This window comes from Nocardia terpenica (assembly GCF_013186535.1).
Lineage (GTDB): Bacteria > Actinomycetota > Actinomycetes > Mycobacteriales > Mycobacteriaceae > Nocardia > Nocardia terpenica.
This window is the reverse complement of record NZ_JABMCZ010000003.1, coordinates 618,080-675,750: the sequence shown is the minus strand read 5'-3', so window position 1 is coordinate 675,750 and position 57,671 is coordinate 618,080. Positions and strand designations below refer to the sequence as shown.

The following is a 57,671-nucleotide window of genomic DNA, read 5'->3' as shown; positions in this document are numbered from 1 at the left end:
CGCACCGAGATCTCGCGGATGATCGGCCGCACGCGGATGGCCAACGGCGGCACCCGCCTGGTCCACTCCCGTGAGATGAAGGTGCTCGAGCGCTTCAGCGAGCTCGGCCAGGAGGGCCACACCCTCGCCATGCTGCTGCTCCGCCTCGGCCGCGGCCGCCTCGGCCACTGACGATTCGAAAGACCCACCGCCCCGGAGATGTCGCTCCGGGGCGGTTTTCCGTCCTTGGAGGTCCCGGCCAAAAGCATGCCGGAGGTCCCGGCCAAAAGCATGCCGGGAACAAATGGGCCGACCTATAGCCGAGATGACGATGCGCGGCCCCTACGGCAGCGCGATGTACTTGGTCGACAGGTATTCCTCGATCCCCTCGAAGCCGCCCTCGCGGCCGAAGCCGGACTCCTTCACGCCGCCGAACGGGGCGGCGGGGTCGGAGATGACGCCCCGATTGACCCCGACCATCCCGCTCTCCAGCCCCTCGGCGACGCGCAGGGCGCGATCCAGGGTGCGGGTGTAAACGTAAGCGACCAAACCGAATTCGGTGTCGTTGGCGGCGGCCAGGCCCTGCTCCTCGGTATCGAAACCGACGATCGGGGCGACCGGGCCGAACACCTCCTCGCGCAGGATGCGGGCATCGGCGGGCACCTCGGACAGCACCGTCGCCGGGTAGTAGTACCCCGGATCGCCCGCGGGCTTGCCGCCGATGCGGACCTGCGCGCCCTTGCCCACCGCGTCGTCGACCAGTTCGGCGACGGTCTCCAGCTGGTCGCGGTTGATCAGCGGGCCGAGGGTGGTCTCCGGATCGGCGCCGGGACCCAGCTTCACCGTCCGCATGGCCGCCACCAGCTTGTCGGTGAACTCCGCGCGCACCGAGTTGTGCACGTGGAAGCGGTTGGCGGCGGTGCACGCCTCACCGCCGTTGCGCAGCTTGGCGAGCATCGCGCCCTCGACCGCGGCATCGACGTCGGCGTCGTCGAACACCACGAAGGGCGCGTTGCCGCCCAGCTCCATGGAGGTGCGCAGCAGGCCGTGCGCGGACTTCTCCACCAGCGTCCTGCCGACCGCGGTGGAACCGGTGAAGGTGAGCTTGCGCAGCCGCGGATCGGTCAGCAGCGGCGCGGTGACCGCGCTCGACCGGCTGCTGGTGATCACCGACAGCACGCCGTCGGGAAGCCCTGCCTCGCTGCACAATCGGGCCAGCAGCAGCATGGTCAGCGGGGTCGCCGAGGCGGGCTTGACGATCATCGTGCAGCCCGCCGCCAGCGCCGGGCCGATCTTGCGGGTGCCCATCGCCAGCGGGAAGTTCCACGGCGTGATGGCCAGGCACGGGCCGACCGGCTGCTTGTGCACCATGATCCGGCCGGTGCCGCTCGGCGCGGTCTGATACCGGCCGTGGATGCGGGCCGCCTCCTCGCTGAACCAGCGGAAGAATTCGGCGCCGTAGCGCACCTCGTTGCGGCTCTCCGGCAGCGCCTTGCCCATCTCGAGGGTCATCAGCAGCGCGAATTCCTCGGTGCGCGCGACGATTCGCTCGTAGACCGCGCGCAGGATCTCCGCGCGCTGCCGGGCGGGGGTGGCGGCCCAGTCGGCCTGCGCGGCGGCCGCGGCGTCGAGGGCGCGGACCGCGTCCTCGGGCGTGGCGTCGGCGACGCGGGTCAGCGGCTCGCCGGTGGCCGGGTTCTCGACCGGGAAGCTGGCGCCGCCGGTGGCCTCCACCGGCCCGCCGATCCAGAGTTGCGTGGGGACGGAATCGAGCAGTTCGCGTTCGGACACCATGGGTTCCAGCGTAGGTGGCTGCATGCTTTTCCGAAGCGCGGTAATCTCGGCCTTCGTGAGCCTCGACATCACCGCGACGGCGGCCTGGCGGAAACTGCAGGATCATCACGCGGCCGTCGGCGGCCGGCACCTCCGGGATCTGTTCGCCGAGGATCCCGAGCGCGGGCGCGAGCTGATCGCGCGGGTCGGCGATCTGCACATCGACTACAGCAAGCACCGCGTCACCCGCGAAACCCTCGACCTGCTGGTGCAGCTCGCGGAGGCCGCCGAGCTGGAGCGGCGGCGCGACGCCATGTTCGGTGGCGAGCACATCAATACCTCAGAAGACCGCGCGGTCGGGCATGTCGCGCTGCGGTTGCCGCGGGGCGCGTCGATGACCATAGACGGCGCGGACGCGGGCGCCGAGGTGCACGAGGTGCTGCGGCGCATGGGCGAATTCACCGATGCGGTGCGCTCCGGGCAGTGGCGCGGCGCCACCGGCGAGCGCATCGCGACCGTGGTCAATATCGGTATCGGCGGCTCGGATCTGGGCCCGGCCATGCTGTATCTGGCGCTGCGGCACTACGCGGACGCCGGTATCGCGGCGCGCTTCGTGTCCAATATCGATCCGGCGGATCTGACCGCCAAGCTCGACGGCCTGGACCCGGCGACGACGCTGTTCGTCGTCTCGTCCAAGACCTTCTCCACGCTGGAGACCCTCACCAACGCGACCGCGGCGCGGCGCTGGCTGACCGGGGCGCTCGGCGAGGACGCGGTGGCCAAGCACTTCGTCGCGGTGTCCACCAATGCCGAGCGGGTGAGCGCCTTCGGCATCGACACCGCGAACATGTTCGGCTTCTGGGACTGGGTCGGCGGCCGCTACTCGGTGGATTCGGCCATCGGACTGTCGGTGATGGCGGTGGTCGGCAAGGAGCGTTTCGCCGAGTTCCTGGCCGGAATGCACACCGTGGACGAGCATTTCCGGTCCGCGCCGCTGGCGGCGAACGCGCCGGTGCTGCTGGGCCTGCTCGGCGTGTGGTACTCGAACTTCTTCGGCGCGCAGTCGCGCGCGGTGCTGCCCTACGCCAACGATCTGGCCCGCTTCCCGGCCTATCTGCAGCAGCTGACGATGGAGTCCAACGGCAAGTCGGTGCGCGCCGACGGCACCCCGGTGACCACCTCGACCGGCGAAATCTTCTGGGGCGAGCCGGGAACCAACGGTCAGCACGCGTTCTACCAACTGCTGCACCAGGGTACCCGCCTGGTCCCGGCCGACTTCATCGGATTCGCCCGCGCCACAGACGATCTCCCGGACCGCGACGGCACCGGCGGCATGCACGACATCCTGATGAGCAACCTGTTCGCGCAGACCAAGGTGCTCGCCTTCGGCAAGACCGCCGAGGAGATCGCCGCCGAGGGCACCGCGCCCGGCCTGGTCCCGCACCAGGTCATGCCCGGAAACCGGCCCACCACAACCATTCTCGCGCCGAAGCTGACCCCGTCGGTGGTGGGCCAGCTGATCGCGCTGTACGAGCACCAGGTCTTCGTCGAGGGCAGCATCTGGGGCATCGACAGCTTCGACCAGTGGGGCGTGGAACTCGGCAAGCAGCAGGCCCTGGAGCTCGCCCCGCTGCTCACCGCCGCGGAAGAGCCCGCGCCACAGTCGGATTCGTCGACCGACGCCCTGATCCGGTGGTATCGCGGGCAGCGGTGACCCGCGGCGCGGGGACCGGGGTCAGTGGCCCGCGGCCGCCGCGTCGATCACCGCGCGCAGGCCGTCCGGGGCGAACATGGCCTGCTGGGTCCGCACCTGCTGTCCGTCGACCCACACCGACGGGGTGGCGTTCACGCCGCTCTCGGAGACGTCCTTGGTGATCTTCTGCACGTAGCGGTCGTACTTGTTGTCGGTGATCGCCTGGGCCACGGCGGGATCGGTGTATCCGGCGTCCTTGGCGATCTGGATGATCTGCTCGTCGGTGAGGCCGAAGCCGCCCTCCTTCGGCTGCGCGGTGTACATCGCGGCCAGCCACGCCTGGAACTTCGACGCATCCGATTCGGCGACGGCGTAGGCCGCGTTCGCCGCCCGCGAGGAGTACCGGGTGCCCGACGACATCACGTCGAGGAAGGCGACGATGTTGTATTCGACCGCGGCGGTGCCCTTGTCGACCTCGTCCTGCAGCACCCTGCTGTTGGCGGTCTCGAACATCCGGCAGGCCGGGCACTGCATATCGGAGACCACCCGCACGGTGACCTTGGCGTCGGGTTTGCCGATCCGGATCGCGCCGGTGTCGGTGATGGTCGCGGCCTGCTGTCCCGCCAGGCTCGGCACCGGGCCGACGTCCTCGGCGCTGGACTTCTTCATCGCCACGCTGATGCCGATCCCCGCGATCAACGCGACCAGCACGGCGGCCACGGCCACCTGCAGCCCGACCTTTCGGTTCCGGTCGGCCCGCTGTGCCGCCGCCACCGGATTCGCCTTCTTGTTCACCTCTGGATTCACACGCCTTCCCGTCTCCGTCGGCCATTGCGCACCGGCCCTCGTGAGCCCGGCGACCGCGCGACATGATCTCCGGTGAACCTGAGAAAACTCGAATCCGATTTCGGTCTCGGGAGTCCTGCTCGACTAGTTCATAATTCATCTACCTGCGGGTTCTCCCCCGGCTCCCGCTGGTCACGCGCCCGACGGGGCGGGGCGTCCGCATGCGCGGAGCCGCACCGCCCGGCCCGAGCCACCATTGAATCGACCCCGAATTGTGATCGATCTCGCTCCGATTCGCTACACGTAGGCGCGCTCGAGGATGGCTGTGGCGTCCAACCCCGTGGGCAGCGTGCCGAAGGCGATGCCCCAGTCGCCGCCTAGGCGGCTGGCGCAGAAGGCGTCGGCTACGGCGGCGTGGCCGTGGCGGACCAGGAGGGCGCCCTGCAGGACGAGGGCCATGAGTTCGGCCAGGCGGCGGGCGCGGTATTCGATGTCGCCGAGGTCGGTGAATTCCTTGCCGATGCGGTCGATCGCGTCGTCCAGGTGGCGGTTCGCGCCGCGGGCCAGCGAGACCTCGTCGAAATACGCTTCCACGGTCTCGGGCTGACGGCCCATGGCGCGCAACGCATCCAGCGCGGCGACATTGCCCGAGCCCTCCCAGATCGACATCAGCGGCGACTCGCGGAACAGCCGCGGCATCCCGGAATCCTCGACATATCCGTTGCCGCCCAGGCATTCCAGCGCCTCGGCCGCGTGCGCGGGCGCCCGCTTGCACACCCAGTACTTGGTGACCGCCAGCGCGATCCGCCGCAGCGCCGCCTCGGCCGGATCGTGCGCCGCCCGGTCGGTGGCCCCGGCCAGCCGCATCATGACCGTGGTCGCGGCGTCGGACTCGATGACCAGATCGGCGAGCACATTGCGCATGGCGGGCTGGTCGATCAGCTTGGCGCCGAAGGCTTCCCGATGCCGGGCGTGATGCGTCGCGAACACCGCCCCGGCGCGCATGCCGGTGGCCGAGCCGATCACGCAGTCCAGCCGGGTCATGTTCACCATCTCGATGATGGTCTTCACGCCCGCGCCCTCCTGGCCGACCAGCCAGCCCACGGCGTTCTCGTACTCGATCTCGGAGGAGGCGTTGGACTTGTTGCCCAGCTTGTCCTTGAGCCGTTGCAGCCGTAGGGCATTGCGGGTGCCGTCGGGCAGCACGCGCGGCAGCAGGAAACACGACAGGCCGCCGGGCGCCTGCGCCAGGGTGAGGAACAGGTCCGACATCGGCGCCGAGGTGAACCACTTGTGCCCGACGATCCGGTACGTGCCGTCGGAATGCGGTGTGGCCGTGGTGGTATTCGCGCGCACGTCGGAGCCGCCCTGCTTCTCGGTCATCGACATGCCCGCGATCAGACCGGCCTTGCCGGACGGCTCGCGCAGGCCGAAATCGTAGGTGCGCGAACCCAACAGCGGCTCGTACCGGGCGGACAGCTCGCGATTGTGCCGCAGCGCCGGAATCACCGCGTAGGTCATGGAGATCGGGCACATGTGCCCCGCGTCGGCGATGCCCCAGGTGGCGAACTTCGCCGCGCGGGCCGCGTGCGCGCCCGGCCGGTCGTCCAGCCACGGGGTGCCGTGCAGGCCGTGCGCCACGGCGACGCGCATGAGCTCGTGCCAGTAGGGATGGAACTCCACCTCGTCGACCCGATACCCGTACCGGTCGTGGGTGTGCAGCACCGGCGGGTACGCATTGGCCACCCGCCCCCACTCCTGGGCCTCGACACCGCCCGCCAGCACGCCCAATTCGCGCACCTCGGCCTCGGCCCAGCCCGCTCCCTCGCGGTGCAGGCCCTCGACGAGGGCCGGGTTCCGGGAGAAGTCGAACGGCGCGAGCGGCGGAACCTGGTTGAACACATCGTGCGTGGGCATGGGTGACTCCTATTCGTGCAGACCGAGCGCGCGCAGCGCGAAGGCGACGAGTTCGGGCACCACCGACTCGCTCTGCAGCGCCTCGGCGAGCGGCCCGACCAGGACCTCACCGATGGCGCCGACCAGGGCGGTGGCGCTGGTGCGTGGATTCTGCGGCGGCAGTTGACCGTCGGCGATGCCCTCGGCGATCGCGGTCGCGAAGACCTCGGCGAAGGCGCGGCGGAAACGCAGGCGCTCGGTGTCGACCGCGGCGTCCACCGGCTCGGCCAGCAGCACGTAGGCCAGCTTCGGGTTCTTCAGGGCGCGTCCGGCGAAGGTCTCCACCGCGGCGGTGACCCGCTCCACGGCGCTGCCGGTCGTCCCGGCCGCGGCGACGGCGGCGACCTCGCGGCCGACGACCTCCCGGAACACCGCGGTGACCAGTTCGGCCTTGCCGGTGAAGCGCTTGTAGACGGTGCCGGTGGCCACGCCCGCCTCGGCGGCGACCACCGCCACCGACAGGCCCGAAAACCCCTCGCGCGACAGCACTTTCATGGCGGCGTGCACGATCGCACCCACCTGCGCGTCGAGCCGGGCCTGAACGGCCGGGGTCCTGCGGTAGGCCATGCAAGAAGTGAATCACGGTTCATTTCTTGACGCAAGACCCCGTTTACGTCGTATGGTTCCGGGGGTGACCGTACGAATCGAACGCAGGGGCCCGGTGTTCACCGTGGTCCTGGACCGGCCGCAGGCCCGCAATGCGGTCGACGGGGACACGGCGCGGGCACTGGCCGACGCGTTCCGCGAGTTCGATGCCGACCCGGCCGCCGCGGTCGCGGTGCTGTGGGGCACGAACGGCACCTTCTGCGCCGGCGCCGACCTGAAAGCCCTTGGCACCGAACGCTCCAACACGCTCGCCGAGGACGGCGACGGCCCGATGGGGCCGACCCGGATGCGGCTGTCGAAGCCGGTGATCGCCGCGGTCGCCGGGTACGCGGTGGCGGGCGGGCTGGAGCTGGCGCTGTGGTGCGATCTGCGAGTCGCCGAGCAGGACAGCACCTTCGGGGTGTTCTGCCGGCGCTGGGGCGTGCCGCTCATCGACGGCGGCACCGTGCGGCTGCCGCGGATCGTCGGCGCCGGGCGGGCCATGGACATGATCCTCACCGGCCGCGCCGTCGGGGCGGCCGAGGCCCTGCAGATCGGCCTGGTGAACCGGATCGTGCCGCCGGGCGAATCCCGCCGTGTCGCAGAGGAACTCGCGGCCGAACTGGCCGCCCTCCCACAAACCTGCCTGCGCTCGGACCGCATGTCCGCCCTTGAGCAGGAGGGCCTGGACACCGAGTCCGCGCTCCGCAACGAATACCGCCACGGCCTGACCGCCCTGGCCGACACCGACGGCGCACTAGCCGGTGCCCGACGCTTCGCCTCAGGCGCCGGCCGCCACGGCACCCCGGCTTGACCACCGTGTTCGTCGGCCCGACAGCCGCATTCGTCGGCCCGACCGCCACGCTCGTCGGCCTGACCGCCGCATTCGGCGGCTCGACCGCCGTGTTCGTCGATTCAACCCCCGTATTCGTCGGCAGTGGTGAGGTGCGGATATGAGGCGGTTGAGTGTGGTGGATGAGATCTTTTTGCGGTCGCATCGGGGGATGGGGACGCCGGTTGTGTTGCAGGGGCTGTGGCGTACTGCGGATCGGGTGGAGCGGAAGGTGTTGGCGGACATTCATTCCGCGCTGCGGACCGGGCCGCTGGGGCGGCGGGTGGTGCGGCCGCGGGTGCCGGGGGCGCGGCCGTCCTGGCGGCCGAATAGCAGCGCGCATCAGTTGCGGGTCGCGGAGCGGCCGCTGCCGGTTGGCGAGCTGCTGACGTGGGCCGATGCGCAGGGGTTCGACCTGGATCCGGAGTTCGGCCCCGGCTGGCGGCTGTCGGCGACCGCGCTGGCGGACGGCGGATCGGTGGTGTCGCTGACCTGTTCGCACGCCCTCGCCGACGGGCACGGCCTGGCGATCGCGGTGGACCGGGCGCTGACCGGCAGCACCTGGGCCGAACACCCGGTCGCACAGTCGGATTGGGCCGATGCCCGGCGGCAGTGGGCGACCGTGCTGGGCGGCACCGCGCGAGCACTGCGGCACGGTATTCCCGAGCGCCCCACCACTCCCGCACCCCGGGAGACGTCGGCCGTCACGACTTGCGGTGCGGTACTGCAGATTCCGGCGGCCGACTGGGAGCTGACCGCCACCTCGCACGGCGGCACGGTCAACAGCCTGTTCGTCTACCTGGTCGCGACCATGCTGTGGGACAGCGGATTTCCCGCCGACACCATCGTCGCCAGCCTGCCGGTCGACACCCGAGACGACCTGCGGGTGGACAACGACATGGCGATGACCGAGGTCGCGGTCACCCGCTCGGATACCCCCGCGACACTGCGCGAGAAGTGCCGCGCCGCCTACGAATCCCGAATGACCAGCCCCGGCGGCCTGCCCGAGGAACTGCTCCAGGTCCTTCCGGACCGCCTGGCGCACGCCCTGTCTCGCGGCGCGGGCGAGCGAGATGTGCTGTGCTCCAATATCGGCGCCCTACCGGCCTCGCTGTCGCGACTGGGCTCCCACCGCTGCACCGGCGTCACCGCGCGAGCCATCCATCCCGGCCTGCGACGCCTCCCCCGCACCCGCCTCTCCGCCTACCTGTCACGCACGGCATCCACCTACAGCCTGGCACTGATCGGCCTGGACCCGGACCACATCGAATCGGCCACGGCACTAAGGGATCTCGCGTTCGCGGCGCTGGCACGGGTGGAGGTGACGGCCACGGCGTGGTGATCGGCTAGGGCTCGCCCGCCTGGCGGCGCCGCTCCTGCTCCGCCTGCCGGGCCTCCTCCTGCCGCCGGGCCTCGCGGCGCTGCGACTCCGCGCGCTCGCGCAGTCGCTGCAGGAATTCCTCGTCGTCCTCGGGGTTCTGGGCGACGTGGCGGCCGGGGCGGTCGTACTCCGGATACCGGGTGGTCGAGGTGGGGCGGGAGCGGTAGTTCACCGGGCGGCCGATCAGCAACCACAGCAGTGCGCCGATGGTCGGCAGGATGATCACGATGATCAGCCACAGCGCCTTGGGGAGCTGCCGGATCTCCGACTCGGGACTCATGATCACGTCGATCAGGCAGAACACCCACAGACACAGGGTGACCAGACCTAGCGCGGCATACGGCATCCGCTACTTCCTCCCACCGGGGCTCCCCGACCGTCGACTACGGCGGCAATTATTCAGCAAATGCCCTGTTCGGGGCAAACGCGAAAATCGTAGACGAGGATCGGGCCCCGCACACCCCTGATGCCGGACGGTGGGCGGTCAGGAAGCGGGGGCGACGCGGGCGATCACGTGTGCGGGGGCCTGCTCGGTGATCGAGTCGGGGGCCGTGATCGGGGTGCCGAAGAACTGGTGCACGGGCAGGACTCCGGCCCAGCTCGGGCTGCTCAGGTCGTCCTGCTCGTCGCCGGGCGCGCCGGTGCGGGACTTCACCGAGGCCTCGGTGAGATCGAGCGACAGCACCACGGTGGCGGCCAGCTCCTTCTTGTTCGGTCCGCGGACGTAATCCCAGGTGCCGGGGGCATTGTGCTCCACGATGGCGCGCAGGGCCCGCAGCCGCTCCCGCTCGTCGGTGACCTCGACCGGACGGCCGTGGATCACCGCCGACCGGTAGTTCATCGAGAAGTGGAAAACCGAGCGGGCGTAGACGATGCCGTCGACCAGGGTCACCGACACCGAGACGTCGCCGGTGAGCGCCGCCCGCAGATTGCCGGAGCCGGTGGAGCCGTGCAGGTAGAGGGTGTCGCCGAGGCGGCCGTACGCGGTGGGCAGCACCACCGGCGCGCCGTGCATCAGCACGCCGACATGGCAGATCAGACCGGCATCCAGCACCGCGTCCAGTGCGGCACGGTCGGAGGCGGCGCGCTCGCGAAGGCGAGTGAGGGTGCTGCGCGGCGTCGGCGAGAGCGGGGCACGAGTGGACACTGTCTCGGTCATATCACCAGCCTCTATCCTGGATTGGCACTATGGAATGGCCAATTAACGGCAAAATTGAGAGACCACTTTTGGGATCAGCGTGGACGACCTGACACTGCTCATCGACCGATCGGCGACCGCACCGCTCGCCGTCCAGATCGCCACCGGCCTGCGCACCGCCGCCACCGCCGGGCGGCTGCGCGGCGGCGACCGGCTGCCGTCCTCGCGCGCCCTGGCCGCCCGCCTCGGCGTGAGCCGCACAGTCGTCACCGCCGCCTACGACCAGTTGCACGCCGAGGGCTGGCTCACCGGGCGGCACGGCTCCGGCACCTACCTCACCGCCGCACCCGCGCCGACGCCCGGGACCCCCGCCGCGGCCGCCGACCCGGACCCGCAACGCGACCTGCTCGACCTGGAGCCCGGCGCGCCCTGCACCGAGGCGATCGATCGCGCCGCGTGGCGCCGGGCCTGGCGCGCCGCGAGCGATCGAATTCCCCTGGCGCGCAAGGACAGGCGCGGCGACCCGGACTACCGCACCGCGGTGGCCGAACACCTGCTGCGCCATCGCGGGCTGGGTGCGGGCAGCGACACCGTGGTGCTGGCGACCGCCGGGGCCAGCGCGGCCGTCGGCGAACTCGCCTCGGCGCTGCTGCGCCCCGGCGACGCCGTGGCCGTGGAGGAACCCGGATATCAGCGCGCGGTGGGCGCGTTCCGGGCGGCCGGGATGCGGGTGCTGCCGGTGCCGGTGGACGGGGACGGCCTGCGCGTGGATCTGCTCCCGCCGCATGTGCGGGCGGTGTATTGCACTCCGGCACACCAGTTTCCGCTCGGCAGCCGGATGCCCGCCGCGCGCCGCGTCGCCCTCGTCGAATTCGCCCGCCGCACGGGCGCTGTCGTCATCGAGGACGACTACGACGGCGAATTGCGGTACGACACAGCGCCACTGCCGCTGCTGGCGACGCTCGCCCCGGATGTGGTGGTGCACCTGGGCACCACGTCGAAGATCCTCACCCCGACGCTCGGCATCGGCTGGCTGGTCGGCTCCCCGGAGATCGCGAAAGCCGTGCTGGCGCACCGGGAGTCGACCGGGACCGACCCGTCCGCGGCGGCGCAGCGGGTGGTGGTCGAGCTGGCCCGGCACGGCGATCTGGCCCGGCACCTGCGGCGGCTGCGGCGCGAGATGCCGCCGCGCCGCGCGCTGGTCGTCGCCGAGCTGCGCGGGCACGGGCTGGCCGTCATCGGCGACGACGCGGGCTCGCACCTGCTGGTGCCGCTGCCGTCGGCGGCGGCCGAGGCGCGGGTGATCGCCGCGGCCCGCCGCCGGGGTGTGCTGCTGGACGGCCTGGGCCGCCACCACTCCGGTGCGCGGCACACCTTCGGTATCCCGCTGGGCTACGCCGCGCTACCGCACGCCGAACTGGCGACGGCGGTACGGATCACCGCGGACTGTCTCGCCGGCGGTTAGCCGTCACAGATGGCTGTGGTAGGCCAGCCGCATCCGGTCGCGCCGCACGTCCAGGACGTAGTCCAGCGTGTCGAGCACGGCGTCCATCGCGGGCCGGAAGTCGTCGCGCGGGGGCGCGACCCAGCGGATCCGGCCGCTCGGATCGTCCAGCGTGGACGGCAGCAGCACCGTGGCCCCGGGCGGGACCAGCTGGACATTGAACGCGTTCAGCTCCGCGGCGAGCACGATGTCGCCCCCGTACCCGTGCGGCCTGGTCAGCAGGGTCCATCGATCGGTGTCGTGCCCGATCACCGGGCCCGCCGCGCCCGCCGCGGTCAGCCGCTCGTGGACCTGCTCCCCCAGCGACATGGGCAGCGTGACCGCCCCGATATCCCCCGCCTGCAGCACGATCCGCCCGGAGTTCGCGTCCGCGCGGCAGGGCAGCCCGCAGACGCTGCGGTAGAAGCGTGCTCGTTCGACGATGTCCCCGACCCGTTGTCGCCTTCGTGAAGTCTTCATTTTGAATACCTCCCCTTCGAGAGATACTGTAGCCGCGCGGGGGAAGTTCGCGGGGGACAAGGAATTTCGGGGCTTGTACTGATCTCTCCCCGCGGATTCGGAATACGGACGTATCGGACCGCGCCGGGCGGCCGCTCCCGCCTCGTCGCGAGCTCCGAATTTTCTGTCCGGAACCGGTCGGCAAACCTCGGTGGGCGGGCCACCGCTGCGCCGTAGCATGGACCCCATGACCGAACAGGACGTTCTCGGGCGGATCAAGGAACTGGTCGGGCAGGAGCACGCGCTGCGGGCCAAGGCGGCGAGCGGAGAGCTGGATCCGGAGACCGAACGGGCCCGGCTGGCCGATCTCGAGGTGATGCTGGATCAGTGCTGGGATCTGCTGCGGCAGCGCCGGGCACGCATCGATCAGGGCTCCGATCCCGATGAGGCGCAGGCGAACTCGCCGAAACAGGTCGAGGGATACCTGCAGTAGCGTGCCGACGATCGACGTCGCGACCGCGGACGGTGTCCTGCGCGGTCGCCGGGGCCGCCGCGTCGCGCGCTGGCGGTCGGTTCCCTACGCGGCTCCCCCGGTCGGGGAGCTGCGGCTGCGGGCGCCGCAGCCGGTGTCGCCCTGGTCCGGGGTGCGCGACGCCACCGGCTTCGGCTTCGCGGCCGTGCAGCACCGGGAGGGGGCGCGGATCGGGGTGCGGACCCTGCAGCCCACCGGGGAGGACTGCCTGACGCTGAATGTCACCGCCCCGGTCGAGCCGTCGTCGGCGCCGCGGCCGGTGCTGGTGTTCGTGCACGGCGGCGGGTATGTCATCGGCACCTCCGCGGTCGAGCTGTATTCGGGGGCGCGGCTGGCGGTGCGCGGCGACGTCGTCGTGGTCTCGATCAACTACCGGCTGGGCGCGTTCGGCTACGTCGATTTCAGCGAATTCTCCACCACCGGAAGGTCTTTCGACAGCAATCTCGGGCTGCGGGACCAGGTGGCCGCCCTGACCTGGGTACGAGGCAATATCGCGGCGTTCGGCGGCGATCCGGACAATGTCACCGTCTTCGGCGAATCCGCGGGCGCGAATGCGGTGCTGAGCCTGTTCGCCACGCCCGCGGCCGCGGGGCTGTTCCGGCGCGGGATCGCGCAGAGCGCCCCGGCGGACTGGGCGCTGAGCCCGGACCAGGCCCGGATCTTCGCGCGGCTCTGTATCGAAAACCTCGGTGCCACAACGGGAGACGCGGCGCGGGCGCTGACCGTCGCGAGCGCGAACGATCTGCGCCGGGCGGTGGGTCGAGCCATCGACCGCGTGCTGCGGCGGCAGCCGGGCAGCTTTCCCATCGCGCCGGTCGTCGACGGCGAGTTCCTGCCCCGCGCGCCGATCGAGGCGTTCGCCGACGGGACCGCGCAGCGGCTGCCGCTGATCATCGGCACCAATCGCAGCGAGGGGACGCTGTTCGCGCGGTTCGACCCGACGGTGCCGACCACGGCGGAGCAACTGCGCCTCGCGCTGTCGCGATCCGGTGACGACACCCTCGAAAAGCGGGTGGCGGCAACGTATCCCGGCTATCCGGCGCGGCGGGCCGCGACGCGGATGGGCGGGGACTTCGTGTTCTGGCGGCCCACGGTCGCGGTGGCCCAGGCGCACTCCCGGCACGCGCCGACCTATGCCTACCGCTACGACTTCGCGCCGCGCGCGCTGCGGCTGAGCGGTTTCGGCGCCACCCACGCGCTCGAGCTGGTCCCGGTGTTCGGCTGGGTCGACACCCCGGTCGGGCGCGCGATGGCGACGGCGGGCGGGTATCGCGGATTCCTCGCCGTGCAGCGCGAATTCCAGGACAACTGGCTGGCATTCGCGCGCACCGGGCGGCCGCTGCCGACCTGGCCGGAGTATTCCGAGCGGCGGCGCGGCACCCGGATCATCGACTACCCGGCCCGGGTGGAGGTGGATCCAGATCGGGCGAAAAGGGTTGCGTGGGAAGGGGTTCGGGTTCCGGCGCTGACCTGATCGGCTACTTGAGCAGGCGGGACATCCGCCGGTCGGCGAGGATTTTGCCGCCGGTCTGGCAGGTGGGGCAGTACTGGAAGGACTTGTCGGCGTAGGCGACCTCGCGCACGGTGTCGCCGCAGACCGGGCAGGGCAGGCCGGTGCGGGCGTGCACCCGCAGGCCGGATCGCTTCTCGCCCTTGAGCCGGGCCGCGTCCTGACCGACCGATCGGGTGACCGCGTCGGTGAGCACCGACCGCATCGCGGCGTACAGCTGTGCCACCGTGTCGGCGGCGAGCGCGCTCGCGGTGGCGAACGGGGACAGCTTGGCGGTGTGCAGGATCTCGTCGGAGTAGGCGTTGCCGATCCCGGCGAGCAGGGCCTGGTCGGTGAGCGCGGTCTTGAGCCGCTGCGAGGTGCCGCGCAACACCTCGGCGAACCGTTCCTCGGTGATCTCCAGGGCGTCGGGCCCGAGCCGCGCGATGCCCGGGACGGTGTTCGGGTCCTCGACGATCCACACCGCGAGCCGCTTCTTGGTCCCGGCCTCGGTGAGGTCGAAGGCCGGGGTCGCGCCCTGCGGGGTGAAGAAGTGCACCCGCAGCGCCAGCGGCCCCTTCCCCGGTTTCGGCGGCGTGGCGGCGGGCTCGTCCAGCCAGCGCAGCCAGCCCCCGCGGGACAGATGGGTGATCAGCCACAGCCCGTCGCAATTCATTCCCAGATGCTTGCCCCAGTGCCCGGCCCCCGTGACATCACGACCGGACAGCGCGGTCACCGGCGGATCGAATGTCTTCAGCACGCTCAGCGCCGCGACATCCACCCGCCCGACAACCGCGCCCACCGCATGCTCGGCGAGGAACCGCTCGAGCGCAACGATCTCCGGGAGCTCGGGCACAGTCGCAGCCTACCGGCCGACACCGACAACCAGCGGAGATCGTCGGCGCCCTCAGATATGACGCATCAAATAAATGTCCATGATCCAGCCCTTCCGCTCCCGAAGTTCGGTGCGCTGCCGGACGATCCGATCTCGCACCTCGTGCAGCGGCCCCTCGATGAGGGTTTCGTCCGCAAGCCCGAGATAGGCCGCCCACCAGATGTGCACATCCGGATCGGAGACGGTGGTGAAGGAACATTCGCCGTCCAGCATGACCAGCGTCGAACAGCCGGACCCCAGGCCCTCCTCCCGCAGGCGGCGGCCGGTGGTGATGTGCACGGGTTCCCCGATGTCGTGCAGCACGATACGATGCCGCGCGGCAAGGGCCTGGGCGCTGGTGATCCCGGGAATCACCTCGAGCTCGAAGGACCGCCCACCCGCACGAACCCGCTCCACCATGCGCAATGTGCTGTCGTACAGCGACGGATCCCCCCACACCAGAATCGCCCCCACCCCGTCGACCCGATCGAACGCCTCGGCCAGCAACCCGGCCCGCCGCTCATGCCAGTCCTCCACCACCCCCCGATAATCCGCACCGGACACCTCCCGCTCCCGAGGCGGATCGGCAACCTCCACCACCCGGTACGGATGATCCACATGCGCCGCGAGAATGGCCCCCCGCACATCCACCAGCTCCCGCTTCGCCTCCCCCTTCCCGATCACGAAGAACACATCCACCCCCCGCAGCGCCCTGACCGCCTGCACGGTCACCTGCTCGGGATCCCCGGCCCCGATTCCGATCACGAAGAGCTTCCGCACGACACGTAAGCTTGCCAGTCATGGTGATCGATACCCAGTACGAGGACCTGCTGCGGCGCGTGCTGAAGGATGGGACGCCGAAATCGGATCGGACCGGGACCGGGACGCGGAGTCTGTTCGGGTATCAGTTGCGGTACGACCTGGCGGCGGGGTTTCCGTTGGTCACCACGAAGAAGGTGCATCTGAAGTCGATCGTGTACGAGTTGCTGTGGTTCCTGCGGGGGGACTCGAACGTGCAGTGGCTGCACGAGCACGGGGTCACCATCTGGGACGAATGGGCCGACCACAACGGGGAACTCGGGCCGGTGTACGGCGTGCAGTGGCGGTCGTGGCCGACGCCGGACGGCACCCACATCGACCAGATCGCGCAGGTGCTGCACACGCTGCGCAACAATCCGGACTCGCGGCGCATGCTGGTGTCCGCCTGGAACGTGGCCGATCTGGACCGGATGGCGCTCGCGCCGTGCCACGCGCTGTTCCAGTTCTATGTGGCCGACGGGAAGCTGTCGTGCCAGCTGTACCAGCGCAGCGCGGACCTGTTTCTCGGGGTGCCGTTCAATATCGCCAGCTACGCGCTGCTCACCCACATGGTCGCGCAGCAGACCGAACTGGCTCCGGGCGAATTCATCTGGACCGGCGGCGACTGCCACATCTACGACAATCACGTGCAGCAGGTGCGCGAGCAGCTGACCCGCGAGCCGTATCCGTTCCCGCAATTGCGCCTGCATCCCGCGCCGACGCTGTTCGACTACTCCTACGAGCATGTCGAGATCGTGGGCTATCAGCATCATCCGGCCATCAAGGCCCCGGTCGCGGTGTAGCGATGCGGGTCGGACTGATCTGGGCGCAGACCCCGGCGGGAGTCATCGGCGCCGACAACGCGATTCCGTGGCGGGTGCCCGAGGACATGGCGCACTTCAAGAGCGTCACCGTGGGGCATCCGGTGGTGATGGGCAGGCGCACCTGGGATTCCCTGCCGCCGCGATTCCGCCCGCTGGCCGAGCGGCGCAATATCGTCGTCACCCGGCAACCGGACTGGGCCGCCGACGGCGCCGAACGCGCCGGATCGCTCGACGAGGCGCTCGCGCTCGCGGCCGCCGACCTGGTGTGGGTGATGGGCGGCGGCGAAATCTACCGGGCCGCAATGGATCACGCGACCGAACTGATGGTCACCGAGGTGGACGCCGAGGTGCCGGGCGATGCCTGGGCGCCGGAGATCGGGCCGCGGTGGCGCATCGACTCCGAGACCCCGTGGCAGCTGTCGTCGAGCGGGCTGCGCTACCGCTGGCTGCGCTACCTGCGCTGATCCGGAACGGCCGCACCGGCGAAACACCCGGTGGGCGCGGGTACCTCGGCAAAACACCCGATCTCGCGGTGTTCCTCCGGCATACTCACGACTATCCGCCCGCGCTCACAGTCCGCCTCGGCCGAGACGGTGAAAGGGTTGTCCATGGACAAGAAATCGCTCACCGCGGTGGCCCGCCAACAACTCAGAATGGCGGCATCCGCCAGCAGCGGTCGCAGTTCGCAGACCATCTACGGCGGTCACACGCACAGCCTGCGGCAGACGGTGATCGCGCTGACCGCCGGTCAGAGCCTCGCCGAGCACGAGAATCCGGGCGAGGCCACGCTGCAGGTGCTCACCGGCACGCTGGTGCTGCTCGCCGGCGCACACGAATGGAAGGGCTCCCCGGGTGACCTGCTGGTGATCCCGGCCGCCCGGCACAGCGTGAAGGCCATCGACGACGTGGCGTTCCTGCTGACGGTCGCGAAGTAGGGGAAGTCGGACTCGCCCCGTACCCTGTTGATCATGGGTGAGTCGCAGCCGATCCTCGATCCGCTCAGCCGGGCCGCGATGTTCCTCGTCGTCACCATCGACGACGGCGGCGAGCCCGTGGCCCGCGATCTGCTCGCCGACCTGCCCGGCCTGCGCCGCTCGGTGGGTTTCCGGGTGCCCGGCGCCGACCTGCACTGCATCGTGGGCATCGGTTCCGCCGCCTGGGACCGCCTGTTCGCCGGGCCGAAACCGGCTGAGCTGCACGATTTCCCGGGCTACGCGGGCGAGCGCCACCGAGCCCCCGCCACGCCGGGCGACCTGCTGTTCCACCTCAAGGCCGACGCCCAGGACGCCTGCTTCGAGCTGGCCATGACGATCGCCGACCGGCTGCGGGGCGCGGCCACCATCGTCGACGAGACGGTCGGCTTCCGCTATTTCGAGCAGCGCGATCTGCTCGGCTTCGTCGACGGCACCGAGAATCCGGAGGGTCGGCTCGCGGCAAGCGCGGCGCTGGTCGGCGCCGAGGATCCCGAATTCGCCGGTGGCAGTTACGTGGTCGTGCAGAAGTACCTGCACGACCTGGACGCCTGGAACGCGCTGCCGACGCGGGAGCAGGAGCGCGTCATCGGCCGCACCAAGCTCGACGACTTCGAGCTGTCCGACGCCGACAAGCCCGCGAACTCGCACGTCGCGGTGAACACCCTGGTCGATCCCGACGGCACCGAGCGGCAGATCCTGCGGGCCAACATGCCGTTCGGCAGCGTCCGCGACGGCGAATTCGGCACGTACTACGTCGCTTACGCGGCCACGCCGAGCGTCACCGAGCGGATGCTCACGCGCATGTTCCTCGGCAGCGAGGAGGCCGCCTACGACCGCATCCTCGACTTCTCCACGGCCGTCACCGGCACCCTGTTCTTCGCCCCGACCGTGGATTTTCTCGACGAACTCCCGGACCCGCCCGGCGGCGACACCGCGGCGGACGACCCGGACCCGCCCACGGGCGAGGGTTCCCTCGGTATCGGCACGTTGAAAAGGAGCACGCCATGAACAACCTGCACCGCGAACTCGCGCCGATCACCTCCGAGGCATGGTCGGCGATCGAGGAGGAGGCGACCCGGACGTTCAAGCGGCACATCGCCGGTCGCCGCGTGGTCGACGTGTCCGGTCCGCACGGCACCGACTATTCGGCGGTCGGCCTGGGCCGCACCACCCCCATCGCCGCGCCCGACGCGGGCGTGCTGGCCCGGCAGCGGCAGGTGGCGCCGCTGGTCGAGCTGCGGGTGCCGTTCACGCTCTCGCGCGAGGAGCTGGACAATGTCGAGCGCGGCGCGCAGGACACCGATCTGGACCCGGTGAAGGACGCCGCCCGCAAGATCGCCTACGCCGAGGACCGGGCCATCTTCGAGGGCTATCCGGCCGCGCAGATCACCGGCATCCGGGCCGCCGCGTCCAATCGGCCCATCGCCCAGCCCGGCGATCCGCGGCTCGCGCCGGAGGCCGTCGCGCAGGCGCTGAGCGAGCTGCGGCTGGCCGGTGTGGACGGGCCGTATTCGGTACTGCTCAGCGCCGACCTGTACACCCAGGTCAGCGAGACCTCCGACCACGGGCACCCGATCCGCACCCACATCGAGCGGCTGATTCCGGAGGGCCAGATCATCTGGGCGCCCGCGATCGACGGCGCGTTCGTCCTGACCACGCGCGGCGGCGATTTCGATCTGCAACTGGGCCAGGACCTGTCCATCGGCTATCTGTCCCACGACGCGGACACGGTGCAGCTGTACTTCCAGGAGAGCCTGACCTTCCTGGTGTACACCGCCGAGGCCGCGGTCGCGATGGGTGCCTGAGCCGCCATCCCGGCGGCATCGGGCGGGAGTCGGTACCGTGGGTGCGCGGTGCGCAGGAGGTATCGATGAATGTGGTGCGGGCGGGCGTGGTCCCCGGGCGACGGGCGCTGGTGTACGGCTCGCTGGGGGTGCTGACCACGGTGGTCGTGTGCGGCGTAATCGTCGGCGTGTTCGGGGTGAACCGGGTGTTCACCGGGCTGCTGGCCGGGGCGGCCGCCGGAATCGCCGTGCTGGTGGCGCTGTTCGGGCGGGATGTGGTGGTGCTGACCGACCAGGTCATCCACCGGCGCACGCCGTGGACGGCCTCCAGCCTCGACTGGGACCGCGTGGTGGCCGCCCGGTTCGCCCTCGACGAGCGGGCCCGCTGGTCGCTGGCGCTGGATGTGACCGGTGGCGACGAACCGCACGGCGAGCTGGTACTGCTGTCCATTCCGCCGGTGGTCCGCCCGATCGCCAACGCCTACGAGCATCGCAAGCGCGAACAGGTGATCGAGATCCGGAAGATGCTGCGCCACAAGAATATTCCCGTGACAATCCTGCCCGAGATCGCTTCCGCGCTGCACGTGCACTGGAAGCTGGCCCCACCCACCCGTTGATCGAGAACGGAAGGCACACCGCATGATTCACACCTCCGCCCTGGCCCATGTGCGCGATCGCCGCCTGTTGCAGGCCCGTTCGGCCGGGAAGGACATCTTCTACATGGCGGGCGGCAAGATCGACCCCGGCGAGACCCCGGTGCAGGCGCTGCACCGCGAGGTACGCGAGGAACTCGGCGTCGACGTGGTCGCCCACCGCGAACTCGGCGTCTTCCACTGCGAGGCGGTCGGCCAGCCCCCGGCACCCGCCTACACATGACCTGCTTCACCGCCGACCTCACCGGCGACCCCCAGCCAACCAGCGAGGTAGCCGAACTCCGGTACTTCACGGTGAGCGAGTACGCGGCAATGGAACGCGTGGCGCCCGGGTCGATGTTGGTGTTCCAGCGGCTGCACGAGCTGGATCTGATCGACTGGTAGCCCGGTTCCCCCGGTCCCGGCTGAGCCCACCCCCGATCACGGAAGCCGGGAAACGTTCTCGGCGGATGACGGGATCCGCAGGGACGCGAGTAATCCGAGGGCCAGGAAGACGGCCGCGCCGAGCATGGTGAGGCGGGTGGCGTCGGTGAAGGCGCGAGACAGCGTGTCGACCACCGGGCCGGTGATGTGGTGGGCGCGCAGGGTGGTGATCGCGCCACCGGCGGAATCGCGGGTGGCGGTGGTGGCCGCGTCGACGGCGTGCGGGGGGATGCCGGGCAGCGCGGATAGGCGGCGCGGCAGGAGGTGGCCGAGGGAGATCGAGAGGATGCCGCCCAATACGGCCGCGCCGAGCGCCGAACCGACCTGTCGGAGGGTGGATTGCGTGGCCGAGCCCTGCCCCGACGCGGCGACGGGCACCCCGGCCAGCACGGTGCCGGTCAGCTGCGCCGAGGCCAGGCCCAGGCCGACGCCGTAGCAGGCGAGCAGACCGCCCAGCAGCCACGGCGAGATGTGGGCGGTCACGACGAGCGCGGTCACCGCGACCGCCACCGCCTCGATCGCCAGGCCGACCCGCACGATGCGCACCGGCCCGAGCGCACGGGCCAGCCCCTCGGTCGCCCCGCCCGCCACGAACGCGCCCAGCGCCATCGCCGCGAGCACGAAACCGCTTCGCAGCGGCGACAATCCGAGCACATTCACCAGAAACAGCGGCAGCGCGAACAACAGTCCGAACTCGCCCAGCGCGACGACGAACGCGGCCGCGTTGCCCCACCGGAACCCCGGCCGCCGGAACAGCGAAAGATCCAGCAGCGCAGATCGTTTCACCAGCGCCCGATGCCGCTCCCACAGCACGAACAACGCCAGCAGCGCGAGCCCGACCACCAGCAGCACCGGAATCGGCGAACTCGACGCCCGCCGCGACCAGGTCACCCCGAGCAGGTGGAAGTCCCGCAGCGGCCGCCACCAGCCGTAGGTCTGCCCCTCGATCAGCGCGAACACCACCAGCCCGAAACCCGCCGCGCTGAGCAGGAATCCGTCCACATCGAGCCCCGGGGCGTGGCCGTCCATCCGGGTCTCCGGCACCACGGCCGCGATACCGGCCAGCACCACCAGCCCGATCGGCAGGTTCACCAGGAAGATCCACGGCCAGGTGTAGTCGGTGGTGAGCCAGCCGCCGAGCAGCGGGCCGACGGCCGCCGCCCCCGACATCACCGAACCCCACACCGCGAAGGCGATCACCCGATCGCGGTCGCGGAAGGTGGCGTTCACCGTGGACAGCGTGCCCGGCAGCACGCACGCGCCGCCGACGCCCTGCACGATGCGGCCCCAGATCAGCGCGCCGGGATCCTGCGCGGCGGCGGCGAGCAGGCTGCCCGCCACGAACACCACCACCCCGAGCGCGAAGATCCGCCGCCGCCCCAGCCGGTCGCCGAGCCGCCCGGCGGTGATCAGCAGCGCGGCGAACACGACCGAGTAGACGCTGTTGACCCACTGCGCCTGGGTGAAATCGAGCCCCAGGTCGGCAATGATCACCGGCAGCGAGACCCCGACGACGGTGCCGTCCAGCACCACCATCGCCAGGCCGAGGGCGAGCACCGCGAGGGCGAACCAGCGCCTGCGCCCCTGCCGGGCCGGGTCGAACTCCACGTCCGTCATCGTCGCTCCCGCCGATAGTGGGAATGTCCGTCGAATCCGTGCCGCTCGAGTACCACCGCGCTGGACTCAGTGTACGGGTGGCCGGGACGGCGTCAGGCGGTCCAGCAGCGCGTCGGCCGAGGCGCGGACCTCGTCCACGTCCCCCACCCAGCCGATCATGGGCAGAATGGCGTCCGGAATGAGGCGGCACGCGTACGCCGGGGCGATGCCCTCGTCCGAGCGCAGATTGATCACGCTCTCGACCAGGCGGAACGGGAGGATGCGGGCCTCGGTGCGGGGCCCGGCGGCGATCACCAGGGCGGCCAGGTGCTCGTAGTGGCCGCGGAGCTCGTCGCGGCGACGGCGAAACCCGGCGAAGCGCTCGGAGCGGACCTCCGGGAGGAAGTAGAGTGAGCCGAGATTCCAACGGGCCGAGCACAATTGGTGCACATCGAAGCGGGCCAGCGCGTACAGGCGGACGGCGGCCGGGTCGGGGACCTCGGCCAGCCGTACCGCCAATTCCAGTGCCCCGGTGACGGTTTCGTCGAGCAGGGCGTCGAGCAAATCGTCCTTGGACGCGAAATGGTGATACAGCGACGCCTGCCGGATGCCGACCGCGTCGGCGATACCGCGGGTGGAGGTGCTGGCATAGCCGCGGGTGGTGAACAGCTCCGCGGCGGCGTCGAGGATCTGACGCGGCCGACCGGGCCCTGGATGCGTCACCGCTTCATTTTCTCCCGTATCGGGCGCGGCGGGCCGTTTCAGCGGAGAGTGCGGAAGAACTCCCGAATGTCGCAGACCAGCAACTCCGGTTCCGCCAGCGCCGCGAAGTGACCACCCCGATCGACATCCACCCAGTGCGTAATCGTGTTGGCCGTCTCCGCGTACCGGCGGATGCCGACATCGTGCGCGAAAACGATGGCCCCCGTGGGCACTCCGGAATTCGGCAGCGGGCCCCACGCCCCGCCCTGGGCGTAGCCGACGTACGCGGCCGACCCGGCGGTGCCGGTGAGCCAGTACAGCAGGACATTGGTCAGCAGCCGGTCGCGGTCGATGATGGTGTCGGGCAGCGCGTTCCGCGGATGGGTCCACTCCCGGAACTTGTCGGTGATCCATGCCAGCTGACCGACCGGCGAGTCGGCGAGGCCGTAGGCGAGGGTCCGCGGGCGGGTGGACTGAATGGCGATGTAGCCGAACTCCTCTCGCATGAACGCGTCGATCCGCCGCACCTGATCGCGCTCGGCGTCGGTCAGCTCGGCCAGTTCGGGCTCCGGAATCGGCACGGGCGCAAGCGGTCCCGGCCCGCCGTTGACGTGCATGCCCAGCACCCGATCCGGTGCGACGCGGCCGACCTGGGGGCTCACCGCCGCGCCGATATCACCGCCCTGCACACCGTAGCGGTCGTAGCCGAGCCGCCGCATCAGCTCGTCCCAGGCGCGGGCGATGCGCTCGGTGGTCCAGCCGGAATCCGTTACCGGAGAGTTCAGTTCCCGCTCGGCCGCCCGCCGGTCGTAGCCGTCGCGCCAGTAGTCGACGAGGCCGCGCAGCCATGCGGTCGGCACCCCGGTGTCCCAATCGTCGCCCGGCAGCGGCGCGGGCCACCGCACCCGGGCGAGGCGGTCGCGCAGGTCGTCGAGCTGCTGCCGCGGGATCTCGATGCGGAAGGGAGTGATATGAAAACCACATGGTCCGGCGCGGAACTCGCCGACCGCCTCGGCGCGGGCGCGACGCTGCCGCCGCTGCTGCTGGACGACGACGAGGCCGTCGCCGTGGCCATGGGCCTGCGCACGGCGGCTTCCCATGTCGAGTCCAAGACCCTCCGGAACTGATCGATCACCTCCGCACACTGGCCCAGCGGGTCACCGACGCGATCGACTAGTGCAACAAAGTCGCGGGGTCGATGGTGAATTCGAACGGGGAATGGAGAGTCGCCGAATGGCCTGCGGAAATGCGGTGCGTCAGTTCGTATTCACCGTTGTCGCCGAGGACTTGGGCGAACAGCACCGGTAACGACTCGCCGGGAAGCCGGCTCTTGAACGGATTGATCTCGATGCGCCATAGTTGGCGATACCGGCCTCGGCGTAGAGATACGGCTTGGCCACGCGATCCTGCACGGTAGTCGAGGCCGAGACCACCTCGACGGCGAGAACGACCTGCTCGATCGGTACGCCCGGCCATCCATCGGGATCTCGCCGATACCCACGATCAAATCCGGGATGGGCTCGTCGTCACCGATGAGCACCCCGACGCCCGCGATCGAGAAATAGTCCGGCGGTAGAGCATCATCGATCGCGCGTTCGAGCCATTACCTGAGTCCGTTGTCGGGCAGATGGTCGAGGTCGGCAGCGGTCCATCGATCGGATGCCGGTTGCAGCGCCGAGGCTGCGTCGGGCGCGGGCATCGCCACGGAAACCACCACCCCTCCCCCTCCCAGGTGGAACGATTGTCTCGCCGGACTTCTCCCGCAGTGTAGCCGGGATCAGCGTGGTCTGACCTCCGCGAGTAGTTCGGGGCCGTGGTTGTTCACCCGCTTTTCGGCGAGGCGGGCAGCGAGTGCTGTGGCTGCGATGCCGAGGGCGAGGCCTGCGGGGAGGGCGCACCACTCGATCAGAGGGTTGTGCAGGTAGTGGCCGATTCCCAGGATGGCTACGGCGGGGAGGCTCACCAGCAGCTGGGTGACCGTGACCACCGCCTGCACCAGGAGTCGGGCGCAGCCGGGGTTGTTGTTGCCGCTGGCGAACGGGTTACCGCGTTGCGGCGGAAGCGGATACGCCGTGTACGCGGACAGGAGGATGGCCGCACTGGCGCCGACACCGAGCATGCCGGGCAGCAGCGACACCACCCACGGGTACAGGGCGGCGTGGCCCGTCGCGCCGGGCATGACGAGTGCCAGCAGCAAGGCCGGTGTCCCGACCACCACCGCCCAGGCCAGCATGCGGCCGCGGACGTCGACCCGGATCGCGCCGGGGATGAGCAGGGTGTGCCAGATCGCGGTGCCGTCGAAGCCGTACATATTGGCGCTGGCCATCACGGCGAGCGTCACCACGAACAGGGCCGCGAACGGCGCTGCGCCACCGGCCTTCTGGAGCGAGAGGAATACCGGCAGCAGGATGCCGATCAACAGCAGCGGCAGCAGGGCCGCCCGGCGGCGACTGTCGCGCCACCAGGTCCGCAACTCCTTGACCACCACCGCACCCAGCGCGGTCGCGGGGACCAGCCGTTCCAGCCGACCCGCGCCCTGGACGCGCACCGCTGCGCCACCGGCCGCCGGGACCGTCAGCCGACGGCGCAGCAGCACCGCCCAGGCCTGCCACAGCAGCACCGACAGCACGGCCAGGCCCGCCAGGGCGGCGATCGACCACCACCATTGCCCGCGCGCGGCGGCCTCGACCGCATACGGCACCCAGCCGGAGGGCACGATCCGCAGCGCGAGTTCCAATGGCCGCGAGGCGTGCTGTAGCCGCGGGGCCATATAGGTGATGAGCAGTTGCAGCGGGTAATACGACAGGCCGACCAGGGCGGCCAGCACGACGCCCAGATCGCGGCCGCGGCGCGAGCGCATGGCCGCGCCGAGCCAGGCCAGCAGCACCCGCGACAGCAGGATCACGAACGCCACCTGACCGACGGTGCCGACGATCGCGACAATCGTTGCGGCGACGCCTGATTGAGCCGCCAGCGCGATCACGCCGCCGAAGGCGATGAGATTGACCACCGCCGCCGGACCGGAGCAGGACACGGCCAGCAGCCCGATCGCCAGCTGCCGATGGCTCAGCGGCAGCAGCCGAAAGTGTTCGGGCTGCAGGGTTTCGTCGCTGCTGCCGGTCAGGATGGGGCCGAAAAGCCAGCCCATGGTCCACACCGCGTACAGCGTGGCGGCGACATTGATCGCCGATGGCAGGTCCCAGGCGTGCCCGGCGGCGGCCATGCCCGCCGCGGTCGCGACCGCGACCAGCACGCCGACCATCGTACCGAGCGCGAAGGCGACGGCCGCGCCCCCACCGCTCAACGCGCGCAGGGTGATTCGCCACCGCATGCGGATCAGGACGCCAACCACGACAGCCCCTCGTCTCCGCCGACGCGGCCGCCGACCAGCCGCACGAACGCCTCCTCGAGGGTGCCCTCGCCGCGCACCGCGCCGACCGTGCCCGCGGCCACGACCCGCCCGCGGTCGATGACGGCGAGGTTGTCGCACAGGTTCTCGACCAGGGCCATCACGTGACTGGACAGCACCACCGAGCCGCCGCCGCTCACGAAGCGCTGCAGGATGGTGCGAATCGTGCTCGCGGACACCGGATCCACGGCCTCGAACGGTTCGTCGAGCACCAGCAGCCGGGGCCCGTGCAGCAGCGCCGTGGCCAGGCCGATCTTCTTGCGCATGCCCGCCGAGTAGTCCACCACCAGGGTGTTCTCGGCGCCGGTGAGCTCCAGGACGCTGAGCAGCTCCTGGGTCCGCTCGGCCACGGTGGCGGGCGCCATGCCGCGCAACAGGCCGGTGTAGGTGAGCAGTTCGCGCCCGGTCAGCCGCTCGGGCAGCGCCAGCCCGTCCGGCAGCACACCCACGATGGCCTTGGCGCGCACCGGATCCGACCACACGTCGACCCCGAAGATGTGCGCCTGCCCCGCATCCGGCCGCAACAGCCCCACGGCCATCGACAGCGTGGTGGTCTTACCGGCCCCATTGGGCCCGACGAGCCCGAAGAACGACCCCGCGGGCACCTCCAGGCCCACCCCGTCGACCACCCACGGCCCACCGAACCTCTTGTACAACCCGCCCAGCCGCAATGCCACCGCATCCGCTTCCATCGAATCCCCTCCTCTGCCCGACCCGGAACCACCCAGCGTAAGCGCCACCGCCCCGCCATTTACCAACGACCACACATCCTCTGCCCGCACCGGACAGCCCGACCCCCGCCGTTCCCAGCGCTCAACCGGACCTCCACGGGTAGATCCCGGCCAAAAGCACGCCGGGATCATGCGAGCCGTGGCCCGCCGGGACCATGAGAGCCGCAGCCCACCGGGACCACGAGAGCCGCAGCCCACCGGGACCACGAGAGCCGCAGCCCACCGGGACCACGAGAGCCAAGCTCACCAAGACCACGCACGCCCAACTCACCAGGACCGAAGCTGGACCACCAGGGCCGAGAGCCAGGGGCACCTTGGCCTAGGGCCTGGCTGAGAGGCCCGCCGGGTGGTGCGGTACCCGGCGGGGCGGGCCGTGTCGCCTACTCGATCATGATGATTCGGGTTTCCTCGTTCGCGGCGGATGTTGGTTCGTTCGGGGTGGCGAACCAGTGGGTTACCTCGCCGTCGGTCAGGTCCTCGGGGGGGGTGCCGGTGGGGAGGACCGATAGGGCGCCCGCGGTGGTGGCGGTGAGGAATTCGGCCAGGGCGGCGGGGCCCGTGGCGGCGGTGGTGTACGTGGTCGATTCGTAGTCGACGGCGTTCTCCTCGCGGAGGGCGTCGGCGCGGTCGAGGGCCTGTTCCTGGGTCAGGGTCTGCCAGGTGCCGTCGGCGGCGCGGACCACGAAGGCCGGGTGGTCCTCGTGCAGGGCCCGGACCCGGTCGGCGTAGGAGACCGGATGGGCCGGGGCCGCAGCGATATCCGCCCGCACCTTCGGATCGGTCGGCACCAGCCAGCGCACCGACTTCGCCGCCGGATCCTGCGCGATACCGAAACCCGCTCCCGCGGAGACGATCTCGCCGAAGGACAGGCCGTCGGCGAACAGCGCCGCCGCACCCGCCTTCTGCACCGCCCACAGCGCCACGACCGCCTCCACCGAACGCGACAGCGCGATCGCCACGATATCGCCCGGACCCGCGCCCCGGCTGATCAGCACCCGCGCCAGCTGCGACGAGCGCGAATCCAGGACCTGGTAGGCGATCTCGGCGCCGTCGGCCAGCAGCGCCGGTGCCTGCGGATCCTCCTCGACCACCTCGGCGAGCGTCTTCGCCACCGTGCGCGCCCCGACCCGGGCCGCCTGCGCCGCACCGGTTCCCGTCGCGGCCGCGGCCTCGGCGACGCCGGATTCGGCGAGGATCCGGGCCCGCTCGGCGTGATCGAGGATATCGATATCGCCGACCGGTCCGTCCGGATCGCCGAGCAGCGCCTCCAGCACCCGCAGCATCCGCTCCGAGAGCGTCCGCACCTCGTCGGCGGTGAACCGGCTGCCCAGGTACTTCCAGGTCAGCTCGATCGTCGCCTCCGCGGTCACCAGCAGGGTGAGCGGGTAGTGGGTGGCGTCGTTGGTGCCCACACCGGTCACCGCCATGCCGTCGATGGAGCTGGCGGCGGCGATCGCCTCCTTGTCCATCGGGTACGACTCGAACACCAGCAGCGTGTCGAATTGCGCTCCGGCACCGGCGATCCGCTGAATATCGGTCAGGCCCACGTAGTGGTGGTCGAGCAGACCGGCCTGATCGTGCTGCAACCGCTGCAACAGCTCGCCGACCGTGAGCCGATCGTCCACCCGCACCCGCACGGGCAGCGTGTTGATGAACAGACCCACCATCGACTCCACGCCGGGCAGCTCCGCCGGACGGCCGGACACCGTGGCGCCGAACACCACGTCACCGCGACCGGTCAACCGGCCGAGCAGGATGCCCCACGCCGCCTGCACCAGCGTGTTCACCGTGACGCCGAGTTCGGCGGCGTGCTTGGTGATCCGGCGGGTGCGGTCGGCGTCGATATCGGTGATCAGCTTGCCGATCTCGTACCGCTCGGCCGTACGCGCCTGCGGCGCAAGGGCGGTCGGCTCCTCGACACCCGACAGCGCGGCCGCCCACGCGCGCAGCGACGCCTCCCGATCCCGGCCCGCGAGCCAGCTCAGGAAGTTGCGATAGGACGCCACCCGCGGCAGCGCGGACTGATCGCCGCGAACCGCGTACAGCACCAACAGATCCCGCATCAGCAGCGGCATCGACCAGCCGTCGAGCAGGATGTGGTGCGTGGTGATCGCCAGATGCCAACGGTCCTCGGCGGTTTGGAACAGCGTGAACCGCAGCAGCGGCGCCGCCGACATGTCGAAGTGGGTCTGCCGGTCGATCACCACCAGGCGCTGTAGCTCCGGAAGTCGTTCGGACTCCGGCAGTGTCGTCAGGTCCACCTCGCGCCACGGCACCTCGACCCGGTCCATGACCACCTGCACGGCCTGGCCGTCGGAGTCGGTCACGAACGCCACCCGCAGGTTCGGGTAGCGGTCCAGGATGCCCTGTCCGGCCGCGCGCAGCCGGGCCACGTCCAGCGTGCCGCCGAGGTCGACGACGGCCTGCATGGTGTACACGTCGACGGTCGCCTGGGTCATGAGCGCGTGGAACAGCAGGCCGGACTGCAACGGCGACAGCGGCCACACGTCGCCCAGCGCCGGGTAATCCCGTTCCCACACTTCGATATCCGACTGCCCGACGGCGACCAGCGGCATGTCCGACGGCGTGAAGCCACCGGCCTCCGGCCGCCGCGCATGCTCGGCCAGCGCGGTGAGCGCGGCCACCCACAGGTCGGCGAACTCCTGCACCCGCTCGCGGGTCAGCAGCCCGGACGGGAAGGCGAACGACGCACCCAGCTGCGGCCCGTCCGCGCCGTCGGTGACGATCGCGTTGATATCGATCGTGCCGTTGGCGGGCATGTCCGGATCCATGTCGGCGTCCAGCGTGCCCAGGTCGGCGACCGGCACCCAGCCCAGCTCCGCGAACCGGGCGATCGGGTCGTCCGGGTTCGCGCCCGCGGTGCCCGTGACCCGGCCCAGATAGTTGAAGCTGATCTGCCCCGCGTCCGGCAGCCGCTCGGCGGTCTCCGGGTTCAGGTGCCGCAGCAGGCCGTAGCCGATTCCCTTGTCGGGCACCGCCAGCAGCTGTTCCTTCACCGATTTCACGATGTCGCCCAGGGCCTTTCCGCCCGCGAACGCCTCGTCCACATCGGCGCCCGCGAGATCCAGCCGCACCGGGTAGGCGCTGGTGAACCAGCCCACCGTGCGCGACAGGTCGGCGCCGGCGACCACATCCTCCTCGCGGCCGTGGCCCTCGAGCTTGACCAGGGCCGCGCCCTCGCCGCGCCACTTGCGCACCGCCAGCGCCAGCGCCGACAGCAGGCCGTCGTTGACGCCGCCCCGGTACAGGCCCGGGATGGCGGTCAGCACCGCGTCGGTCACCTCGGCCGGGACACTCACCTCGACCCGCTCCACGGTGGCGAAGGTGTCCACCGCCGGATCGAAGGCCCGCGCACCCAGCAGCGGGTCCGGGGTCTGCGAAACCTGCTGCCAGAACGGCAGTTCCGCGACCCGCGCCGGTTCCCGCGCGGCATCGACGAGGGCATGCGCCCAGCGCCGCATGGAGGTTCCGTTGGCGGGCAGCGAAACCTGCTGCCCCGCAGCGATTTGCGACCAGGCGACCGCCAGATCCGGGATCACGATGCGCCAGGAGACGCCGTCCACCACGAAGTGGTGCGCCACGACCAGCAGCACATCGCGGCGGCCATTACCACTGTCTGCCTTCGAGTCTGCGCCCTCCCCGTCTGCCTTCGAGTCTTTTCCGAAGGCGAACCAGACGAACTGCATCATGGCGGCGTTCGCCGGATCGAGACGGCCAAGGGCCGCATCGTATTCCGCGCTCGCCACCCGCGACAGCTCCGCGTCGTCGATGTCGCCCGGCAGTTCGACCCGATGCACCAGGGCATCCACGTCGACCGCGCCGCGCTCCAGCGCCTCGAACGACCATCCCTGGGAGGCACTGCCGCGCAACCGCGCCCGCAGCACCTCATGGTGGTCGAAGACCGCGCCGATGGTCGCGACCACGGTCGCGCGGTCGATGTCCACCGGCAGCCGCAGCGCCATCGACTGCGAGAACCGCTGGTACGACGAGCCGCTGCCGAGGATGGCGCTCATGATCGGCGTCAGCGGGATATCGCCGACGCCGCCGCCGGGCAGCTCCGCCAGGCGCTGCTGCGCGGATTCGCCGCCGAGCGTGGCGATCTCGGCCAGCGCGGCCACGCTGCGCCGCTCGAACACGTCGCGCGGGCTGAACACCACGCCGCGCGCCTTGGCCCGCGACACCAGCTGGATCGACAGGATCGAGTCGCCGCCCAGGGCGAAGAACGAATCGTCCAGGCCGACCTGATCGGCGCCCAGCACCTCGGCGAACACCGCGGCGATGATCGTCTCGATCTCGCTTGCCGGAGCGCGGAATTCGCGCGGCGCCAGCTCCGGTTCGGGCAGCGCCCGCCGGTCCAGCTTGCCGACCGGCGTCAGCGGGATCTCGTCGAGCACCATGATCGCCGACGGCACCATGTGCGGCGGCAGGGTGCGCGCCACATGCTCGGACAGCTGCGCCGGATCGACCGCGCGATCCTTGGCGCCGAGCACGTAGGACACCAGAATCGTGGCGCCCGCGGCGGTTTCGCGGCCGAGGGTGATCGCGAACTCGACGTCGGGATGCCTGCCGAGGACCGCGTCGATCTCGCCGAGCTCGATGCGGAAGCCGCGGATCTTCACCTGGAAGTCCGAGCGGCCCACGTAGTCCAGCTCCCAGCGCACCGCCGGGGAGGCCAGGTTGCCCAGCCGCTCGTCGGCGTCGGCGTACCATCGCACCACGTCGCCGGTGCGGTACATCCGGCTGCCCGGCGCACCGAACGGGTTGCCCACGAACCGATCCGAGGTCAGCCCCGGCCGCCGCTGGTAGCCGCGGGCCACCGCGCCACCGGCCAGGTACAGCTCACCGGCCACGCCCGGCGGCACCGGGTTCAGCCGCGAGTCCAGCACCAGCGCCGACATGCCGTGCACCGGCGTGCCGATGGTGATGTGGTCACCCGGGAACAGCCGCGCGTACGAGGAGATGATCGTGGTCTCGGTCGGGCCGTAGGCGTTGAAGTACTTGCGACCCGGCTGCCACTTGGCCAGCAGCTCCGGCGTGGTGACATCGCCGCCCACCGAGGTGACCAGCAGCTGTTCCTGCCCGGCCGGATCCATCGTGCCCAGCACCGCCGGGGTGATGATGGTGTGCGTCACCTGCTCGGTGCGCAGCAACTCGGCCAGGTCCGGGCCGCCGATGATGTGCGAGGGCACGATCACCAGGGTGGCGCCGATGTAGAAGGCGCACACCCATTCCAGCACCGACGGATCGAAGCTCGGCGAGCAGATGTGCAGGAACCGGTGGTGCGGTTCCAGCCCGTACAGGCCGGTCGCGACGTCGGCCAGGCCACCGAGACCGGCGTGGGTCACGGTGACGCCCTTGGGTTTTCCGGTCGATCCCGACGTGTAGATCACGTACGCCGGGTGCTGCATGCGCAGCGGGGCGAGGCGATCGGCGTCGGTGATCGGTTCGGCGGTGTGCGCGGCGCACAGCTCGTCGGTGGCGGGGTCGTCGAGCACCAGCCAATCCACGTCGGTAGGCAGGCCGTCGACGTGGGCCAAGCCCGTAATGCCCAGTACCGCACCGGAATCGGTGAGCATGTGCCGGACGCGATCCTCCGGATAGGTCGGGTCCACCGGCACGTGCGCGCCACCGGCCTTGGTGACGGCCAGCACCGCGAGCACCATCTCGTAGGAGCGCGGGAACGAGACCGCCACCAGCTTCTCCGGGCCCACGCCGCGCTCGATGAGCAGCCGCGCCAGGCGCGAGGATCGCTCGTCGAGTTCGCCGTAGGTGATCGAACGGCCGTTGTAGCGCACCGCGATCCGGTCCCGGCCCAGCCGCAGGCCGTGCGAGAGCAGGTCGGGCAGCAGGCCGGTGGCCATCACCTCGTCGCCGTGCACGTGGGTGAGCAGGCGGTGCTCGTCGGGCGCCAGCAGCGGCAGATCGCCCACCGGGACGTCGCGGCGCGTGGCGATCGCCTCGAGCAGGCGGGTGAAGCGCTGCGCGAACACCTCGATCGTGGCGTCGTCGAAAAGGTCGCGGGCGAAGGAGAATTCGGCGTACATGCCGTTCTCCTCGTCGCCGGACTCCCGAATCGTCAGCGACAGATCGAACTTCGCGGTGTCGACATCGAAATCGACCGCCGCCACATGCAATCCGGGCAGCTCGAACGAGCTCTCGGGCAGGTTCTCGAACGACAGCGCCACCTGGAACAGCGGATGCCGCGCCGTGGACCGCTCGGGGTTGATCAGTTCGACCAGCCGCTCGAACGGGATGTCGGCGTGCGCGAACGCCTGTAGGTCGGCGTCCTTGGTGTGCGCCAGCAGCTCGGCGAAGGTGAGCCGTCCCGGCACGTGGGTGCGCAGCACCAGGGTGTTGACGAACATGCCGATCAGATCGTCGAGTTCGGCCTCGCCGCGGCCCGCGATCGGGGTGCCGATGGCGATGTCGTCGGTGCCGGACATGCGCGCCAGGAACACCGCCAGGGCCGCGTGCACGACCATGAACATGGTCGCGTTCTGCTCGCGGGCGATGCGCTGCAGGTCGCGGTGCAGGTCGGCGCCGATCGGGAACACCACGCGCCCACCGGCGAACGACTGCACCGTGGGGCGCGGCCGGTCGGCGGGCAGGTTCAGCTCGTCGGGCACCCCGGCCAGCGCCTTGCGCCAGTAGTCGGCCTGGGTGGAGATGAGGCTGTCCGGATCGTCCTCGGCGCCCAGCAGATTCCGCTGCCAGACGCTGTAGTCCGCGTACTGGACGGGCAGCGGCGCCCACGCCGGGGCCTCGCCGCCGGAGCGGGACACGTAGGCCAGCATCAGATCCCGGGTCAGCGGGCCCATGGACCAGCCGTCGGCGCTGATGTGATGCGCCACGAACACCAGCACGTATTCGGTCGCGGTGACCTGGAGCAGGCTGATGCGGAACGGGATCTCGGTGGTGACGTCGAAACCGGCCGAGACCAGCCCGGCGACCTCCTGCACCACCCGGTCCTCGCCGATCCACACCGGTTCCAGGCTCACCGGCACCTCGGCGGGCGAAAGCACCTGCTGCACCGGGCCTTCGACGGTCTCCGGGTACACCGTGCGCAGGATCTCGTGCCGCGCAACCAGATCCGTGGCCGCCTGCGCCAGTGCCGCCACGTCCAGCGCGCCGGACAGGCGGATGGCCACCGGGATGTTCTCCACCGCCGAGGAGGTGTCGAACTGGTTGAGGAACCACATCCGGTGCTGCGCCAGCGACAGCGGAATCCGGTCCGGCCGCGGCCCGGCGGTCAACGGCGGCCGCCCACCGACCCCGGCCTGCTGCTCGACCTTGGCCGCCAGCCCCGCCACCGTGGACGCCTCGAACACGACGCGCACCGGCACCCGGGTATCGAGCACCGCACCGATCCGCGCCGCCACCTGGGTCGCCAGCAGCGAATTACCGCCGAGCGCGAAGAAGTCGTCGTCCGCACCGACCCGCTCGGCCCCGAGCACATCGGCATACACCGCCGCCACGACCTCCTCGATCGGCGTAGCGGGCGCCCGGAACGCGGTCGTCTCGAACTCCGGCTCCGGCAACGCCTTCCGATCCAACTTGCCGTTCACATTGAGCGGCAGCGCCTCGAGAACCACAAAGGCCGAGGGGACCATATAGGACGGGAGAGCTTCGGCGAGAGCGGATTTCACCTGAGCCAGGTCGATCCCCGCACCGCCCGCTGCGCGGACGCCGCGAGGAACAGGGGTGGGCCTGCGGTCCCCGTGCGGAACATCGGTCGGCCCGCCGTCCGTGCTGGAAACAGAGGTGCCCTCACCGTCCACACGGGAAACGGAGGTGATCTCACTGTCCACGCGGGAAACGGAGGTGGCCTCACCGCCCACACGGGAAACGGAGGCGGCCTCACCGCCCACACGGGAAACGGAGGCGGCCTCACCGCCCACACGGGAAACGGAGGCGGCCTCACCGCCCACACGGGACACCGAGGCGGCCTCACCGTCCACACGGGACACCGAGGCGGCCTCACCGTCCACACGGGACACCGAGGCGGCCTCACCGTCCACACGGGACACCGAGGCGGCCTCACCGTCCACACGGGACACCGAGGTGCCCTCACCACTGGCGGACGCATGGTCAGCGGGGACCAGGTAGGCGACCAGGCGGTCGCCGGTGCGGGGGTCCGACTTGGCGAGGACTGCGGCCTGGGCGATTTCCGGGAGGGTGAGGAGGGCGGATTCGATCTCGCCCAGCTCGATGCGGAAGCCGCGGATCTTCACCTGGAAGTCGGTGCGGCCGCGGTATTCCAGCTCGCCGTTGGCATTCCAGGCGACCAGGTCCCCGGTGCGGTACATGCGGGAGCCCACCGCCCCTGTGCCAGCACCCTCGTCGGCCCCTGCGCCAGCTCCCCCGTCGGCCCCTGCACCAGCTCGCCCATTGGCCCCTGCGCCGGAGGCGAAGGGGTTGGCCACGAAGCGGTCCGCGGTCAGGTCGGGGCGGGCGAAGTAGCCTCGGGCCAGTTGGTCACCGGCCAGGTAGAGCTCGCCGGAGACGCCGTCGGGGACGGGGCGCAGGCGGGAGTCCAGGACGTAGACCTGGCTGTTCCACTCCGGGGCACCGATGGAGACCGATGTCTGGTCGGCGGCGGTGACCTCGTGGGTGGTGATGGAGACCGCGGCCTCGGTGGGGCCGTACAGGTTGTGCAGGGTCGCGGTGTTGTCGCGGCGGAAGCGCTGGGCGGTGGTGCCCGGCAGGGCCTCGCCGATGGCCAGCACTCGGCGCAGCGAACGCGGGAGCGCGCCACCGGATTCGGCGAGCAGGGCGTCCAGCATGGAGGGCACCACGTGCAGGGTGGTGACCGCCTCGCGGGCCATGAGCTCGTTGAGGTAGGCCGGGTCGCGATGGCCGTCGGCGGTGGAGATCACCAGGCGGCCACCGGAAACGGCGGCCGACCAGAACTCCCATACCGACAGGTCGAACGTGGCGGCCGTCTTCAACAGCACCGCGTCGTCCACGCCGAGGCCGAATGCGTCCGTCTTCCACAGCAACTGGTTCACGATCGCGGCATGCGGCACGGCCACGCCCTTCGGGCGGCCGGTCGAGCCGGACGTGAAGATCACGTACGCGGTGTGCTCCGGGCGCAGGGGCGCAAGACGTTCCGCGTCGGTGATCGGGGAATCGGCGTGCTCTCGGCCTGAATCGTCGATCCGTACCACCGGGGCGGCGTCGGTCTCGAATTCCGCTGCGGCATTGGTCAGTACGCAGATCGGTGCGGCCGTCTCCAGGATGTAGCCGGTCCGTTCGGCGGGCTGGTCCGGGTCCACCGGCACGTACGCGCCACCGGCGGTCGACACCGCGTACATGGCCACCACCAGATCCACCGAGCGGCGGAAGGCCAAGGCCACCCGCGCCTCCGGGCCCACGCCCAGCGAGATCAGGTGCCGCGCCAGGCGATTCACCCGGCGGCTCAGCTCCGCGTAGGTGAGCACCGCACCGTCGGGACCGATCAGCGCCACGGCGGTCGGGTTCGCCGCCATGGTGGCGGAAAGGAGGAACGGCAGGGTGAGGTCCCGGCTTTCGCCGGGAACAACGGGAGCGGAAAGCGGATGCCCAACGGGAGCCGGGAGCCGATGCCCAACGGGGACCGGTAGCGGATGCCCGGTGTCGTTGCGGGACACCACGATCCGGTCGCGCTCGGCGGCGTCGAGCAGTTCCAGGTCACCGACCGCGGTGCGCGGGGCGGCCACGATCTGGTCGAGCACGCGGGCGAAGCGATCGACGAAGCCCTGCACCGTCTCCCGCTCGAACATGTCGGTGGCGTAGGTGAAGAACCCGGTGATGCCCTCGGGCTCGCCCGCCTCGCCGTAGCGGTCGGTCGCGATCAGGTGCAGATCGAACTGCGAGATGTGGGTGTCGAAGTCGAGCCCGGACACGGTGAGGCCGGGCAGTTCCAGCCGGGACTGCGCCAGGTTCTGGAACGACAGGCCCACCTGGAACAGCGGGTGCCGCGCGGTGGACCGGACCGGGTTGAGCACCTCGACCAGCCGCTCGAACGGCACATCGGCGTTGGCGAACGCCTGGATGTCGATCTCCCGCTGCCGCGCAAGCAGTTTCGCGAACGGCTCACCGGCGTCGACCTGCGTGCGGAACACCAGGGTATTGACGAACATGCCGATCAGATCGTCCAGCACCGCCTCCCCGCGACCGGCCATCGGCGTACCGATGGCGATGTCGTCGGTGCCCGACAGCCGGGCCAGCAGCACCGCCAGCGCGGTGTGCACGACCATGAACAGCGTCGCGCCCTCGGCACGCGCCACCTCGATGAGCGCGCGGTGGGTCTCGGCGTCGATGCGCAGCTCGACCTTGCCACCGGCGAACGACTGCACCGGCGGGCGCGGCCGATCCGACGGCAGATCCAGCTGATCCGGCAGCCCGGCCAGCGCCCGCTTCCAGTACGCGACCTGCTTGGCCGCCAGCGACTCCGGATCGTCGTCGCTACCGAGCAGTTCGCGCTGCCAGACGCTGTAGTCCGCGTACTGCACCGCCAGCGGCGCCCAGTTCGGCGCCACCCCGGCGGAGCGCGCCGCATAGGCGGTCATCAGGTCCCGGGTCAGCGGGCCGACCGAGGAACCGTCACCGGAGATGTGGTGAATGACCAGCGCCAGCACGTATTCCGCGGAACCCACGGCGCTCTCGCCCGCACGCCCGGTGTCGGCACCACCCACGGGCTCCGTAGCATCCGCCACCTCGAACAGCGCGACCCGCACCGGCACCTCGGCGGTGACATCGAAGACCGTATTGGTCAGCTCGACGACCGCGTTCTCGATCTCCGCGAGCGCCACCGTCCGCAGCTCCAGCTCCGGAACCGCCTGCGCCGCGGGCAGAATCACCTGGACCGGCCCGTCGTCGTGCTGCGGGTAGACGGTGCGCAGGATCTCGTGGCGCGCCACCAGATCCGCGATCGCCGCCCGCAGCGCCGCCACGTCCAGCGCACCGCTGAGCCGCACCGCGACCGGCACGTTGTACGCCGAGGACTGCGTGGTGTCATTGGATCCAGCGGAGAAGCGGTTCAGGAACCACATGCGCTGCTGCGCCAGCGACAGCGGAATCCGCTGCGGCCGCGCACCGGCGGTGAGCGCCTTGCGCCCACCCGCACCGGCGTGCTGCTCCACCCGGACCGCCAGCGCCGCCACCGTGGACGCCTCGAACAGCAGCCGCACCGGCACCCGCGTGTTCAGCGCCTCGCCCAGGCGCGCGGCCACCTGCGTTGCCAGCAGCGAGTTTCCGCCCCAGGCGAAGAAGTCGTCGTCGCGGCCCACGGCGCCGTGTTCGATGCGCAGCACGTCGGCGAAGGTGTCGGCGACGATCTGCTCGATCGGGGTCACCGGGGCCCGGAACACGGCCTTCTCGAAGACCGGCTCCGGCAGCGCCTTACGATCCAGCTTGCCGTTCGCATTGAGCGGCAACGCATCCAGCTGCATGAACACCGACGGCACCATGTACGACGGCAGCTCGCCCGCCAGCGCCGCGCTCAGCGCCTGCTTGTCCAGCTCGACGGGCTCCGCCGCGACGACATAGGCCACCAGGCGGTCGCCGATGTGCGGATCGGTATGCGCCACAACGGCCGTCGCCGCAATGGCGTCCTGCCGCAGCAGCGCGGCCTCGATCTCGCCGAGCTCGATGCGGAAGCCACGAATCTTCACCTGGAAGTCGGTGCGGCCCCGATACTCCAACTCACCGTCGGCGGTCCAGGCCACCAGGTCGCCCGTGCGGTACATGCGAGAGCCCACGCCGAACGCACTCGCCACGAACCGATCCGCCGTCAGATCCGCACGCCCGAAGTAGCCGCGGGCCAGCTGCGCACCGGCCAGGTACAGCTCGCCGGACACGCCCACCGGCACCGGCCGCAGGCGCGAATCCAGCACGTACACCTGGCTGTTCCACTCCGGCGCACCGATCGACACCGACACCCGGTCGGCCTCGGTCACCCGGTGGCTGGTGATGGAGACCGCGGCCTCGGTCGGGCCGTACAGGTTGAACAGCTCGACATGCTCGCTGGCGGTTCGCAATCGCCGCGCGGTGGTCGCGGGCAGCGCCTCGCCGATGGCCAGCACCCGCCGCAGCGCGGCCGGTAGCGCGCCGTCGGCGGCGGTGAGCAGCGCGTCCAGCATGGACGGAACCACGTGCAGCGTGGTCACGTTCGTGGTCAGCATCAGCTCGGTCAGGTATGCCGGGTCGCGGTGCCCCTCGGGGGCGGCGATCACCAGGCGGCCACCCGACACGGCGGCGGTCCAGAACTCCCACACCGACAGGTCGAAGGTCGCGGCGGTCTTGAGCAGCACCGCGTCCTCGGCGGTCAGGCCGAATTCGGCCGTCTCCCACAGCAACTGGTTGACGATCGCGCCGTGCGGCACGGCGACGCCCTTCGGCTGGCCGGTCGAGCCGGAGGTGAAGATCACGTATGCCGTATTGGCAGAGGCGAATTCGCGCACCAGCTCGTGAGCCGCGATCGGCCCACTCGCCTCATCAGTGCTACCGGCGAGCTCGTCGATGCGCACCACATCGGCTGCGACCGTGTCGAATCCGTCCACCGCCGTGGTCAGCACACAGGCAGGTGCGGCCGTGGTCAGGATGTACTCCACGCGATCGGCGGGCTGGGCCGGATCGATCGGCACATACGCCGCACCGGTTTTCGCGACCGCGTACATGGCGACCACCAGATCGACCGAGCGCCGGATCGCCAGCGCAACCCGATCCTCCGCGCCGATGCCCCGCCCGATCAGGTGCCGGGCCAGGCGATTGACCCGCGCATCCAGCTCGGCGTAGGTCAGCACCTCCTGTGCGGTACCGGTTCCCGACTCGTCGGCCACCAGCGCGACGGCCTGCGGATCGGCCGCCACGGTGGCGTCGAGCAGGGCGGCGAGGGTACCGGCGGGGACGGCACGGTCGGTGTCGTTCCATTCCCGCACCATGCGGGTGGTCTCCGCCGCGTCCAGCAGGTCGATATCGCCGACCCGCACCGAGGCGCCGGCCAGGACGGCGTCCAGCACCCGCACGAAGCGGTCGGCGAAGCCCTGCACGGTCGCCTCATCGAACAGGTCGACGGCATAACCGAATTCGGTCACGATCTCGGCCGGGGCGCCGTCCTCGGCGTACCGGTCGTAGAGGGTGACGTGCAGATCGGTCTTGGCCAGCTGCGAGTCGAAGTCGACCGCGCTGACCGACAGGCCGGGCAGTTCGAAGGCGGTCTCGGCCAGATTCTGGAACGACAGGCCCACCTGGAACAGCGGATTGCGCGCGGTCGAGCGCACCGGATTGAGCACCTCGACCAGGCGCTCGAACGGCACGTCGGCGTTGGCGAACGCCTCCAGGTCACGCTCGCGCACGTCGGCGAGCAGCTCCGCGAAGCGGGCATCGCCGTCGATGCGGGTGCGGAACACCAGCGTGTTGACGAACATGCCGATCAGGTCGTCGAGTTCGCGCTCGCCGCGGCCCGCGATCGGGGTGCCGACCGCGATGTCGTCGGTGCCCGACAGCCGCGCCAGCAGCACCGCCAGCGCCGCGTGCACGACCATGAACAGCGAGGCGTTGTTGGCCCGCGCCAGCTCGTGCAGGCGCGCGTGCCGCCGCGGATCGATCTCGAAGCGGATCGCCTTGCCCTGGAACGACTGTGCGGGCGGGCGCGGGCGGTCGGTGGGCAGCTCGAGCTGGTCGGGCAGCCCCGCCAGCGCGTCGCGCCAGTACGAGACCTGCTGGGCCGCCAGCGATTCCGGGTCGTCCTCGGATCCGAGCACCGCGCGCTGCCACAGCGCGTAGTCGGCATACTGGACCGGCAGCGGCGCCCACAGCGGGACCTCCCCCTGCACGCGCGCCATGTACGCGACCATCAGATCCCGCGCCAGCGGACCCATGGACGAACCGTCCGCGGACACGTGGTGCGCGGTCATCGCGAGCACGTGTTCGTCGGCGTCGATCCGGAACAGCGCCACCTCGACCGGCACCTGCACGGTCACGTCGAAGGTGGTGAGCGCGAATTCGATGACCCGGCCCGTCAATTCGGCCTCCGACACCGGAATCGGCGTCAGCGTCGGCGCGACCTCGGCGGCGGGCAAAATCACCTGCGCCGGGCCGTCCGGCGACCCCGGGTAGGTGGTGCGCAGCACCTCGTGCCGGGCGAAGACGTCGGCGATGGCCCGCTCCAGCGCGGCCACGTCGAGGGTGCCCGACAGCCGCACCGCCAGCGGAATATTGTCCACCGCCGAGGTGGTGGTGTCGAACTGGTTGAGGAACCAGTACCGCTGCTGGGCGGGCGAGAGCGGAATCCGTTGCGGCCGTTCGCCCGCCGTCAGGCGCGGGCGGGTGCGGCCGGAACCGGCGCCGTGCTCGAGCTTGGCCGCCAGCGCCGCCACCGTGGACGCCTCGAACAGGTCGCGCACTGCGAGCTGGGTGTCGAGGGCGGTTCCGAGGCGGGCGGTGACCTGGGTGGCGATCAGCGAGTTGCCGCCCAGCTCGAAGAAGTCGTCGTCGAGACCGACGCGGTTGACGCCGAGCACGTCCTCGAAGGTGCCCGCCACGATCTCCTCGATCGGCGTCTGCGGCGCGCGGAACACCTTGGCCTCGAAGACCGGTGCGGGCAGCGCCCTGCGGTCCAGCTTGCCGGAGGCGTTGAGCGGGAAGGCATCCAGCACCACCAACGCCGACGGCACCATGTACGCGGGCAGCTCGTCGGCGAGCTGGCCGCGCACCGCCTCGACATCGATCGCGCTCGGCCCCTGCGCTTCCGCAACCACATAGCCCACCAGCTGATCGCCGAGACGCTCGTCGGAGCGGACCACCACGACGGCCTGCGCGACGGATTCCACGGCGGTGAGCGCGGATTCGATCTCGCCGAGCTCGATGCGCAGGCCGCGCAGCTTCACCTGGAAGTCGGTGCGGCCCAGGTACTCCAGCTCCCCGCCCGCGGTCCAGCGCACCAGGTCGCCGGTGCGGTACATGCGCGCGCCCGCCCCGGCGGCTCCCGGCGTCGCCCCGAAGGGGTTGGCCACGAACCGATCCGCCGTCAGGTCCGGCCGCGCGACGTACCCGCGGGCCAGCTGATCGCCCGCCAGATACAGCTCACCCGGGACACCGACCGGCACCGGGTGCAGGCGCGAATCCAGCACGTACACCCGGGTGTTGAACACCGGGCGGCCGATCGGCACCGACGCCGTGTCGGCCGGGGTCACCTCGTGATAGGTGACGTCCACCGCGGCCTCGGTCGGGCCGTACAGGTTGTGCAGCCGCGCACCGGTCAGCTCGACCAGCCGCTGCGCCGTCGTCGCGGGCAGCGCCTCGCCGGACGCGAAGACCTGCCGCAACGGCATCTCACCGTTCGGCGCACCTGCGAGGGCGGCGACGAACACCGACAGCATGGACGGCACGAAGTGCACCGTCGTGACCTGCTCATCGCGGATCAGCCGGGCCAGATACGCCGGGTCGCGATGCCCGTCCGGCTTGGCGACCACCAGGCGCGCACCAACCTGCAAGGGCCAGAAGAACTCCCACACCGACACGTCGAACGTCGCCGGAGTCTTCTGCAACACCACATCGTCGCCGTACAGGTCGTATTCGTCCTGCATCCACACCAGGCGGTTGACGATCGCGGCATGGGTGACCGCCACGCCCTTCGGGCGACCGGTCGAACCCGAGGTGAAGATCACGTACGCGGTATTCGAACCCCGCAGCGGCGCAACCCGATCCGCGTCGGTGACCGGCTCGTCGGAGTACCCCGACACATCGAGTCGATCGATCTCGAGCGCGATGATGCCACCGCTGTCGAAGTCGTCGTCCGAGGTGGTCAGCACGCACACCGGCGCGGCGGTGGCCAGCACGTACTGGTTGCGCTCGGCCGGATGATCCGGATCCAGCGGCACATACGCGCCGCCCGCGACCGTGACCGCGTACATGCCGACCACCAGCTCGACCGACCGCCGCATGCCCAGTGCCACCAGCGAATCCGGGCCGACGCCGCGCGAGATCAGTTCGCGGGCAAGCCGGTTCACCCGCGCGGCGAACTCGGCGTAGGACAGGGTGGTCCCCTCGAAGGTGAGCGCGGGGTCGTCCGGCGTGCGGGCGGCCTGCATCTCGAACATCGAGGCCAGGGTGAGCGCGCGGCTCCCGGCGGCCTTGCCCAGCACCACGCGGTCGACGTCGTAGCCGGTGGCGTTCCAGTTGTCGACCACCCGGCGGCGCTCGGTGCCGTCCAGCAGGTCGACATCGCCGACGGCGACGGCCGGATCGGCGACCACCGCGGTCAGCAGGCGCACCAGCCGATCGGCGAACGCACCCACCGTCGCGGCGTCGAACATGTCGGTGGCGTAGGCGAATTCGGCGGCCATGCCCTCGGCCGCACCGTCCGCGCCGAAGCGCTCGGTCATGTTCAGGTGCAGGTCCAACTTGGCGGTGACCACGTCCAGCGGCACCCCGGCCACCTCGAGGCCGGGCAGCTCGAACGACGCCTCGCCGGTGTTCTGGAACGACAGCATCACCTGGAACAGCGGGTGCCGCGCCTGCGACCGCGCCGGGTTCAGGATCTCCACCAGCCGCTCGAACGGCAGGTCGGCCTGCCCGAACGCGGTGAGGTCGGCATCCTTGGCACGCGCCAGCACCGCGGTGAACGGGTCGGCCGGATCCACGGCCGTGCGCAGCACCAGGGTGTTGACGAACATGCCGATGGCGTCGTCCAGCACCGCCTCGCCGCGGCCCGCGACCGCGGTGCCCACCGCGATGTCGCCGGTGCCCGACAGCCGCGCCAGCAGCGCCGCGAACGCCGCGTGCACCACCATGAACAGGCTGGCGCCGTGCTCGCGGGCCAGCTCGTTCAGGCCGCGCAGCAGCTCGGTGTCGATCGAGAACTCGTGCACGCCACCGCGATTCGACGCGACGGCGGGGCGCGGCCGATCCGACGGCAGATCCAGCTGATCCGGCAGCCCCGCGAGGGCGTCGGTCCAGTAGGCGACCTGCTGGGAGATCAGCGCGCCCGGATCCTCCTCCGAACCCAGCGTTTCGCGCTGCCACAGCGCGTAATCGGCGTACTGCACCGGCAGCGGCGCCCAGCCCGGCGCCTCGCCGCGCGACCGCGCCACGTAGGCGATCATGACATCGCGGGCCAGCGGTCGCGTCGACCAGCCGTCGCTCGAGATGTGGTGCACCACGAAAACCAGGACGTAGGTGGGGCGTTCGGCATCGGCCACGTCGAACAGCCGGACCCGCACCGGAACCTCGGCGGTGACGTCGAAGCCGGTCAGCACCACCTCGGCGATGCGGTCGGCAATCTCGTTCTCCGGCACCGCGATCGGGTCCAGGCCCGGGATCTCGGTACCCGGGGGCAGGATCACCTGCACGCCGTGGCCGTCGCCGGTCTCGGGGTACAGGGTGCGCAGCACCTCGTGCCGATCGACCACGTCGGCGACGGCCCGGCGCAGCGCGTCGAGGTCGAGATCGCCGGTGAGCCGGACGGCCAGCGGGATGTTGTTGACCGCGCTGGCGGTGTCGAACCGGTTGAGGAACCACATGCGCTGCTGCGCCAGCGACAGCGGAATGTGTTGCGGCCGTGTGCCCGCGGTGAGTTCGCGGCGGCGGCCGTCGCCCGCGTGGCTCTCCATCCGGGCGGCCAGCGCGCCCACCGACGGCGCCTCGAACAGCAGCCGCACCGGGACGCGGGCGTCCAGCGCCGCACCCAGGCGGGCCACCACCTGGGTGGCGACGAGCGAATTGCCGCCCAGATCGAAGAAGTCGTCGTCGACGCCGACCGGCTCGCCCAGACCCAGCACCTCGGCGAAGGTGGCGGCGACGATCTCCTCGATCGGCGTGGACGGCGCGCGGAATTCGCGGGCCTCGAAGACCGGTTCCGGCAGCGCGCGGCGATCGAGTTTGCCGTTCGCGTTCAGCGGCATGGCATCCAGCACCACGATCGCGGCCGGAACCATGTACGACGGCAGCCGCGTGGACAGCCGGGCGCGCAGCTCGTCGACGTCCACGCCGTCACCCGACGCCACCACGTACGCGACGAGATTGTCGCCGGTGCGCGCGTCCGAGCGGACCAGCGCCACCGCCTGCGCCACCGAATCGTCGGCGGTGAGCGCGGATTCGATCTCGCCGAGCTCGATGCGCAGGCCGCGCAGCTTCACCTGGAAGTCGGTGCGGCCCAGGTACACGATCGACCCGTCCGCGGCCCGGCGCACCAGGTCACCGGTCCGGTACATCCGAGATGCGATGTCCCCGAACGGATTCGCGACGAACCGGTCCGCTGTGAGGTCGGCGCGGCCGACGTATCCGCGGGCCAGCTGCTCGCCCGCCAGATACAGCTCACCCGCGACGCCCGGCGGCACCGGGTGCAGGCGCGCGTCCAGCACGTAGGCCTGGGCGTTCCACACCGGCAGGCCGATGGGAACCGCGCCCTGCACGTCGGCGGCGACCGGCGCGTGCGTGGCGTGCACGGTGAACTCGGTCGGGCCGTACAGGTTGTGCAGCGCGACACGCGAACTCAGCGCCCGGAACCGGCGCACCGCCTCGGCGGTGAACGCCTCACCGGCCACCAGCAGCGCCCGCAGCGAGCCGATGGCCGCGGCGTCGGCGCTGCCCGCGAACACGGTCAGCATGGACGGCACGAACGAGGTGATCGTGACCCGTTCGGCGGCAATGACATCCGCCAGGTACTGCGGATCGCGATGCCCGTCCGGGCTGGCGACGACCATGCGGCCACCGGTGGCCAAGGGGCCGAACAGCTCCCACACCGACACGTCGAAGGTGGCGGGGGTCTTGAACAGCACCACGTCGTCGGCGTCGAGGCCGTATTCGCCGCTGATCCAGCGGATCTGGTTCACCACCGCGGCATGCGGCACGGCCACGCCCTTGGGGCGGCCGGTCGAGCCGGAGGTGAAGATCACGTACGCCGGGTTCGACGGCCGCAGCGGGGCGAGCCGTTCCGCGTCGGTGAGCGCGGCGTCCGGGTAGACCGACAGGTCCAGCCGGTCCACGACCAGGGTGGAGCGACCCTCCGGTGCGAAACCGTCGCGCTCGGTGGTCACTACGCACACCGGCGCCGCGACGTCGAGCACGTAACCGACGCGCTCGGCGGGCTGGTCGAGATCCAGCGGGACGTAGCCGCCGCCCGCCTCCAGCACCGCGTACGCGACCACCACCAGATCCAGCGACCGCCGCATACCCAGGGCGACAAGGGTTTCCGGCCCCACACCGGCCTCGACCAGGCGACGTGCCAACCGCCGGACGCGGGCCGCGAACTCGGCGTAGGTCAGGGTCTCGCCCGCCTCGCGATCGACGATCGCGACGGCGTCCGGGGTGGCCTGTGCCTGCGCGGCGAATTCCCCTACCAGGGTCAGCGCCCCCTCGTCGTGATGACGTGGCAGGAGCTCGCGCGCGGTGTTGTTGAAGCCGCGCAGTTCCTGCAGCGCCTCGCGGGCGTCCAGCAGCGGGATGTCGCCGACCGGGCGGTCGGGGGTGGCCGCGATGGCCTTGAGCAGCCGGGTGAACCGCCGCGCGAACTGCGCCACCGTCGCCTCGTCGAAAAGGTCGGTGGCGTAGATGAATTCGGCGGTCATGCCGCGCTCGGCCTCGCCGAGCACCAGTTGCAGATCGAACTTGGCCGTATCGATCGACAGGTCGACGCCGCTGGCGGTCAGGCCCGGCAGCTCCAGCGAGCTCTGGCCGAGGTTCTGGAACGACAGCATCACCTGGAACAGCGGCGACCGCGCCTGCGACCGGGCCGGGTTCAAGATCTCCACCAGCCGCTCGAACGGCAGATCGGCGTGCCCGAAGGCGGCGATGTCGGCGGCGCGCACCGACCGCAGCAGGTCGGTGAAGGTGGTGTCGGCCTCGATCTCGGTCCGCAGCACCAGGGTGTTGACGAACATGCCGATCAGGTCGTCGAGCGCGCGCTCGCCGCGCCCGGCGACCGGGGTGCCGATGGCGATGTCCTGCTCGCCGCTCAGGCGCGACAGCAGCACCGCGAGCGCGGCGTGGGCGACCATGAACATGGTCGCGCCGCGGGTGCGGGCCAGATCGGCCAGCTTGGCGTGCACGTCGGCGTCGATCGCGAAGGTGTAGGTCGCGCCGCGGCCGGAGGCGACCGCCGGGCGCGGCCGATCCGAGGGCAGATCCAGCTGCTCGGGCAGCCCGCGCAGGGTGTCGGACCAGTACGAGATCTGTTGCGCGATCACCGATTCCGGATCGGTCTCCGAGCCCAGCACGTCGCGCTGCCACAGCGCGAAGTCGGCGTACTGCACCTGCAGCGGCTGCCAGGCGGGCTCGCCGCCCTCGACGCGGGCGCCGTAGGCGATCATCACGTCCCGGGTCAGCGGGCCCATGGAGAAGCCGTCGGCGGAGATGTGGTGCACCACCAGGGCCAGCACGTGCTCGGTGGGGCTGATCTCGAACAGCCGGGCCCGGAACGGCACCTCGGCGGTGACATCGAAACCGGTCAGCACCAGCTCCGAAAGCCGCTGCGGCAGTTCGTCCTCGGTAACCTCGATCGGCGTCAGGTCCGGAATGACCTGGCCGGTCGGCACGATCTCCTGATACGCGGCACCGTCCGCCTCCGGATACTTCGTCCGCAGCGATTCGTGGCGGGCCAACACGTCGGCGACGGCGATCTGCAGCGCCTGCCGGTCCAGCAGGCCCGAAAGCCGCACGGCCGCGGGCATATTGTCGACCGCGGATTCCGGGTCGAAGCGGTTGAGGAACCACATGCGCTGCTGGGCCAGCGACAGCGGCACCCGCTCGGGCCGCGGCCGCGGGATCAGCGCCGTGCGACCGCCGGCGCCGGAACCGGATTCGGCCCGCGAGGCCAGCGCGGCCACCGTGGACGCCTCGAAGATCTCGCGCACGCCGAGCCTGGTGTCCAGCGCGGCGGACAGCCGCGCGGCCACCTGGGTGGCGATCAGCGAATTGCCGCCCAGGGCGAAGAAGTCGTCGTCCAGGCCGACCCGCGCCACGCCCAGCACCTCGGCGAAGGTGTCGGCCACGATCTCCTCGACCGGCGTGGTCGGCGCGCGGAACACCGCGGCCTCGAACACCGGCGCGGGCAACGCCCGGCGGTCCAGCTTGCCGGAGGCATTGAGCGGGAACTCGTCGAGCACCATGACCAGCGACGGCACCATATAGCCCGGCAGCCGCGTGCCCAGCTCCTCGCGCACGTCCTCGGCGTCGACCGACAACCCCGGCGCGGCAACCACATACGCGACGAGCTGATCCCCGGTGCGCTGATCGCCGCGCACCACCACGACCGCCTGGGCGACCTCGTCCAGCGCGGCAAGCGCGGCCTCGATCTCCCCGAGCTCGATCCGCAACCCCCGCAACTTCACCTGGAAGTCGGTGCGCCCCAGATACTCCAACTCCCCATGCTCTGTCCACGCAACCAGATCACCCGTGCGGTACATCCGCGACCCGGCCCCCACGCCAGCACCAGCGCCGTCCAACGCACCAGCGCCCGCGCCGGCCCCCGCGCCCGCATCATCCTTCCCGTCAGTGCCCGCTCCGGCCCCCGCGCCGTTCTTCGCACCAGCGCCCGCACCGGCCCCAACGCCAGCACCAGCGCCCGCGCCGTCCATCGCACCCGCGCCCGCACCGGCCCCAACGCCAGCACCAGCGCCCGCGCCGTCCATCGCACCAGCGCCCGCGCCGTCCTTCGCGCCAGCGCCCGCGCCGTCCTTCGCGCCAGTGCCCGTTCCGTCTACCCCGAAGGGGTTGGCCACGAAGCGATCCGCTGACAGGTCGGGGCGGGCCACATAGCCGTGTGCCAGCTGATCGCCCGCCAGGTACAGCTCACCCGCGACACCCACCGGAACCGGCCGCAGGCGCGAATCCAGCACGTACACCCGGGTGTTGAAGACCGGGCGGCCGATCGGCACGGTCTCGGTGTCGGCGGCGACCAGCTCGTGCGCGGTGACGTCGACCGCGGCCTCGGTCGGGCCGTACAGGTTGTGCAGTCGCGCACCGGTCAGCTCGCGCAGGCGGTGCGCGGGGCGGGGCGCCAGCGCCTCGCCGGAGGCGAACACCATCCGCAGCGAGGTGCACTGCGCGGCAGCCGATTCCGCGACGAACACGGCGAGCATGGACGGCACGAAGTGGGTAACCGTCACGCCCTCGGCCGCCATCAGCTCGGCCAGGTAGGCCGGGTCGCGGTGCCCGTCCGGCTTGGCCACCACCAGGCGCGCGCCGATCTGCAAGGGCCAGAAGAACTCCCACACCGACACGTCGAACGTCGCCGGGGTCTTCTGCAACACCACATCGGTGGCGGTGAGCCCGTAGGCGTCCTGCATCCACACCAGGCGGTTGACGATCGCCGAGTGCGGCACCGCCACGCCCTTGGGGCGTCCGGTCGAGCCCGAGGTGAAGATGACGTACGCGGTGTCCGACGGCCGCAGCGGATGCCGCCGCTCGGCGTCGGTGACCGGCGCGAGCGAATAACCGGACAGCTCCAGCAGATCGATGCGCACCTGCGCGGTCTCGATCCCGAGATCGTCGCCGGAGGTCAGCACGCACACCGGATCCGCGGTGGCGAGAATGTATTCGGTGCGCTCGGCCGGATGATCCGGATCCAGCGGCACATACGCGCCGCCCGCGACCGTGACCGCGTACATGCCGACCACCAGGTCGATCGAGCGCCGCATGCCCAGCGCCACGAACGATTCCGCGCCCACGCCGCGCTCGATCAGCCAGCGCGCCAACCGGTTCACCCGGGCGGCGAACTCGGAATATGTCAGCGTCACGGAGTGACTCGATGAGGGGTGGCGGTCGGGCGACGGGTGGGTCAGACTCGTCCCCTCGAAGGTGAGCGCGGGCGCGTCGGGCGTGCGCTCGACCTGCGCCTCGAACAGCGCGGCCAGCGTCGCGTCCCGACCGGCGAGCGCCGCGCCGACATCGAATCCGGTGTCGTTCCACCGCGATACGACCAGCTCGCGCTCGGCGGCGTCGAGCAGCTCGATATCGCCCACGGCCGCATCGGGTTCCGCGGTCAGCGCGGTGAGCACCCGCACCAGCCGGTCGGCGATGCGCCGAACCGTGTTCTCGTCGAACAGGTCTCGCAGATATCCGGCGCGAATGCGCAGGCGGCCGTCGAGCTGCGCGATCAGCGTCAGCGGGTAGTGGGTGGCGTCGGCGGCGTCCAGGCCGGTCACCGCCATGCCGTCGATATCGGCGGCCTGGCGCGCGATGCCCTCGGAATCCACCGGATACGACTCGAACACCACCAGGGTGTCGAACAGCCCGCCGATCCCGGCGGCGGACTGGATCTCGGCCAGGCCCACATAGTGGTGGTCCAGCAGATCCGCCTGCTCGCCCTGGGTCCGGGTGAGCAGCTGCCGCGCCGATTCCGACGGGTCGAAGCGCACCCGCACCGGCACGGTGTTGATGAACAGGCCGACCATGTTCTCCACGCCGGACAGCTGCGCCGGGCGGCCGGACACGGTCGTGCCGAACAGCACGTCGTCGCGGCCGGTCATCCGGCCCAGCACCAGGCCCCACGCGGTCTGCAGCACGGTGTTCGGGGTGACGCCCAGCCCGGTGGCCAGCTCGGTGAGCCGCGCGGTCGCGGCCTCGTCCAGCTCGAACAGGTATTCCCCGGACAGCGAGGTGATCTCGCGACCGGCGTCGGGCCGGGTCAGCAGCGTCGGCTCGCTCACCCCGCGCAGCGCCGTGGTCCACGCCGCCAGCGAGGCCGAATGATCCTGCTGCGCAACCCATTCCAGGAAATGGCGGTAGGAGCGGGCGGCGGGTAGCGCGCCGGTGTCGGCGTGGGTGGCGTACAGCACCAGCAGATCCCGCATCAGCAGCGGCATGGACCAGCCGTCGAGCAGGATGTGGTGGTTGGACACCGCCAGCTGCCAACGGTCGTCGGCGACCCGGATCAGGGTGAACCGGATCAGCGGCGGCGCGGTGAGGTCGAACCGCTGCATGCGGTCGGCCTCGATGAGCTCGGCGGCGTCGCCGTCGCGGCGGCGGTCGTGCTCGGCCCACGCCGCGCGCACGCCGTCGAGCACCAGCTGCACCGGGTTACCCTGCGCATCGGTCACGAAGGCGGTGCGCAGGTTCTCGTAGCGGTCGACGAGAGCCTGTGCGGCCGAACGCAATCGGGCCGCGTCGACCCGGCCGGTGAGGGTGAGCACCGCCTGCGCGGTGTACACGTCGACCGAGGTGGCGGCGAGTTGGGCGTGGAACAGCAGGCCCGCCTGCAGCGCCGACAGCGACCACACGTCGGTGAGCGCCGGGAATCGCCGCTCCCAGCCGTCGATGTCGCGCTGGGTCAGGCGCACCAGCGGGAAGTCGGACGGGGTGTGCCCGCCCGCGTCGGCCGATTCCGCGTGCCGCGCAACGGCTTCCAGCGCCCGCGTCCACAGCGCGCCGAACTCGCGCACCTGCTCGGCGGCGAACAGCGTGGTGGGATAACCGATCTGGGCCGACAGCCGATCCCCGGCCACGATGGCGTTGATGTCCAGCGGCGCCATGGCGGGCAGGTCGGCGTCGTAGGCCCCGGCCAGTTCGCCGAGTTCGGGCGCCGGGACCCAGCCGAAGCCGCGCAGCGCCTCCGGGACCGCGGTGTCGGACACCCGGCCCAGGTAGTTGAAGCTGACCTGGCCCGGCAGCTGCTCGGGCAGCCGCTCGGCGGTCTCCGGGTTCAGGTAGCGCAGCAGGCCGTAGCCGAGGCCCTTGTCGGGCACCGCCAGCAGCTGCTCCTTGACCGCCTTGACGGCGCGGCCCATCTCCGGGCCGCCCGCGAGCGCGGCATCGATGTCGATGCCGGACAGGTCGAATCGCACCGGGAAGATCGCGGTGAACCAGCCGACCGTGCGCGACAGATCCGCGCCCGGCACGACCTCCTCCTCGCGGCCGTGCCCTTCGAGCCGGATCAGCGTGGAGTCCGCGCCGATTCCCCTGTCGGAGCGCCACTTCGCGACGGCGAGCGCGACCGCGGTGACCAGACCGTCGTTCACGCCGCCGTGGAACAGGGCGGGCACCGTGGTCAGCAGGGACCGGGTGATCTCCGCCGACACCTCGACGCGATGCTTGGCCACGACCGCGGTGACGTCCACGGCCGGATCGAACGGCCGCTCGGTGAGCAGCGGATCGGGCCCGTCCACCACCGCGCGCCAACGGTCGAGCTCGGCGCCGCGATCGGCGGCGATCCGCTCCAGCGCGTGCGCCCAGGTCCGCATGCTGGTGGCGGGCTCGACCAGGTCCGGCTGCTGCCCGGCCGACAGCTGTCCCCAGGCGGTGACGAAGTCGGGCACCAGGATGCGCCACGACACGCCGTCGACCACCAGGTGGTGTGCGGCCACGATCAGGCGGCCCGCGCGGGAGGCGTCGCTCGGCTCCAGCCACACGAACCGGATCACCACGCCCGCTTCGGGATCCAGCAGATCCAGGCTCGCATCCAGTGCGGCCGAGGCGATCTCGAGCAGCGCCGCGTCGTCGATCCCGGCGTCGAATCCGGTGTGGTCGATGAGCGCGTCCGCGTCGACCGTGCCCGGCGCGGCGGTCTCGATGATCCATTCCGCGCCCGCGTGCCGCCGCAGCCTCGACCGCAGCATGTCGTGGCGGTCGATCACCGCGGCCACCGTCCGCGCGATACCGGCGCGATCGATGCCGATCGGAAGTTCCAGTGCCAGCGTCTGATTGAAGCGGCGGAACGCGCCCGGCCGCTCGACCATGAACCGCACCACCGGGGTGAGCGGCATGGTGCCGACGCCGCCACCGGGCAGCTCGGCCAGCATCGGCGCCGAATCGCCCTGGGCGGCGGCGCTTTCCGCGACGGCGGCCAGGCCCGCGACGGTGCGCTGCTCGAACACGTCGCGCGGGCTGAACACCACGCCGCGCGCCTTGGCCCGCGACACCAGCTGGATGGAGACGATGGAGTCGCCGCCGAGCGCGAAGAACGAGTCGTCGATGCCGACCCGCTCCACGCCGAGCACCTCGGCGAAGATCTCGGCGATGGTGTGCTCCAGCGGATTCCGCGCGGCACGGAAGGCGACCTCGGTGGCGAACACCGGTTCGGGCAGCGCCCGGCGGTCCAGCTTGCCGACCGGGGTCAGCGGCACCCGGTCGATCGTCATGATCGCCGAGGGCACCATGTAGCCGGGCAGGCGCTGCTCGATGTGGTCGGTCAGCGCCGCCACATCGATCGAATGCCCCGGCGCGGCAACGACATACGCCACCATTGAGGTCGCGCCCGCGGAATTGCGGTGGCCCACGGTGACCGCGAAGTCGACCGATTCGTGCGAGGCCAGCGCGGCGTCGATCTCGCCCAGCTCGATGCGGAAACCGCGCACCTTGACCTGGAAGTCGGAGCGGCCGACGTACTCGACCTCACCGTGCTGGGTCCAGCGCACCACGTCGCCGGTGCGGTACATGCGGTCGGTGCCGCTGGCCGCGTCCCCGTACGGGTTGGCGACGAACCGCTCCGCCGACAGGCCCGGCCGCGCGTGATACCCGCGCGCCAGCTGGATTCCGGACAGGTACAGCTCACCCGCGACGCCCACCGGCACCGGCCGCAGCCGCGAGTCGAGGATCAGCGACTGCATGCCGCGAATCGGGCCACCGATGGTGACCGGATCGCCCGGCGTCAGCGGATCGCTGATATTGGTCATGATGGTGGTCTCGGTCGGACCGTAGCCGTTGTGGAAGCGGCGGCCCGAATCGTCGGCCGCGCCACCCCATTTCGCCACCAGGTCCGCCGGAACGGCCTCGCCGCCCGCGACGATCACCTTCATCTCCGCCAGCGCGGCCGGATCCAGCGAGGCCAGCACCGACGGCGTGATGAATGCGTGCGTGGCGCGCTCGCGACGGATCAGCTCCGCCAGTTCCTCACCGCCGTACACGCCGGGCGGGCACACCACCAGGGTGCCGCCCCGGCCGATGGCGAGCAGGAACTCCAGCATCGAGGCATCGAAGCTCGGCGACGCGAAATGCAGTGCGCGCGTATCGGAGTCGACGTCGTAGCGAGCATTCTGCTCGTCCCGGAAGTTGGCCAGCCCCGCGTGCGTGACCACGACGCCCTTCGGCACACCGGTCGAGCCCGAGGTGTAGATGACGTACGCCGGATGCTCCGGGCGCAGCGGGCGCACCCGCTCGGCATCCGTGATCGCAGCAGCATCGGCCGCGTCCGCCTCAGCGCCCGCGACATGCGCCGCGCCCTCGCCCTTTCCGGCCCGCGCCGCGCCCCTGGTCTTTCCGGCCCGCGCTGCGCCCCCGTCGTTTCCGGCATACGCCACGCCCTCGTCGTTTCCGGCATGCTTTTGGCCGGAAACCACCTCATCGAGCACCACCCACTCCACTGAGTCGGGCAGCTCCCCCCGGACCGACGAAACCGTCAGGCCCACAGGCGATCCCGAGTCGGTCACCATATGCGCGATGCGGTCGGCCGGGTAGGTCGGGTCGATCGGCACGAATGCCGCACCCGACTTCGACACCGCCCACTCGGCGAGGTAGGACAGATCCGAGCGCGGCACCGCGACGGCGACCAGATCCTCGGGCCCGATGCCGCGCCCGATCAGCATGCGCGCCAACCGGTTCGAGCGGGCATCGAGCTCGCCGTAGGACAGACTCGTCCCCTCGAACACCACGGCGGGCGCCTGCGGATCGTGAGAAACCGCCTCCGCCAGCAACTCCGGCAGGGTGCGCGCGGTGGCCGCGGGCAGTCCGGTGCGGGCGATCAGATCGGCGCGCTCGGCGGCGTCGAGAATGTCGATGGCGCCCACGGCGATTCCGGCGTCGGCCGCGATCGCCTCCAGCACCCGCACCCAGCGCTGCACGATCTCGGCGGCGGTGGACTCCTCGAACAGATCGGTGGCGTAGGTCAGCGCCAGCGCCATGCCGTTGCCGTCGGCCGCCGCGTGCATCTCCGACAGCGTGAACTGCAGGTCGAAGCGGGCGATGTTCTCTTCCAGATCCAGCGCCGACACCGTCAGCCCCGGCAGTTCCAGGGTCGCGCGGTCCAGGTTCTGGAAGGCCAGCATCACCTGGAACAGCGGGTTGCGGGCCTGCGAGCGCTCCGGGGCCAGCAGCTCGACCAGCCGCTCGAACGGCACATCGGCATTGCCGAACGCCTCCAGGTCCACGTCCCGGATGCGGGCGAGCAGCCCGCCGAACGACTCGGCCGGATCCAGCCCGGTGCGCAGCACCAGGGTGTTGACGAACATGCCGACCAGATCGTCGAGCGCGGCCTCGCCGCGGCCCGCGATCGGGGTGCCGATCGCGATATCGTCGCCGCCGGACAGCCGCGCCAGCAGCACCGCCAGCGCGCCGTGCATCACCATGAACAGCGACGAACCATGGTCGCGGGCAACACCTTCCAGCGCACCGACGAGCTCCGGCGCGAGCGTGCGGTGCAGGGTCGCGCCGCGGTGCGAGGCGACCGCCGGGCGGGGCCGGTCGGTGGGCAGCGCCAGTTCGTCGGGAACCCCGTCGAGGGCGCGCTGCCAGTAGCCGACCTGGCGGGCCAGCAGCGAGTCCGCGTCGTCCTCGGAGCCGAGCACCTCCCGCTGCCACACCGCGAAATCGGCGTACTGCACGGTCAGCGGCGCCCAGCCGGGCATGGTGCCCTGGGCGCGGGTGGTGTAGGCGGTCATCACGTCGCGCGTCAGCGGGCTCATCGAGAAGCCGTCGGCGGCGATGTGGTGCACGACCACCACCAGCACGTGCTCGGCCGCGGCCGGACTGCTCACGCCCATGTCGACCCGGAACAGCCGGGCGCGCAGCGGAACCTGTTCGGCCACATCGAATCCGGTGGAGATGAAGTCGGTGACGGCCGTGGTCAGCTCGGCGTCGGACACCGGGTAGGCGCGCAGGTCGAGCGCGATCTGCTCGGCGGGGACCACCACCTGCATCGGGGTGCCACCGTGCTCCGGGTAGCGGGTGCGCAGCGACTCGTGCCGGCGCACCACGTCGAAGACGGCGAGTTCCAGTGCGGCGGTGTCGAGTTCGCCGGACAGCCGGATGGCCAACGGCAGATTGTAGGCGGCCGAGGTCCGGTCGTACTGGTTGAGGAACCACATGCGCTGCTGCGCGAACGACAGCGGCACCAGGTCCGCCGCCGACCGGGCGCGCGCCACCAGGCGCGGGCGCGCCTCGCCCCCGGTGTGCGATTCCAGCCGCGCCGCAAGGGTTTCCACGGTGGGCGCCTCGAACAGCGCGCGCACCGGCACGGTCGCACCGAGCGCGGCGCCGATGCGCGACACCACGCGGGTGGCGATCAGCGAGTTGCCGCCGAGGGCGAAGAAGTCGTCGTCCAGGCCGACCCGCTCCAGATCGAGCACGTCGGCGAACACGCCCGCCACGGCCTCCTGCACCGGCGTCTCCGGGGCGCGGAAGGCACGGGCCTGCACGGCGGGCGCGGGCAGCGCGCGCCGATCCAGCTTGCCGTTGACGGTCAACGGAATCCGCTCGAGCACCACGATCGCCGACGGCACCATGTACGACGGCAGCCGCTCCGCCGCCCCGTCCCGCACGGCATCCAGATCCACCGCCGAACCGCTCTCCGGCACCACATACGCCACGATCCGCTGGTCCCCCGGCTGATCCTCGCGCACGATGACGGCGGCCTGGGCGACGCCCGGCTGCGCCAGCACCGCGGCCTCGATCTCACCGAGCTCGATGCGGAAACCGCGCACCTTCACCTGATCATCGGCGCGGCCCAGGTATTCCAGCTCGCCGTGCCGGTTCCACCGCGCCACGTCACCGGAGCGATACAGACGCGTGCCAGCGGCCCCCCTGTCCCCTTCGCCGCCAGCGGCCCCTCTGTCCCCTTCGCCGGAGGCGAAGGGGTTGGCGATAAAGCGACCCGCCGTCAGGTCCGGGCGACCCAGATATCCCCGCGCCAATTGCGGCCCGGCGACATACATTTCGCCCGCCACCCCGACCGGCACCGGGTGCAGGCGGTCGTCGAGCACGTACACGCGCAGGCCCGCGATGGCCCGGCCGACCACCGAACCCGTTGCGGCGGCGATGGTTCCGGCGTCGAGCACGCGGTGCGACACGTGCACCGTGGTCTCGGTGATGCCGTACATATTGACCAGCAGCGGCGCCGAATCGCCGTGCCGGGCCACCCAGTCGCTCAGGCGGCGCAGCTCCAGCGCCTCGCCGCCGAACACCACGTAGCGCAGCGCCAGCGGCCGGTCCCCCGGCCCTGCGATCCGATCCGCCTCGGCCAGCTGGTAGAACGCCGACGGCGTCTGGTTGAGCACCGTAACCCGTTCGCGGCGCAGCAGATCCAGGAACTGCTCGGGCGAGCGCGAGGTGTAGTAGTCGACGACCACCAGGGTGCCGCCGAACAGCAGCGGACCCCACAACTCCCACACCGAGAAGTCGAAGGCGAAGGAGTGGAACAGCGTCCACACATCGTCGGGGCCGAAGCCGAATTCACGGTTGGTGTTCGCGAACAGCCGCACCACGTTCCGGTGCGCCACCGCCACGCCCTTCGGGCGGCCGGTGGACCCGGAGGTGTAGATGACGTAGGCGATGTGGTCCGGCGACAGCGGTGCGAGCCGGTCGGCGTCGGTGATGGGCCCCTCGCCCGCGTCCACGAGATCCGGCACGTCCATGCCGAATTCGTCCATCTCCACGACCGGCAGCCCGGCGGGTAGCTCGACCTCGACGCTGCCGTCCACGATCGCGGCGGCGGGCGCGGAGTCCGAGAGCACGTAGGCGATGCGGTCGGCCGGGTAGCCGGGATCGATCGGGACGTAGCCCGCGCCGGACTTGACGACCGCGAGCATCGCGACCACCAGGTCCGCCGAGCGCGGCAGGATCACCGCGACCAGCGTGTCCGGGCCCGCGCCGTCCTCGATCAGCCTGC

The 57,671-nt window shown here is 70.9% G+C and carries 29 protein-coding genes and 2 pseudogenes (2 of these 31 running past the window's edge); 16 read left to right on the top strand and 15 right to left on the bottom strand.

The window, feature by feature from the left end; genetic code table 11:
- A protein-coding gene (locus HPY32_RS24615; protein ID WP_067593868.1) for a chorismate mutase crosses the window boundary here: on the top strand, positions 1 to 171 show its 3' portion. It extends 123 nt beyond the left edge of the window; 171 of the gene's 294 nt are visible here — the last part of the coding sequence; the start codon falls outside the window, past its left edge; it ends in the stop codon at positions 169 to 171.
- A gap of 150 nt (positions 172 to 321) precedes the next feature.
- Here the strand turns inward: HPY32_RS24615 and HPY32_RS24610 are convergent, their stop codons facing one another.
- Positions 322 to 1,773 (bottom strand): NAD-dependent succinate-semialdehyde dehydrogenase, encoded by a 1,452-nt coding sequence (locus HPY32_RS24610; protein WP_067593871.1) that lies wholly within the window; start codon positions 1,771 to 1,773, stop codon positions 322 to 324.
- A 55-nt stretch (positions 1,774 to 1,828) separates the two neighbouring features.
- On the opposite strand from HPY32_RS24610, the gene pgi reads away from it, so the two are divergent.
- Positions 1,829 to 3,466, top strand: a complete 1,638-nt coding sequence (gene pgi / locus HPY32_RS24605) for a glucose-6-phosphate isomerase (protein ID WP_067596210.1) — start codon at positions 1,829 to 1,831, stop codon at positions 3,464 to 3,466.
- A 21-nt stretch (positions 3,467 to 3,487) separates the two neighbouring features.
- Here pgi and HPY32_RS24600 read toward each other — a convergent pair whose 3' ends face one another.
- The 3 genes from HPY32_RS24600 to HPY32_RS24590 all read right to left on the bottom strand — a co-directional run bounded on the left by HPY32_RS24600 (position 3,488) and on the right by HPY32_RS24590 (position 6,754).
- Positions 3,488 to 4,252, bottom strand: coding sequence for a DsbA family protein (locus tag HPY32_RS24600; protein WP_067593874.1), 765 nt, complete (start codon positions 4,250 to 4,252; stop codon positions 3,488 to 3,490).
- 276 nt (positions 4,253 to 4,528) lie between these two features.
- Positions 4,529 to 6,148 carry an acyl-CoA dehydrogenase family protein gene (locus HPY32_RS24595; RefSeq protein ID WP_067593877.1) on the bottom strand — a complete coding sequence of 540 codons (1,620 nt, stop codon included), beginning with the start codon at positions 6,146 to 6,148 and terminating at the stop codon, positions 4,529 to 4,531.
- Between the two features lie 9 nt (positions 6,149 to 6,157).
- A complete protein-coding gene (locus tag HPY32_RS24590; RefSeq protein WP_067593880.1) occupies positions 6,158 to 6,754 on the bottom strand; it encodes a TetR/AcrR family transcriptional regulator in 597 nt (198 codons plus the stop codon).
- 64 nt (positions 6,755 to 6,818) lie between these two features.
- Here HPY32_RS24590 and HPY32_RS24585 point away from each other — a divergent pair, with 64 nt between their 5' ends.
- From HPY32_RS24585 to HPY32_RS24575, 3 genes are read left to right on the top strand one after another with little or no spacing between them, the layout of a single operon-like run.
- Entirely contained in the window at positions 6,819 to 7,586 is a 768-nt protein-coding gene (locus HPY32_RS24585) for a crotonase/enoyl-CoA hydratase family protein (RefSeq protein ID WP_171983040.1), read from the top strand.
- Positions 7,583 to 7,729, top strand: a complete 147-nt coding sequence (locus HPY32_RS24580; protein ID WP_156674697.1) for a hypothetical protein — start codon at positions 7,583 to 7,585, stop codon at positions 7,727 to 7,729. The genes HPY32_RS24585 and HPY32_RS24580 overlap by 4 nt, the downstream gene beginning before the upstream one ends.
- A 47-nt stretch (positions 7,730 to 7,776) precedes the next feature.
- Positions 7,777 to 8,946, top strand: a complete 1,170-nt coding sequence (locus tag HPY32_RS24575; RefSeq protein WP_231951866.1) for a hypothetical protein — start codon at positions 7,777 to 7,779, stop codon at positions 8,944 to 8,946.
- Between the two features lie 4 nt (positions 8,947 to 8,950).
- Here HPY32_RS24575 and HPY32_RS24570 read toward each other — a convergent pair whose 3' ends face one another.
- Both HPY32_RS24570 and HPY32_RS24565 read right to left on the bottom strand, forming a co-directional pair.
- Positions 8,951 to 9,331 (bottom strand): PLD nuclease N-terminal domain-containing protein, encoded by a 381-nt coding sequence (locus tag HPY32_RS24570; protein WP_067593889.1) that lies wholly within the window; start codon positions 9,329 to 9,331, stop codon positions 8,951 to 8,953.
- A gap of 138 nt (positions 9,332 to 9,469) precedes the next feature.
- Positions 9,470 to 10,144, bottom strand: coding sequence for a pyridoxamine 5'-phosphate oxidase family protein (locus tag HPY32_RS24565; RefSeq protein WP_067593892.1), 675 nt, complete (start codon positions 10,142 to 10,144; stop codon positions 9,470 to 9,472).
- Between the two features lie 79 nt (positions 10,145 to 10,223).
- Here HPY32_RS24565 and pdxR point away from each other — a divergent pair, with 79 nt between their 5' ends.
- Entirely contained in the window at positions 10,224 to 11,588 is a 1,365-nt protein-coding gene (gene pdxR / locus HPY32_RS24560; RefSeq protein ID WP_231951868.1) for a MocR-like pyridoxine biosynthesis transcription factor PdxR, read from the top strand.
- Positions 11,589 to 11,591: 3 nt separating this feature from the next.
- Here pdxR and HPY32_RS24555 read toward each other — a convergent pair whose 3' ends face one another.
- Positions 11,592 to 12,086, bottom strand: coding sequence for a hypothetical protein (locus HPY32_RS24555; RefSeq protein WP_067593897.1), 495 nt, complete (start codon positions 12,084 to 12,086; stop codon positions 11,592 to 11,594).
- Positions 12,087 to 12,312: 226 nt separating this feature from the next.
- On the opposite strand from HPY32_RS24555, the gene HPY32_RS24550 reads away from it, so the two are divergent.
- Together HPY32_RS24550 and HPY32_RS24545 are read left to right on the top strand one after the other, a co-directional pair.
- On the top strand, positions 12,313 to 12,558 hold the full coding sequence (locus HPY32_RS24550; RefSeq protein WP_067596211.1) for a DUF2630 family protein: 246 nt from the start codon (positions 12,313 to 12,315) through the stop codon (positions 12,556 to 12,558).
- On the top strand, positions 12,509 to 14,071 hold the full coding sequence (locus tag HPY32_RS24545) for a carboxylesterase/lipase family protein (protein WP_082871735.1): 1,563 nt from the start codon (positions 12,509 to 12,511) through the stop codon (positions 14,069 to 14,071). The genes HPY32_RS24550 and HPY32_RS24545 overlap by 50 nt, the downstream gene beginning before the upstream one ends.
- 4 nt (positions 14,072 to 14,075) lie before the next feature.
- Here the strand turns inward: HPY32_RS24545 and HPY32_RS24540 are convergent, their stop codons facing one another.
- Entirely contained in the window at positions 14,076 to 14,942 is an 867-nt protein-coding gene (locus HPY32_RS24540; protein WP_067593903.1) for an Fpg/Nei family DNA glycosylase, read from the bottom strand.
- A 51-nt stretch (positions 14,943 to 14,993) separates the two neighbouring features.
- Positions 14,994 to 15,740: a precorrin-6A synthase (deacetylating) gene (gene cobF, locus HPY32_RS24535; RefSeq protein WP_067593906.1), complete on the bottom strand. Its 747-nt coding sequence runs from the start codon at positions 15,738 to 15,740 to the stop codon at positions 14,994 to 14,996.
- Between the two features lie 20 nt (positions 15,741 to 15,760).
- Between cobF and HPY32_RS24530 the strand changes: the two genes are divergently transcribed.
- The 7 genes and pseudogenes from HPY32_RS24530 (at position 15,761) to HPY32_RS24500 (ending at position 20,377) form a co-directional block, all read left to right on the top strand.
- Positions 15,761 to 16,561 carry a thymidylate synthase gene (locus HPY32_RS24530; protein WP_067593908.1) on the top strand — a complete coding sequence of 267 codons (801 nt, stop codon included), beginning with the start codon at positions 15,761 to 15,763 and terminating at the stop codon, positions 16,559 to 16,561.
- A gap of 2 nt (positions 16,562 to 16,563) precedes the next feature.
- Positions 16,564 to 17,046: a dihydrofolate reductase gene (locus HPY32_RS24525; RefSeq protein WP_067593911.1), complete on the top strand. Its 483-nt coding sequence runs from the start codon at positions 16,564 to 16,566 to the stop codon at positions 17,044 to 17,046.
- A 144-nt stretch (positions 17,047 to 17,190) separates the two neighbouring features.
- A complete protein-coding gene (locus HPY32_RS24520; RefSeq protein WP_067593914.1) occupies positions 17,191 to 17,517 on the top strand; it encodes a cupin domain-containing protein in 327 nt (108 codons plus the stop codon).
- Between the two features lie 33 nt (positions 17,518 to 17,550).
- Complete coding sequence (locus HPY32_RS24515; protein ID WP_067593917.1) at positions 17,551 to 18,564, top strand: Dyp-type peroxidase; 1,014 nt, start codon at positions 17,551 to 17,553, stop codon at positions 18,562 to 18,564.
- A complete protein-coding gene (locus HPY32_RS24510) occupies positions 18,561 to 19,361 on the top strand; it encodes a family 1 encapsulin nanocompartment shell protein (RefSeq protein ID WP_067593920.1) in 801 nt (266 codons plus the stop codon). The genes HPY32_RS24515 and HPY32_RS24510 overlap by 4 nt, the downstream gene beginning before the upstream one ends.
- A 65-nt stretch (positions 19,362 to 19,426) precedes the next feature.
- On the top strand, positions 19,427 to 19,957 hold the full coding sequence (locus HPY32_RS24505; protein ID WP_067596212.1) for a hypothetical protein: 531 nt from the start codon (positions 19,427 to 19,429) through the stop codon (positions 19,955 to 19,957).
- Between the two features lie 22 nt (positions 19,958 to 19,979).
- Positions 19,980 to 20,377, top strand: a pseudogene (locus HPY32_RS24500) (NUDIX hydrolase).
- A 36-nt stretch (positions 20,378 to 20,413) separates the two neighbouring features.
- Here the strand turns inward: HPY32_RS24500 and HPY32_RS24495 are convergent.
- From HPY32_RS24495 to HPY32_RS24485, 3 genes are all read right to left on the bottom strand, one after another.
- Positions 20,414 to 22,033, bottom strand: coding sequence for an MFS transporter (locus HPY32_RS24495; RefSeq protein ID WP_067593923.1), 1,620 nt, complete (start codon positions 22,031 to 22,033; stop codon positions 20,414 to 20,416).
- Positions 22,034 to 22,099: 66 nt separating this feature from the next.
- Positions 22,100 to 22,735 (bottom strand): TetR/AcrR family transcriptional regulator, encoded by a 636-nt coding sequence (locus tag HPY32_RS24490; RefSeq protein WP_067593926.1) that lies wholly within the window; start codon positions 22,733 to 22,735, stop codon positions 22,100 to 22,102.
- Between the two features lie 38 nt (positions 22,736 to 22,773).
- On the bottom strand, positions 22,774 to 23,685 hold the full coding sequence (locus HPY32_RS24485; protein ID WP_067596213.1) for an epoxide hydrolase family protein: 912 nt from the start codon (positions 23,683 to 23,685) through the stop codon (positions 22,774 to 22,776).
- A gap of 36 nt (positions 23,686 to 23,721) precedes the next feature.
- On the opposite strand from HPY32_RS24485, the pseudogene HPY32_RS46235 reads away from it, so the two are divergent.
- Positions 23,722 to 23,835, top strand: a pseudogene (locus tag HPY32_RS46235) (DNA-binding transcriptional regulator); the annotation flags it as partial.
- 656 nt (positions 23,836 to 24,491) lie between these two features.
- Here the strand turns inward: HPY32_RS46235 and HPY32_RS24475 are convergent.
- The 3 genes from HPY32_RS24475 to HPY32_RS24465 form a co-directional block, all read right to left on the bottom strand.
- Positions 24,492 to 26,066, bottom strand: coding sequence for a hypothetical protein (locus tag HPY32_RS24475; RefSeq protein ID WP_067593930.1), 1,575 nt, complete (start codon positions 26,064 to 26,066; stop codon positions 24,492 to 24,494).
- A complete protein-coding gene (locus HPY32_RS24470; protein ID WP_067593933.1) occupies positions 26,051 to 26,815 on the bottom strand; it encodes an ABC transporter ATP-binding protein in 765 nt (254 codons plus the stop codon). The genes HPY32_RS24475 and HPY32_RS24470 overlap by 16 nt, the downstream gene beginning before the upstream one ends.
- A 419-nt stretch (positions 26,816 to 27,234) precedes the next feature.
- Positions 27,235 to 57,671 carry the 3' portion of a non-ribosomal peptide synthase/polyketide synthase gene (locus tag HPY32_RS24465; protein ID WP_171983039.1) on the bottom strand. The gene runs 14,920 nt beyond the window's last position, so the window shows 30,437 of its 45,357 coding nt (coding positions 14,921–45,357); the start codon falls outside the window, past its right edge; it ends in the stop codon at positions 27,235 to 27,237.

Bases quoted from the DNA above. Each gene is read 5' to 3' on its own strand.
- HPY32_RS24470 (WP_067593933.1), bottom strand. From the start codon at position 26,815: ATGGAAGCGGATGCGGTGGCATTGCGGCTGGGCGGGTTGTACAAGAGG.
- HPY32_RS24570 (WP_067593889.1), bottom strand. From the start codon at position 9,331: ATGCCGTATGCCGCGCTAGGTCTGGTCACCCTGTGTCTGTGGGTGTTC.
- HPY32_RS24545 (WP_082871735.1), top strand. From the start codon at position 12,509: ATGAGGCGCAGGCGAACTCGCCGAAACAGGTCGAGGGATACCTGCAGT.
- HPY32_RS24590 (WP_067593880.1), bottom strand. From the start codon at position 6,754: ATGGCCTACCGCAGGACCCCGGCCGTTCAGGCCCGGCTCGACGCGCAG.
- HPY32_RS24555 (WP_067593897.1), bottom strand. From the start codon at position 12,086: ATGAAGACTTCACGAAGGCGACAACGGGTCGGGGACATCGTCGAACGA.
- HPY32_RS24575 (WP_231951866.1), top strand. From the start codon at position 7,777: ATGGGGACGCCGGTTGTGTTGCAGGGGCTGTGGCGTACTGCGGATCGG.
- HPY32_RS24510 (WP_067593920.1), top strand. From the start codon at position 18,561: ATGAACAACCTGCACCGCGAACTCGCGCCGATCACCTCCGAGGCATGG.
- HPY32_RS24505 (WP_067596212.1), top strand. From the start codon at position 19,427: ATGAATGTGGTGCGGGCGGGCGTGGTCCCCGGGCGACGGGCGCTGGTG.
- HPY32_RS24525 (WP_067593911.1), top strand. From the start codon at position 16,564: ATGCGGGTCGGACTGATCTGGGCGCAGACCCCGGCGGGAGTCATCGGC.
- HPY32_RS24530 (WP_067593908.1), top strand. From the start codon at position 15,761: ATGGTGATCGATACCCAGTACGAGGACCTGCTGCGGCGCGTGCTGAAG.
- HPY32_RS24495 (WP_067593923.1), bottom strand. From the start codon at position 22,033: ATGACGGACGTGGAGTTCGACCCGGCCCGGCAGGGGCGCAGGCGCTGG.
- HPY32_RS24515 (WP_067593917.1), top strand. From the start codon at position 17,551: ATGGGTGAGTCGCAGCCGATCCTCGATCCGCTCAGCCGGGCCGCGATG.
- HPY32_RS24565 (WP_067593892.1), bottom strand. From the start codon at position 10,144: ATGACCGAGACAGTGTCCACTCGTGCCCCGCTCTCGCCGACGCCGCGC.
- HPY32_RS24520 (WP_067593914.1), top strand. From the start codon at position 17,191: ATGGACAAGAAATCGCTCACCGCGGTGGCCCGCCAACAACTCAGAATG.
- HPY32_RS24550 (WP_067596211.1), top strand. From the start codon at position 12,313: ATGACCGAACAGGACGTTCTCGGGCGGATCAAGGAACTGGTCGGGCAG.
- HPY32_RS24595 (WP_067593877.1), bottom strand. From the start codon at position 6,148: ATGCCCACGCACGATGTGTTCAACCAGGTTCCGCCGCTCGCGCCGTTC.
- HPY32_RS24610 (WP_067593871.1), bottom strand. From the start codon at position 1,773: ATGGTGTCCGAACGCGAACTGCTCGATTCCGTCCCCACGCAACTCTGG.